49 protein-coding genes and 1 pseudogene are annotated in these 57,671 nt (G+C 43.7%); 26 read left to right on the forward strand and 24 right to left on the reverse strand.

Going from position 1 to position 57,671, the window contains the following annotated elements; genetic code table 11:
* A partial coding sequence (locus ACED25_RS03645; RefSeq protein WP_371694654.1) for a transposase occupies nt 1-375 on the reverse strand: 375 nt, incomplete at its 3' end.
* Nucleotides 376-510: 135 nt separating this feature from the next.
* On the opposite strand from ACED25_RS03645, the gene ACED25_RS03650 reads away from it, so the two are divergent.
* Nucleotides 511-948, forward strand: coding sequence for a GFA family protein (locus ACED25_RS03650; RefSeq protein WP_240798554.1), 438 nt, complete (start codon nt 511-513; stop codon nt 946-948).
* Nucleotides 949-1,086: 138 nt separating this feature from the next.
* Nucleotides 1,087-1,443, forward strand: coding sequence for a hypothetical protein (locus tag ACED25_RS03655; protein ID WP_012604261.1), 357 nt, complete (start codon nt 1,087-1,089; stop codon nt 1,441-1,443).
* 256 nt (nt 1,444-1,699) lie between these two features.
* Here ACED25_RS03655 and ACED25_RS03660 read toward each other — a convergent pair.
* The 3 genes and pseudogenes from ACED25_RS03660 to ACED25_RS03670 form a co-directional block, all read right to left on the reverse strand.
* Nucleotides 1,700-1,795 (reverse strand): annotated as a pseudogene (locus ACED25_RS03660) (integrase); the annotation flags it as partial.
* Between the two features lie 103 nt (nt 1,796-1,898).
* Complete coding sequence (locus ACED25_RS03665) at nt 1,899-2,189, reverse strand: type II toxin-antitoxin system RelE/ParE family toxin (RefSeq protein ID WP_009847097.1); 291 nt, start codon at nt 2,187-2,189, stop codon at nt 1,899-1,901.
* Entirely contained in the window at nt 2,182-2,403 is a 222-nt protein-coding gene (locus ACED25_RS03670; RefSeq protein ID WP_009847096.1) for a hypothetical protein, read from the reverse strand. The genes ACED25_RS03665 and ACED25_RS03670 overlap by 8 nt, the downstream gene beginning before the upstream one ends.
* Nucleotides 2,404-2,589: 186 nt before the next feature.
* On the opposite strand from ACED25_RS03670, the gene ACED25_RS03675 reads away from it, so the two are divergent.
* Nucleotides 2,590-2,910, forward strand: a complete 321-nt coding sequence (locus tag ACED25_RS03675; RefSeq protein WP_102249837.1) for a hypothetical protein — start codon at nt 2,590-2,592, stop codon at nt 2,908-2,910.
* Between the two features lie 280 nt (nt 2,911-3,190).
* Nucleotides 3,191-3,517 carry a hypothetical protein gene (locus tag ACED25_RS03680; protein ID WP_102249838.1) on the forward strand — a complete coding sequence of 109 codons (327 nt, stop codon included), beginning with the start codon at nt 3,191-3,193 and terminating at the stop codon, nt 3,515-3,517.
* Nucleotides 3,518-3,791: 274 nt separating this feature from the next.
* On the opposite strand, the gene rplY is transcribed toward ACED25_RS03680, so the two are convergent.
* On the reverse strand, nt 3,792-4,070 hold the full coding sequence (gene rplY, locus ACED25_RS03685) for a 50S ribosomal protein L25 (protein WP_009847093.1): 279 nt from the start codon (nt 4,068-4,070) through the stop codon (nt 3,792-3,794).
* 369 nt (nt 4,071-4,439) lie between these two features.
* Here rplY and ACED25_RS03690 point away from each other — a divergent pair, with 369 nt between their 5' ends.
* The 3 genes from ACED25_RS03690 to ACED25_RS03700 all read left to right on the forward strand — a co-directional run bounded on the left by ACED25_RS03690 (nt 4,440) and on the right by ACED25_RS03700 (nt 7,043).
* Nucleotides 4,440-5,168: a glycosyltransferase gene (locus ACED25_RS03690; RefSeq protein ID WP_102258618.1), complete on the forward strand. Its 729-nt coding sequence runs from the start codon at nt 4,440-4,442 to the stop codon at nt 5,166-5,168.
* Between the two features lie 14 nt (nt 5,169-5,182).
* Nucleotides 5,183-6,490 (forward strand): LssY C-terminal domain-containing protein, encoded by a 1,308-nt coding sequence (locus ACED25_RS03695; protein WP_371694655.1) that lies wholly within the window; start codon nt 5,183-5,185, stop codon nt 6,488-6,490.
* Between the two features lie 172 nt (nt 6,491-6,662).
* On the forward strand, nt 6,663-7,043 hold the full coding sequence (locus tag ACED25_RS03700; RefSeq protein ID WP_371694656.1) for a VOC family protein: 381 nt from the start codon (nt 6,663-6,665) through the stop codon (nt 7,041-7,043).
* A 106-nt stretch (nt 7,044-7,149) separates the two neighbouring features.
* Here ACED25_RS03700 and ACED25_RS03705 read toward each other — a convergent pair whose 3' ends face one another.
* From ACED25_RS03705 to ACED25_RS03715, 3 genes are all read right to left on the reverse strand, one after another.
* Nucleotides 7,150-8,496, reverse strand: coding sequence for an ATP-binding protein (locus ACED25_RS03705; RefSeq protein WP_371694657.1), 1,347 nt, complete (start codon nt 8,494-8,496; stop codon nt 7,150-7,152).
* 102 nt (nt 8,497-8,598) lie between these two features.
* Nucleotides 8,599-9,258, reverse strand: a complete 660-nt coding sequence (locus tag ACED25_RS03710) for a response regulator transcription factor (RefSeq protein ID WP_004734666.1) — start codon at nt 9,256-9,258, stop codon at nt 8,599-8,601.
* Nucleotides 9,259-9,283: 25 nt separating this feature from the next.
* Entirely contained in the window at nt 9,284-9,682 is a 399-nt protein-coding gene (locus tag ACED25_RS03715) for a PepSY domain-containing protein (RefSeq protein ID WP_371694658.1), read from the reverse strand.
* 288 nt (nt 9,683-9,970) lie between these two features.
* On the opposite strand from ACED25_RS03715, the gene ACED25_RS03720 reads away from it, so the two are divergent.
* Entirely contained in the window at nt 9,971-11,056 is a 1,086-nt protein-coding gene (locus ACED25_RS03720) for a hypothetical protein (RefSeq protein ID WP_371694659.1), read from the forward strand.
* Between the two features lie 22 nt (nt 11,057-11,078).
* Entirely contained in the window at nt 11,079-12,353 is a 1,275-nt protein-coding gene (locus ACED25_RS03725) for an EAL domain-containing protein (protein ID WP_371694660.1), read from the forward strand.
* Between the two features lie 76 nt (nt 12,354-12,429).
* Here ACED25_RS03725 and ACED25_RS03730 read toward each other — a convergent pair whose 3' ends face one another.
* On the reverse strand, nt 12,430-14,169 hold the full coding sequence (locus tag ACED25_RS03730) for a DEAD/DEAH box helicase (RefSeq protein WP_371694661.1): 1,740 nt from the start codon (nt 14,167-14,169) through the stop codon (nt 12,430-12,432).
* 97 nt (nt 14,170-14,266) lie between these two features.
* Here ACED25_RS03730 and rsuA point away from each other — a divergent pair, with 97 nt between their 5' ends.
* From rsuA to ACED25_RS03745, 3 genes are all read left to right on the forward strand, one after another.
* Complete coding sequence (rsuA, locus tag ACED25_RS03735) at nt 14,267-14,962, forward strand: 16S rRNA pseudouridine(516) synthase RsuA (RefSeq protein ID WP_009847085.1); 696 nt, start codon at nt 14,267-14,269, stop codon at nt 14,960-14,962.
* 211 nt (nt 14,963-15,173) lie between these two features.
* Entirely contained in the window at nt 15,174-16,391 is a 1,218-nt protein-coding gene (locus ACED25_RS03740) for a Bcr/CflA family multidrug efflux MFS transporter (protein WP_371694662.1), read from the forward strand.
* Nucleotides 16,391-17,050 (forward strand): DUF2913 family protein, encoded by a 660-nt coding sequence (locus tag ACED25_RS03745; RefSeq protein ID WP_371694663.1) that lies wholly within the window; start codon nt 16,391-16,393, stop codon nt 17,048-17,050. Before ACED25_RS03740 ends, ACED25_RS03745 begins: the two co-directional genes overlap by 1 nt.
* Nucleotides 17,051-17,246: 196 nt before the next feature.
* Here ACED25_RS03745 and ACED25_RS03750 read toward each other — a convergent pair whose 3' ends face one another.
* Nucleotides 17,247-18,707, reverse strand: coding sequence for a DUF2867 domain-containing protein (locus ACED25_RS03750; protein ID WP_371694664.1), 1,461 nt, complete (start codon nt 18,705-18,707; stop codon nt 17,247-17,249).
* Nucleotides 18,708-18,803: 96 nt separating this feature from the next.
* Here ACED25_RS03750 and ACED25_RS03755 point away from each other — a divergent pair, with 96 nt between their 5' ends.
* From ACED25_RS03755 to nhaA, 5 genes are all read left to right on the forward strand, one after another.
* Complete coding sequence (locus tag ACED25_RS03755; RefSeq protein ID WP_371694665.1) at nt 18,804-20,177, forward strand: MATE family efflux transporter; 1,374 nt, start codon at nt 18,804-18,806, stop codon at nt 20,175-20,177.
* Between the two features lie 122 nt (nt 20,178-20,299).
* Nucleotides 20,300-20,971, forward strand: coding sequence for an ABC transporter ATP-binding protein (locus ACED25_RS03760; RefSeq protein WP_009847080.1), 672 nt, complete (start codon nt 20,300-20,302; stop codon nt 20,969-20,971).
* A complete protein-coding gene (locus tag ACED25_RS03765) occupies nt 20,952-23,405 on the forward strand; it encodes an ABC transporter permease (RefSeq protein WP_009847079.1) in 2,454 nt (817 codons plus the stop codon). Before ACED25_RS03760 ends, ACED25_RS03765 begins: the two co-directional genes overlap by 20 nt.
* On the forward strand, nt 23,395-24,543 hold the full coding sequence (locus ACED25_RS03770; protein ID WP_371694666.1) for a lipocalin-like domain-containing protein: 1,149 nt from the start codon (nt 23,395-23,397) through the stop codon (nt 24,541-24,543). Before ACED25_RS03765 ends, ACED25_RS03770 begins: the two co-directional genes overlap by 11 nt.
* Nucleotides 24,544-24,818: 275 nt before the next feature.
* Nucleotides 24,819-25,982 carry a Na+/H+ antiporter NhaA gene (nhaA, locus tag ACED25_RS03775; protein WP_029222855.1) on the forward strand — a complete coding sequence of 388 codons (1,164 nt, stop codon included), beginning with the start codon at nt 24,819-24,821 and terminating at the stop codon, nt 25,980-25,982.
* A 237-nt stretch (nt 25,983-26,219) separates the two neighbouring features.
* Here the strand turns inward: nhaA and ACED25_RS03780 are convergent, their stop codons facing one another.
* Together ACED25_RS03780 and ACED25_RS03785 are read right to left on the reverse strand one after the other, a co-directional pair.
* Nucleotides 26,220-26,831, reverse strand: a complete 612-nt coding sequence (locus ACED25_RS03780; protein ID WP_032499588.1) for an OmpA family protein — start codon at nt 26,829-26,831, stop codon at nt 26,220-26,222.
* The gene (locus tag ACED25_RS03785) at nt 26,831-28,138 is read right to left on the reverse strand and encodes a TolC family outer membrane protein (protein WP_012604242.1); all 1,308 of its coding nucleotides are present in this window, start codon (nt 28,136-28,138) and stop codon (nt 26,831-26,833) included. The genes ACED25_RS03780 and ACED25_RS03785 overlap by 1 nt, the downstream gene beginning before the upstream one ends.
* Before the next feature lie 300 nt (nt 28,139-28,438).
* Between ACED25_RS03785 and ACED25_RS03790 the strand changes: the two genes are divergently transcribed.
* The 4 genes from ACED25_RS03790 (at nt 28,439) to fabV (ending at nt 37,073) form a co-directional block, all read left to right on the forward strand.
* Entirely contained in the window at nt 28,439-32,254 is a 3,816-nt protein-coding gene (locus ACED25_RS03790; protein ID WP_371694667.1) for a VCBS domain-containing protein, read from the forward strand.
* Between the two features lie 439 nt (nt 32,255-32,693).
* A complete protein-coding gene (locus tag ACED25_RS03795; RefSeq protein WP_009847073.1) occupies nt 32,694-33,323 on the forward strand; it encodes a TetR/AcrR family transcriptional regulator in 630 nt (209 codons plus the stop codon).
* Nucleotides 33,324-33,378: 55 nt separating this feature from the next.
* Nucleotides 33,379-35,661, forward strand: coding sequence for an acyl-CoA dehydrogenase (locus tag ACED25_RS03800; protein ID WP_371694668.1), 2,283 nt, complete (start codon nt 33,379-33,381; stop codon nt 35,659-35,661).
* A 209-nt stretch (nt 35,662-35,870) separates the two neighbouring features.
* Nucleotides 35,871-37,073 (forward strand): enoyl-ACP reductase FabV, encoded by a 1,203-nt coding sequence (fabV, locus tag ACED25_RS03805; protein WP_371694669.1) that lies wholly within the window; start codon nt 35,871-35,873, stop codon nt 37,071-37,073.
* Between the two features lie 185 nt (nt 37,074-37,258).
* Here fabV and ACED25_RS03810 read toward each other — a convergent pair whose 3' ends face one another.
* Both ACED25_RS03810 and ACED25_RS03815 read right to left on the reverse strand, forming a co-directional pair.
* On the reverse strand, nt 37,259-38,941 hold the full coding sequence (locus ACED25_RS03810) for an aspartate:alanine antiporter (protein ID WP_012604238.1): 1,683 nt from the start codon (nt 38,939-38,941) through the stop codon (nt 37,259-37,261).
* A 248-nt stretch (nt 38,942-39,189) separates the two neighbouring features.
* Nucleotides 39,190-39,453: a GrxA family glutaredoxin gene (locus tag ACED25_RS03815; protein ID WP_009847069.1), complete on the reverse strand. Its 264-nt coding sequence runs from the start codon at nt 39,451-39,453 to the stop codon at nt 39,190-39,192.
* A 518-nt stretch (nt 39,454-39,971) separates the two neighbouring features.
* On the opposite strand from ACED25_RS03815, the gene ACED25_RS03820 reads away from it, so the two are divergent.
* Entirely contained in the window at nt 39,972-41,273 is a 1,302-nt protein-coding gene (locus ACED25_RS03820) for an iron-containing alcohol dehydrogenase (RefSeq protein WP_371694670.1), read from the forward strand.
* Between the two features lie 119 nt (nt 41,274-41,392).
* Here the strand turns inward: ACED25_RS03820 and ACED25_RS03825 are convergent, their stop codons facing one another.
* The 5 genes from ACED25_RS03825 to ACED25_RS03845 all read right to left on the reverse strand — a co-directional run bounded on the left by ACED25_RS03825 (nt 41,393) and on the right by ACED25_RS03845 (nt 46,951).
* Nucleotides 41,393-42,247 (reverse strand): MurR/RpiR family transcriptional regulator, encoded by an 855-nt coding sequence (locus ACED25_RS03825; protein WP_004734686.1) that lies wholly within the window; start codon nt 42,245-42,247, stop codon nt 41,393-41,395.
* Between the two features lie 359 nt (nt 42,248-42,606).
* Nucleotides 42,607-44,250, reverse strand: a complete 1,644-nt coding sequence (panP, locus tag ACED25_RS03830) for a pyridoxal-dependent aspartate 1-decarboxylase PanP (RefSeq protein WP_371694671.1) — start codon at nt 44,248-44,250, stop codon at nt 42,607-42,609.
* Between the two features lie 118 nt (nt 44,251-44,368).
* Nucleotides 44,369-44,896: a hypothetical protein gene (locus ACED25_RS03835; protein ID WP_009847065.1), complete on the reverse strand. Its 528-nt coding sequence runs from the start codon at nt 44,894-44,896 to the stop codon at nt 44,369-44,371.
* Between the two features lie 174 nt (nt 44,897-45,070).
* On the reverse strand, nt 45,071-45,976 hold the full coding sequence (locus tag ACED25_RS03840; RefSeq protein WP_009847064.1) for a lysine exporter LysO family protein: 906 nt from the start codon (nt 45,974-45,976) through the stop codon (nt 45,071-45,073).
* Between the two features lie 54 nt (nt 45,977-46,030).
* Nucleotides 46,031-46,951 carry an HDOD domain-containing protein gene (locus ACED25_RS03845; RefSeq protein ID WP_017096721.1) on the reverse strand — a complete coding sequence of 307 codons (921 nt, stop codon included), beginning with the start codon at nt 46,949-46,951 and terminating at the stop codon, nt 46,031-46,033.
* A gap of 355 nt (nt 46,952-47,306) precedes the next feature.
* Between ACED25_RS03845 and ACED25_RS03850 the strand changes: the two genes are divergently transcribed.
* The gene (locus ACED25_RS03850) at nt 47,307-47,888 is read left to right on the forward strand and encodes a TfoX/Sxy family DNA transformation protein (protein WP_009847061.1); all 582 of its coding nucleotides are present in this window, start codon (nt 47,307-47,309) and stop codon (nt 47,886-47,888) included.
* A gap of 125 nt (nt 47,889-48,013) precedes the next feature.
* On the opposite strand, the gene ACED25_RS03855 is transcribed toward ACED25_RS03850, so the two are convergent.
* The 3 genes from ACED25_RS03855 to ACED25_RS03865 form a co-directional block, all read right to left on the reverse strand.
* Entirely contained in the window at nt 48,014-48,568 is a 555-nt protein-coding gene (locus ACED25_RS03855) for a hypothetical protein (protein ID WP_009847060.1), read from the reverse strand.
* Nucleotides 48,569-48,945: 377 nt separating this feature from the next.
* On the reverse strand, nt 48,946-49,443 hold the full coding sequence (locus ACED25_RS03860) for a response regulator (protein WP_135442714.1): 498 nt from the start codon (nt 49,441-49,443) through the stop codon (nt 48,946-48,948).
* Entirely contained in the window at nt 49,436-51,379 is a 1,944-nt protein-coding gene (locus tag ACED25_RS03865) for an ATP-binding protein (protein WP_135383048.1), read from the reverse strand. The genes ACED25_RS03860 and ACED25_RS03865 overlap by 8 nt, the downstream gene beginning before the upstream one ends.
* A gap of 183 nt (nt 51,380-51,562) precedes the next feature.
* Between ACED25_RS03865 and ACED25_RS03870 the strand changes: the two genes are divergently transcribed.
* From ACED25_RS03870 to ACED25_RS03880, 3 genes are all read left to right on the forward strand, one after another.
* Nucleotides 51,563-52,825 carry a DUF945 family protein gene (locus tag ACED25_RS03870; RefSeq protein ID WP_102249848.1) on the forward strand — a complete coding sequence of 421 codons (1,263 nt, stop codon included), beginning with the start codon at nt 51,563-51,565 and terminating at the stop codon, nt 52,823-52,825.
* Between the two features lie 163 nt (nt 52,826-52,988).
* On the forward strand, nt 52,989-54,083 hold the full coding sequence (gene serC, locus ACED25_RS03875; protein WP_371694672.1) for a 3-phosphoserine/phosphohydroxythreonine transaminase: 1,095 nt from the start codon (nt 52,989-52,991) through the stop codon (nt 54,081-54,083).
* 66 nt (nt 54,084-54,149) lie between these two features.
* On the forward strand, nt 54,150-54,842 hold the full coding sequence (locus ACED25_RS03880) for an MOSC domain-containing protein (protein WP_029222858.1): 693 nt from the start codon (nt 54,150-54,152) through the stop codon (nt 54,840-54,842).
* Between the two features lie 128 nt (nt 54,843-54,970).
* Here the strand turns inward: ACED25_RS03880 and ACED25_RS03885 are convergent, their stop codons facing one another.
* Nucleotides 54,971-55,687 carry a 3'-5' exonuclease gene (locus ACED25_RS03885; RefSeq protein WP_371694673.1) on the reverse strand — a complete coding sequence of 239 codons (717 nt, stop codon included), beginning with the start codon at nt 55,685-55,687 and terminating at the stop codon, nt 54,971-54,973.
* Nucleotides 55,688-55,692: 5 nt separating this feature from the next.
* The gene (locus ACED25_RS03890) at nt 55,693-57,582 is read right to left on the reverse strand and encodes a DUF294 nucleotidyltransferase-like domain-containing protein (RefSeq protein WP_009847053.1); all 1,890 of its coding nucleotides are present in this window, start codon (nt 57,580-57,582) and stop codon (nt 55,693-55,695) included.
* Between the last annotated feature and the right edge of the window lie 89 nt (nt 57,583-57,671).

The following is a 57,671-nucleotide window of genomic DNA, read 5'->3' on the forward strand; positions in this document are numbered from 1 at the left end:
CGGTACATAGATGGGTGTGAGCTCTTCGGCTTTTAACAGCTTGGCGAGCTTTGCAGCGTCTCGTTTGTCGGCTTTAACTCTATCGCCTGGCTTTTTAGGTATAAGTGATGGAGCGACGACATAGCAGCAGTGTCCAAGGCTCGTCATTAAGCGATAAGTCCAGTAACCACATGGTCCTGCTTCATAGACAAAGTGCAGAGTGGCTTTGGGATACTTGGATTGCAGCTGTTTGGCTAATTTAATCAACGCGGACTTATTCGATTTAATACGGCCAAGGTGTAGTGGATTTGCCCCACGATGTTCTTGTAATACAGTGACTTGAATAAATGACTTATGCGTATCTAAGCCAATAAAAATTATGCTATCTTTATTCATGCTAGCCTCCAAATTTAGTTGTTTGACGCACTAATTATGGCTCTGGCTTTAAGCTAACCCACGATATTGGAGGCTAGCACCTTTCGTGGGGGTCATTATGTCTAAGCGTACTTTTTTGATTAAGGGAGTTTGAGTTTGAAAGGTATTTGTTTGTGTGGCGAGGTGTCGTTTGAGCTATCTGGTGCCTTACCTCCGATTTATCAATGTCATTGTTCGCTTTGTCGCAAAGTATCTGGGTCGTCATCGAATTCAGCTTTAATTGTTAAAGCGGATAATTTCAAATGGCTTTCGAGTACAAATTCTATTGGTCGTTATGTTTCAAGTTCAGGCTTTAAATCGGAATTTTGTCAGTGTTGTGGAAGCCCTGTACCGAACCTTAGCTCAAGCAAAGATAAATATTGGGTGCCGGCAGGATTGATGTCCGAAGATTTAGAAACAACAATCAAGGCTCATGTCTATGTTAATTCGCGAGCAAACTGGGATGAGGCATTTATCTGCGATAACGTCGAAGAATTTGCCACAATGCCTTCAGAATCTGAATGGTTGAAACTATCGGATAAACCGTACGCATAACAAATGCATCAACACGATTTGCTACACTCGGCGTTGTCAGTTTGCCTTTAGTTTCAGTGATTAAGGCGTTAAAATTCAGCTAGGTCTGTATCGTAGCAAACGTGTTATGCAGGCGTTAGCTTAAAGGGACGTGAAGCTATGGATGTTATTTCAATAATCATTGTCGTTTTATGCGCAACATTTGTGTTTCCTGCCTTGTTTGGTTTGTTCGAATTGAAAACTTCAAAGCTCAAAGCAATCATCGAGGTTGAGGGTAATCAAATAACGATCCGCAAGCTGGCTGTGGAACGATTCCTTAGCTTAAAAGGCAGCACGATATGTACTACTAGCATTGTCCGTATTCAGTTTGTGAAAGACCCGATTGGAGGGACGTGCGTAACTCTGTTTAATGAATCCGATGGAGCTTTGGACTTTTGGGTTCCAGAGCACTTAATTAAAGGTGTTAAAAGTGAACTTGTGAGTGCTTGCCCGTATGCACAATTCGTTGAAATTTAAGCTAACTAATAAGGATTGAGGTGTTGCGTAGCCAACACTAAATCCCAAGTGTTGAATAAGCCCGAAGCCACTTTATTAAGTAAATTGCGTAATTTAGTTTGAAGGACACATCGCTTTGAGGTTTTTCTCAAGGCAAGCGAGGCCAAGATAAGGTTGCGATAGCAATCTTATTAACCAGTTAGCTATTTTTCGTTTCTTTCGTCGTTACACCTCCTCTATTTTGGTTGATGCCATTCTCCTTATTATCAAATGCCTTTCGACGAACCACACGAGAATAGGCATCAATAGTTGCAGGTGGTTTACCTTGCAGTTTAAGGTTAGTAAGGTGTTGTTCATAAGGAGAGTTATAGCGTTACAAGAGTATGGATGGTAGCTGTTTTACTCTGCCGCGTAGCGGCTTCGTTCAACAAACGAGTATGGCTCAGACGGGCAAGGATATTTTCGATCACATTGAATCAATATATTTTCTTCATATCTCGATAAAAATTTTCGTGCGAGCCGAGAGCTATTAGTTCGAGAGTTACAGTACCATCTTCATAGCTATAACCGAGCAATGTTAATTGCTTAACCATCTTAAATTTATGCACTCTCAAGAAAAACAGGTCACCTTTCTTCTGCTCACCAAGATGCGGATCTTCCATAAGGGCTCGAATAGCATTATCTAGATCCGTTTTTTGGTTCTTGTGTAATTTCTTGACCGCCTTCTTAAAAGTAGGTGTCTGAAGAATGTTGGTAATCTTAGTCAAAAGAGTAAGCCTCTAATTTACCTGCTTCCTTCTCAGCTTTTGCTATGACTGCTTGCTTTACGAACTCATAAGGTAGATCGGGGTTGTCTTCCATCATTTTCCCGATTTTAGCCCAGTGCTCAATTTGTTTTGGTGTAGTGCGGTTTAGTGCTTTAGCCATTATCGCAGCCTTATCAAAAAGATCTTGGTCAATACGTACACTTGCAGTAGCCATAATATGTCTCCTAATTTAGTTTGTATTTATATTGTAGTAAATCGCCACAGGTGTTGCAAATTGCGCCATGACAAGCATTTAAGCAGACTGTTACGCTTGTAATTTTCTACTTGGATTAGTTTCAGTGATTTCGATCGTAGGTTTGAGTGTTTAGGTAGTGTTGTCAGCGACTCAATTAGGCATTATGTGCTTCAGGCAAATTATCTTATGGAGGCAATAGTGAAAGATCCTGATATCGAGTTTTCAAAATGGAAGCTAGAGAGGAAAAAAGGAAGTCTCAGATTTACTGCTCGTACATCATTTCCAGCAATCTTAGGCGTGATGGTAGGTCGAAGTATTGAGCCGTTGTTTATGTCAGAAACAGCTTGGGGCTGGATACAAACTACCGATGTATTAATGAGTGGCTTCTGGAGCTCGATTGGAGCTATCCCCTTAAGTTATGCAATATGGTTTTGGCGTGAGAAGAAGTATAAGCATCATGTCGCTAATCTTCAGCAACGCAGATAACAAGCATTTAAGGCGGATTCTTATATGTACCTCTGGCCAAATTTTATGCCTGTATTTCTTAGCATCAAGCGAAATTGAAATTAGTGGAATTAATATCAAACTAGACTTTGGAAATATCCCTACAGGCGCTTAAAGCGGCCTATTGCTGGCTCCTCCTTTCAGCTCAAGATTGGATTTCGTGTTAACAGCGCTCTGGTTTACTATGGGGTAATCGTGTCGTTCACGTCTTTTAAACGCCGTAATGTTCTACCCTAAAAAGTAACACTTTGTGGAGGTCTGTATGAATATCAAAGAGTCTGATTGGAAAATCTTTTGTGAGATAAAGAGTGAAGCTGCGCAACTGTTTTGTACTCGTCAGCTAGATGAAGCCATCAAAGCGATTACTGATGAATCAGAATCTGTAGGGGAAAGGTTTCACTTTATGTGCGAGTACTCCAAAGAATCTCAAAAGCAAATGAAGCTTATTTTTGATGGCCATTCTCGAAGCCGAGCATTTATCCAACTCATGCAAATGTGCGAGGAAGGTTTGATTGTACCAAAACAATTCGAACGCCTTTCAGAGGAACTCAAAAAAGACATTACGAACGTTCTAGAAAGAAGAGCCTAGCGAAAAAGCGGTCTAGTCTTTGTGTTAGAAAAACTACTGTATAAGTCCACCCTTAATCCACCCAAGCAAGAACGGGATAAAGTGGGGGAGAAGAAAGTTGATTATTTTCAGTGTATTGCGCGAGATTTGAGGCGTTTTTGAGGGCTCAAAAACGGTGAAACCCCGATGTTGGTAGCATCGGGGTTTCGAATTTCTAGATTTCTCGACTGGTAAGATCGATTATCTTTTCTATGCAGAAGGCTGGATTAATCCAATCTTATTCCTTGGTAGGGAATTAGATACGGATGAAGTCCATGTGCTCAACTTTAGGCTTGAACGCGTGACGTTGAACGTCTTGCGGCTTAACCTTAACTTCTGCGCCGTCAATCACTAGAGTGATTGTTTCGTAGAATTCAGGCTTATCCATTTGGTTGATCACGTCAGCGTGAACAAGTTCGATAGCTACAGCTGCTGCTTCGCCACCGTAGATTACAGCTGGGAATTTACCAGCGTGACGTAGGCGGCGGCTCGCACCTTTACCTAGTTCAGTACGTACTACTGCTTCAAATTTCATAGTTTTACTCTCAAATTAGTAAAAATTAACTTCACACCTCAATGCGACCTTGAGTATGTGGTAAAGCTTAGGCATAAACGAGTTCATGCTTAAGCGAGCGCGGATACTAACATCACATTCAAATCTGAGCAAGTCAGAAGCTCATCTCAAAGTGAATTTCCTTCGATAAATGATTCGTTTGGAGATAAAACGTTCACTAACTCTTATTTACCCCATTTTATCGTCTTTTACATTGCCAATCTTATCTATTTATAGCGCTGCTAAATCATCAAGTTAATGAACGGAAAATGAATGTTTGCCTAAGACTTGGTTAAGGCTTGGTTGGTTAATCTTAGTGTTAATCAAACAGCAGAATGAATAGGTGAAAATATGGAACCGGTAAGCATTGTCGTAATTACGCTAAATGAAGAGAAACGCATTAGCCGCTTAATGGAAGAGTTGAGTGTGCAAACCCACCAAGAGTTTGAAGTGATTGTTGTCGACTCGAATAGTGAAGACAACACCAGAGAAGTGGCGCAAGCCTATGAAAACGCGTTGCCAAAATTAACGGTTCATCATATGGAAAGTCGTGGTGTGAGCCTTGGACGAAACACAGGTGCTTCATTGGCGCAATACAACAGAATCCTTTTCTTAGATGCTGACGTGAGCTTGCCCCGAAACTTTCTTGCGAAAGCGCTTTATGAACTAGAGGAGAAGAAGCTTGAAGTGGCGGGTGTGTACATGAGCTCGAAAGGTCTGCCGCTTGTACACAAGTTCGGTTACGGCTTATTTAACGCAGGCTTGTTCACTACCCAGTTCTTTTTCCCGACGGCGATTGGCGCATGTATTTTCTCGACTAAACGCGCGCATGATGAGATCGGCGGTTTCGATGAAGAGATCGTCCTGTGTGAAGACTGTGACTACGTAAAACGTGCGAGCAAAACATGGCGATTTAGATTCCTGAATATGACCTTTGGTTTTGACCCACGTCGTTTAGACCAAGATGGCGTTGTGAAGACAGGCTCAACTTATCTTAAAGCCAATGTAAGACGCTTCTTCAAAGGCGAAATGCGTAACAACGAGATGAACTACAAGTTTGGTCACTACAAAGAACAGTAAGTATTGAGGTTGTTATGTTTGATGGACTAGGGCTGTTTCTGGGGGCATTGGGTGATGCTCTCATTGGCCCAAACCTATTTGTACCGGGAGAGCCCTTCTTTATCGCAGCGGGCTTTCAACTGTATTCAGGTGCATGGATGGCGTTGGTTTTGGTGATGCTAGGTGGCTTGCTTGGTGACCAACTCAGTTATTTCATTGGTTATAAATACGGTGCTAAGGCGCAACGAAGGCTCATTAAGTTTCGCCCTCAAACCAAAAGATTAATTGCGCGCTGCCGCTATCTGGTTGCTCGCAAAGGCACATACATCATTCTTTTTGCTCGTTTATTAGGGCCTATTGCTTGGGTTGTGCCATTTATAGCTGGCTCGCATCGTGTACCGTGGCGTAATTTTAGTGTGTTGGCGTTTATCGGCTTGGCTCTTGGTGGTGGACAGTTCATTGCTTGGGGCATGTTACTGGCGCACGGTGTTGAAAACTTCCCGTGGCTTAATAGCCTCAAGATATTTATCTCTGAGCATAATAGCTTGATCGCCGGTGTGTTCACGGTATTGGTTTTCACCATTATTGGCTATCGGATGAAGTGGCGACGCTTGGTGCTTAAATCCAGTGCGCTGTTGTTGGCGTGGGTATTGTTTGCGAACTACGCTCACTTTTTCTGGAAAGCGGATGATTTTAAGAATCAACCAGAGACGGCTCAAATTGACAAAGTCGACTGGAATTCGGTTACCTATAAAGCGTTCCCAGGCAAATCTTCATTCTACTCGGCACAAGCGATCAACGTACTATATGTTGGAGCAACCCCAAGAGACTTAATGAAACAATTGGGCTGGATAGAGAATCAAACTTTTTCTCGAAATGAGATTGAATGGGCTGGCTATCTCGCATTGCTTAGAGACAAAACGCCCCCAGTGTCCGATTTATATTGGAGAGACAAGCCACAAGATATGGCGTTTCAATTGCCGGGTAACTTGATGAAGCGTAGCCATATTCGCTGGTGGCGTGCTGGTGTTGATGTTCAAACTAACCAGCCTCAGTGGTTAGGTGCAATCAGCTATGATGATGGCCTTAAAGTTACCCCTTACTCCGGCATTGTGACCATACTGCATAACATTGACCCTAATGTTGATGAAGAGCGAGATAGGCTTGCTAATCAGATACGAACGTCATTACCAGATATTGATCTAGACAAGTACCCATTGGCTACGGTGGAAGTAATGAATGAAGATCATGACTATTATACCGACGGTAAGATCTTGATGATCGGAGTAGCAACTCATAATGACAATTTGCAAACTTTAGATGTCGCTGTGAATGAGATATAGATCGACTGGCTTGTGCCTTGTTTGAACTCCCTTCAAACAAGGCTTTGTGATTTCTACTGGACTCTATCTAAAGAAACTTAACCTTCTCTCATGTAACTCCTCAACTATAAATTGTTCAACTTTGACTATGCTGATTAAGGGCGAACAAGCAGCGAAAACTGAGGATAACGTTATGCAAATGAATCCGATTGGTTGGTTTGAAATATATGTTGATGACATGTCGAGAGCAAAAATTTTTTATGAATCAGTATTTAAAGTGACGCTGGACAAGTTAGACAATGAAACCGAAATCGAAGTTGAGATGTGGGTATTTCCTTGCGATATGGGGAACTATGGAGCCACTGGAGCTATATGTAAGATGTCTGGTGTAAAAGCGGGAGGCAACAGCACCATGGTTTACTTCTCTTGTGAGGATTGTGCCACAGAAGCAAGTTTGGCAGCGGCCAACGGTGGCGCGCTACAAGTACCCAAAATGGACATTGGTGAGCATGGTTTTATCAGTGTAGTGAGTGACACGGAAGGCAATATGATTGGGCTTCACTCGATGAGCTAATCATATTGAAGCGAGAAAAGCTTTGTTAAGCCAGAATAAAGTTAAGCCCTAGCGTTGTGCTAGGGCTTATCGTGTTTACTTGGTTTACTTAGCGCGTTTAGCTTACTTAACCTTTGCTTAGTTTTAGTACCAGAGAGGCTTTCAATCCGCCCATAGAGCTCTTGCTGAGCGTTAGGCTACCTCGGTAGCTGTGTGCCATTTCATTCACGATGTTAAGCCCTAAACCTGTTCCCGGTGTGGTTTCATCAAGTCGAACACCACGTTTGGTCACTTGCTCAAGCTTCTCTTCAGGAATGCCTTGGCCATCATCTTCAATCACTAATTCAATGTTGCCATCATCGAGTTCATTCGAATGGACTCGGATAATGCTGCTCGCCCATTTGTAACTGTTCTCTAGTAGGTTGCCGACCATTTCATCAAGGTCGGTTTTTTCGACCGCCACTTCAATTTCAGAGTCTAGCTCATTAATCATGGTGACTTCGTTGGCGGCATAGACTTTATCAAATGCCATTGAGATAGCTTCAACACGTTCACAAGGTGAAGACTTCACTGAAAGAATGTTCATTGCACCGGCCATGCGTGCTCGGCCAAGGTGATAATCGATTTGGCTTTGAATCTGATTAATGGGTTGTTGCAGCAGTGCCTTGTCATCCTCTGGAAGTCGCTCTATCTCATTTTTCAGAACCGACAGCGGAGTTTTCAACGCATGAGATAAGTTACCCGCGTGGTTACGCGCTCGCTCCAATAACTCTTGATAGTGGAACAGTAGGGCATTGAGGTCAGAAACCAATGGAGAAACCTCTTTCGGGTAGTTGTCGCTTAATCCTTGTTGCTCGCCGTTTCTTAACATCACCAGTTCACGTTGCATCTTACTGAGTGGCAATAGTGACCAGCTGACTTGAATACCAATCAACATCAGCACGCCCACAAACAGCAACATCAGAATCAACCAGACTTGACCTGTAAGTTCGGTCAGTGTGGATTCTAATGGGTCTTCATCAATACCTATGGTGATCGTGACAGGATCGTTCAGTTCGGGCAGATAGATATCCTGCTCGATGTAAATCAGCTTTTCTTTCTCAGGCCCTTTGATTGAAGTATGAATCGGCGAACGCTTGATTGTGAGGTCTTTGTCCCATAGCGAGCGAGATCGAATAATCTGGTCTTGAGTAGCGGCTCGCCAATAAATACCACTGTAGGGTTGGTTAAACCTAGGGTCAGACAGACGCTCTGCCATGATGAGGTTACCACTGTCGTTGGTTTCTATGTTGGCGGTTAACTCGTCCATGGTTAGGCTGAGCTGTTGCTTGACGTCATCGACCAAGTAATCGTTAACCAACTTAGGTATTCCGACGCCTGCCGCTAATATCATCGCACCTAGCCAAAAAGCCGCGGCGAGGAGCAAGCGGCTTTTTAGACTGACGTTTTTAAGTGTTCGTTTTTTTAGATTCATACGTTACCAGCCTGTCTTTGCTCATCTTGCTATGAGAACAACAACGATCAGCACAGGCTGTCCACTAATTGGAGATTGCTCTTAGCTTAATTAAATACAGCGTTATTCAGCATTCAGTTGGTAGCCAAGGCCACGAACGGTTTTGATGATCTTTGGTGCGATTTTCTTACGAATACGACCGATGAACACTTCAACCGTGTTTGAGTCGCGGTCGAAGTCTTGCTTGTAGATGTGCTCAACCAACTCAGTGCGCGAGATAACTTTGTTTTGGTTATGCATGAAGTACGCGACAACTTTATATTCTAGCGCCGTGAGGCTAACCGCTTGACCTTGCCACAACACTTTAGAGCTGCGTGTGTCTAGGCTTAAATCACCAATTTGAAGTATAGGAGCAGCACTGCCTGACGCTCGGCGCAGTTGAGCACGAATGCGGGCTATCAGCTCGACCATTTCGAATGGCTTAGTTAGGTAGTCATCAGCGCCTGCATTCAAGCCTTCTACACGCTGAGTAAGCGTGTCACGCGCACTAAGGATAATCACTGGCGTGTTAATGTTTTCGTCTCGAATGCCTTTTAATACGGTTAGGCCGTCAAGCTTAGGTAGACCTAAATCGAGAACGATGGCATCCCACTCTTCCGATGTTGCACGGTAGAGTGCGTCGATACCGTCTTGAGAAAGCTCTGGAACCCAGTCGGCTCCCTCAAGGGTCTCTAGAATTTGTTGGCCCAAACGAGGTTCGTCTTCAACGACTAAAATTTTCATGTATCACTCTTTTTATTGTTATTTATTATTCGTGGGAGTTTTTGATCGCTTCTTTAAAGTTGCGACCTTTAATCATCAGCATTTCTAACGTTTCAGCGTTGTATTCCACTTTAATGATATTGTTTTGGTAATTTATTTTTAGCTCATACACCCAAATATCATCGTCTTCTTCTAGTTCTACTTTAATGATTCGGCCATGAAGGTCGTTTTCAACCGCAGCATACATTTCTGAGAAAGGGCGAATGTAGCCCTCTTGCACCGCTTCATAGACTTCGTCTTGATCTTCTTCAAATTCGATACGGGTTCCCGCTTTATGAACATCTTGTACAAGATCATGACCGTTATGGTGATCATCTTGTGCAAAGCTTGATGTCGAGCCTATAGCTACAGCGATACAGATGAGTATAGCGCTTGGTTTTTGCATGCAGTGGCCTTAGTAAAAGAAGCAAGTAACGACAGTTTAATACAATAAAAATGAATGGAGTATGAATGTGAATACGAGAGACGCTTTATCATTTTAGCAATGTAAAGTGTTGTATCAACGTGCAATTAACCAACCTGATATTCATGTTGATTCATTTGCTCGATAGTAATGCGTTGACGTTATTACATTCCCTTACAAATTACAAATAATTAACATGGTAAACTCGCAAGTATATGGACTTATGGGGCTCTTTTGCCGCGCGATATTTGATTTAATAAGGATTTTAGAGTGCCATTTACAGTGCTAGTTATGTTGTTTTTTTCAGTGCTGATAACGTTCACTAGCCATGCTAATGAGTTAGATTTCAAGCAAATCAGTGATTTCGAATATGGCATGGTAGTGAGTGATTCTTCGGTTGATGCCATCCTATCTAAGGAAGAAGGCTGGAGCTCAATTGTTACTTGTATTCCTGAACCTAATCAGTCGTGTTGGCTTAAGCTTGCACTACCTTCAGACAACCAATCATATGAACATCTAGTTTGGAAATCTCTTTCATCCCGGACCGGCGAGCTGTTTTTTGTTGATCAAGACGGCAAAGTTGTTGGCAATTTTTTGTTTGAGTATTATCGCTCGCTACGCCTGAACAAAAATTTTGAATACAGTCATGTTTTAGTGAAATTTCCTAGAGGTAAGACTGTAAATGCCAGTGCGTTATTTTCGAAAGAGCATCAATTAAAGCAATCACTTGTCATGAAATATGGCGTGATTCTCTCGCTATTTATATTGGCGAGCGCAATATCGTTAGTTTATGTTTATTATGTTTGGCCGATAAAACGAGCTAAAACACTATTTATAACTTGTTATATAGTGCTGTTCTCTATGTTTTATATTTACAAGTTTGGGTTTTTGTGGGATGGGTATGATGATAAAGGAACCTACGTTATAAATTTTTTTAGAAGCGATTACTGGTTCGTTTCTTATTCTTTCTCTTTAGTTTGTGTGTATTTAATGCTTGTTTTTTCAAGTTGCGATAGAATAAATACTAAGCACTTACTGATTTGTTCTTCATTTGTGTTTCTACAGTTCCTTTCAGTTTATATAAACTTTGACGTTATTGTTGGGTTTTTAATTAGTACTATCCTAGCAGCCGTTGTTATAGCATTTTGTTTGATATCAAAAGAAGTTAATAATAAAGTTCAAATAATAATTAGCTATCTTTCCTGTTTTATTATGTCTGTGGTGGTTCTTGAATCATCAATGACTATTTCATTCATGCCTGAGTATTACTATTTAATACAGGCGTTATTCTACTTATCTCACGCTTCTTTTGTATTAGCGTGTGTTTATGATCTTGGGGAATTAAGAGATTATTAATCTGGGCGATTATAAGAAATTGTTGTCTAACTCTGATAAAGATTTCATGACAGGGTTGTATAATCGAAAATCCATAGAATATAAAAAGGTCATTGAGAGTTCTCGTTGCTATTATTACATTGATGCAAATCAATTGAAGTTTCTTAATGATAGTCAAGGTCACCATGTAGGTGATCGAATGATAATAAATTTAGCTATGCGCTTCAAAAAAATAGCCGCACAAGGCGTAGGGATGGCGTATAGAGTCGGTGGCGATGAATTTGTATTAATTTGCCAAACGTCGGTTTCCAACGAGTTGCTAGAATATTTGTTGGAACAGAACCTCACCCAAGAAACAGAAAACGCTTTAAGCTTTAGTTTTGGCCGTTATCGCAGTGGTCCTAATGAATCTGTCGAAGACTGTATCTACAAAGCTGAATACTGTTGCCGTAAAGCAAAGTCCAACAATGAATCTTACCAAGATTGGCAGCAACAAGACGGGGTCATGCTCTATAGCTTACCGAATCTTAGAGTAGAAGCAGTTGAATTACTTAACTCGGATAGGTTGCTTTGCTTTGCTCAAAACATTCATTCTTTAAAGGGTGTTGCTTCGAGCTATGAGCTACTGTGTCGTTTAAAAATGGAAGACGAAGAGGGGCGTGAAAAAATCGTTTCTGCTGGTGAATTGCTCGATGTTGTAGCCTCTCATGGGCTTGAGAAGGAGCTCGATTCTCGTATGCTTACTTACGCAATTGGCTTACTTGAGCATTATTCAACTATTCAATTGTCATTAAACTTCTCAGTTAAAACCATTTTCGATATGAGTGTTATCGATCGTTTATGTCATCTACCCCCTTATATCCGTTCCCGTTTATGTGTTGAAGTGACTGAGCTTGTTTTTTATCGTGCAGATGAGAAGTTTCGAAAAATAGTAGAGCGACTACAACACCACCAGATAGTAGTTGCCTTAGATGATTTTGGTTCAGGTTATTCATCGTATTCAATTTTATCTGAAGGCTGTTTTGATACGATCAAGCTTGATGGTTCGCTTGTTGAAAATATTAACAGTTCTGATTTTAAGAAAAAAATGGTGCACTCATTAGTTGAGTTGGCAGAAATGAGCCAAACTAAAGTGGTTGCAGAACGTGTTGAAACAATTGAAGAGTTAAGAACTTTAGAAACGCTAGGTATTGACTTTATTCAAGGCTTTTATATTCATAAGCCAACTTTAGCCATTGAGATTTTTGATAATATGGCTAAAGAGGCGCGGGAATCAGAAAAAGCTGAGCGCAATCTAATTTGTGGTTTAACAAGTTAACTCATGTATGGTCATTAGAATGTGAATAAAAGGAGTATAAATACTCTTTTTATTAATTCTGTTGATTATTGGGAGCCTATTGCTTGAGTTCATCTTCGAATATCTTGTCTCTCATTTTCCAAAAGCGCCCGACTTTACGTGCAATGACGAATTGAGGTGGGCGGAATCGATGTTGGTGAGCGACCACTTTCGTTGGTGAAGATTCCTCGAAGGGGCGGTGCCTGTCTGCAAGGTGAGGGCGAACAAACTGATCCTTAAAGTTCTGTTTCTGTTTCTTGGTGGTTAATGACCAAAACTCATGCACTTGTGCTTGGTTTTCTCCACGGTAAGTGACCTTAAGCTGCGACTTGCCTTTTTCGTCCTTGAGAACGTTAAGGTCCATTTCTAAACACTCAAACACCAACGCATCTTTGAGGTTTAACGCTTCCTTAAGCTTTTTATCTGGGTCGACCAAGGTGGCATCACACTCATGACAAATGCGCGCGGCAATGTCGTTGTCAGCGCCGCATTCACCACAATACTTAGCACGAAAACGATAGTTACAGTGTTCGCGTTCTCCCGTGTCTTCATCGGTAAAGTAGCCTTGGCATTTACGGCCAAAGTGCTCGAGCAAGAAGCCATTGCTGTCTAGCTTGCCCCAGAAGTTATTGTTGAAGCCGCATGCAGGGCAGGGGATGGTGATGATTTCACTGTCTGAGTCGGGTTTTGGGTCGCCCACTTCAGGTTGATAAAGGTCGTAACTGTTGCCCGCATAGTCGAGCACTAAACACTCTTTTTTACCTGGAGACAAACGCAGGCCTCGACCAACAATTTGTTGGTACAAACTGATGGACTCTGTTGGGCGCAAAATCGCGATTAAATCCACATGGGGCGCATCAAAACCTGTGGTTAATACCGATACGTTAACCAAGAACTTGATTTTACGTTCCTTGAAATCACTGATGATTTGGTCACGTTCGAGTGTCGGTGTGTCGCCGATTACAATTGAAGCTTCTCCTTCGGGCAGTAAACCAAGGATCTCTTGTGCGTGTCTAACGGTCGCAGCAAATACCATGATGCCAAGCTTGTCTTTGGCCAGTTCAATGATTTGATCGACAATTTGCGGGGTAGCGCGTTTAGACTGCTCGATCACCATATCGAGTTCTGATTCTTTATAGCGCCCCGTACTTGCCGGCCTTAGTTGCGAAAAGTCATAGCTCAAAACGGGCGCATCAATCATGCGTGCTGGTGTTAGAAAACCTTCGTCCAACAAGTAACGAATCGGCAGTTCGAAAATACAGTCTCTGAAAAATCTCGGCTCTTCAGAACGCACTTGGCCACGTGTGTGATATTGGTAAAGCCACCCCATACCAAGACGATAAGGCGTCGCGGTCAATCCAAGCACTTTTATACCCGCATTATTTTCACGTAAGTGAGTGATCACTTTTTGATAGCTGCTGGTCTTTTCATCTGGTACGCGGTGGCATTCGTCGATAACCAATAATGAGAACTGATTGGAGAATGAGTCAAGGTTTCGAACTACGGATTGAACTGAAGCAAACACCACTTGTTGGTCTGTCTCTTTACGCCCTAAACCGGCAGAGAAAATTGAGCCTTTTAGCCCATAACCTTCATACTTTTCATGGTTTTGCTCAACGAGCTCTTTTACGTGCGCAAGCACTAGAACACGACCTTTAGCGAGCCTTGCTAACACTGCAATCACAAGGCTTTTTCCTGCGCCTGTAGGCAATACAAGAACAGCCGGTGTTTGGTGTTTTCTGAAGTAATGAATCACTGATTTTACTGAGTCAGCTTGGTACGGGCGGAGTGTATACATATCGTGTCTTGTAAAATGAAAAACAAATAGTGTGAAATAGCTCAACTAATTGAGCAAAGGTGACTATAATACCCGACTTAGATTAGTTGAGGTATTCATGCGTTTAGATAAATTTCTGTGCGATGCGTTAGGCGTCACTCGAAGAGAAGCAACACACTTATTAAAATCAAAAGCAGTGACAGTAAATGATGTCATTCAAAAAAGCGGCTCACTTAAGGTAACTGAAGAGTGCGTTGTGGAATGGCAAGGCAATGAGCTGAATGTTCACGGCCCGCGTTACATCATGCTTTACAAGCCAGAAGGTTTTGTTTGTTCGCATGAAGATGGTTCAAATCGCACTGCGTTTGAATTACTCGATGAAATCAAAATGGACAAGCTGCACTTTGCAGGTCGTTTAGATGTTGATACAACGGGTCTTGTCTTAATGACAGACGACGGTAAGTGGTCTCACCGTATCACATCGCCAAAGCACAAGTGCGAGAAGATGTACCGAGTGTGGTTGGTTGAACCTGTTGAAGACGATTACGTTGAAAAGTTCAAAGAGGGCATCCAGCTTAAGAGCGAAGACGGCCTAACACTTCCAGCACACCTTGAAGTACGTGCAGAGCGTGAAGTGTTGCTAACGATTCACGAAGGCAAATACCACCAAGTAAAACGCATGTTTGCAGCACTTGGTAACAAGGTAGAAGCACTGCACCGTGAACGTATTGGTGAAATCGAGATGGACGAGTCTTTAGAGTTGGGTGAATACCGTTACCTAACACAAGAAGAAGTAGACTCTATCTGGAAGTAATCTTTTCTACCGTAGATGTGGCCGACCAAGGATAGCGTCGGCTGATTATTTTGACTGGTACTAGGACAGTTTCAGCCATTATTACTATATGTTCATGTATGTGTGCGCATATTCGTGTATCACTGTGCGTATTCGTGTATTGCTATGTGTGTATTCGTTTGCTGCGTGCATGCTCGTGTTCAAATAGAACTTAGTACTTAGTCGGAGAGTTATGCAAACGTCTACCTCACAGACCCCAAGCTCACAATCACAAACGCCTCAGTTAGGTTGGATGCTATTTTTGGTTCTGGGCGCTATTGGTGCTTTAACACCACTCGCCATCGATATGTACCTACCTGCAATGCCAACGATCGCCAAAGATCTCGGCGTTACAGCGGGTGAAGTACAAATCACACTCACAGCGTATACCGCAGGTTTTGCATTAGGTCAGTTGTTACATGGTCCGTTAGCCGACAGTTATGGTCGCAAGCCTGTTCTACTGATTGGTGTATTCTTTTTTGCGGTCGCGTCTGTTGTGAGTGCGACGACTCATGGCATTGAAGCGCTAACGTTAGTTCGTACCGCTCAAGGTTTTGCGGGTGCGGCGGCGGCGGTAATAATCCAAGCCGTTGTGCGTGATATGTTCGACCGTGAAGATTTCGCGAGAACCATGTCGTTCGTTACCTTGGTGATGACGGTTGCACCACTTATCGCGCCGATGATTGGTGGTTACTTAGCATTGTGGTTCGGTTGGCGTTCAATCTTTTGGGTGTTAGCTATTTTTGCAGTGATTGTGATTCTCGCGGTGATAATCAAAATTCCTGAGACTCTGCCTGTTGAAAATCGTCAACCATTGCGCTTTAAAACCACGATTCGTAATTACGCTCGTTTATGTAAAAACTCGACCGCTATGGGCCTAATTTTTTCGGGTGCGTTTTCGTTCTCTGGGATGTTTGCATTCTTAACCGCAGGCTCTTTTGTCTACATTGATGTCTATGGCGTACGTCCTGACCTGTTTGGTTACCTATTTGGTCTGAACATTGTTGCGATGATTCTGATGACGACAATCAATGGTCGAATTGTTAAGAAGGTTGGCTCTCATACCATGCTGAGAGCCGCGCTGGTCATTCAATTATTGGCTGGCGTCGGTTTACTGGTTGGTTGGTTATTGGATCTCGGGCTTTGGGGTATTGTGCCGTTTGTGATGCTATTTATTGGCACCATTTCTACTATCGGCAGTAACTCTATGGGTCTATTGCTCAGTGGTTATCCAAACATGGCCGGTACGGCTTCATCGCTTGCGGGAACATTAAGATTTGGTACTGGTTCTGTCGTTGGAGCTATCGTTGCGATGCTGCCAAGTGACAGTGCTGGGTCTATGGCTATGGTAATGGCTGCGTGTGCAGTAATGTCAGCATTACTATATTGGACATTAGGAAAGAAGGCATAATGTCAAAATACTATATTGAAATTCAGAAGTTAGTGAATGATGCGCTAGGCGAGCTATATGCTCTGCACAAAGCAGGCAAAGCGATTGATGCGCCTATTGCGAACAACCTTTATCTAGTTCGTTGGGTAACGAAGGCGATTAAATCCCAAGCTTATGATCGCGTGATTGTGCCTGATTTGGTGCGTTGGCAGAAGCAGGGCCGTTCAAAGGGCAATAACTCTGATTTAACTTTTACCTTCAAACGTATTTCTGCGTTTTACGGACGTTTTTTCCCTGAAGGCCAAGAGCCTAAAGCGCTAAAAGACAGTGATGTTGAAGCGTTCATGGACAAAATGTACGAGATGGGTTGGAGTGTATCAAGTGAAGACGAGCTAACGACTGGCGGCAAGATTCAATTCTTCACCGATGGTGAGCACTCTTTTGCTTTGTGTGGCAAACAGTGTGACGACTCTTTCGACGGTGAGCTGATGGTTAAGCCAATGAACTGGTTTGTTCGTGGTAACCACGCAGAGTTCATTCAAGCAGCGATGGAAGCGGGCTTTATGCTTCACAAAGTGACGGACTATAAGTCTGCGGTGAAGTATCACGGTGAATACATCGTGTATCCAGCTAACCAAGGCAACCAACTTGCAGAGATCCCAATTAGCGTTATTGGCTAGTAGCGGATTCGGGATGCGAGATGAGAGATACGAAGAGCGGAACTATCCGCTCTTTTTTTGCCTCTCATAGCGCGTGTCGCAAATTTGCTGTTAAGTCTTTTCGCATCTCGACAGACGAATCTGCTTTTAATCTCTTCGCATCCCGTATCCGCTTTTAATCGTTTCGCATCTCGTTACTCGAATCCCGGATCCGCTTTTAATCTTTTCTCATCTCGACACTCGAATCTCGCATCTGCTCTTTAGCCTGCTTCTCAATCGCCTTCACCATGCCTTTAAAGATAAACAGGTGAGCTGGCATCATCGCGAACCAATACAGTAAGCCTAAAAAGCCTTTTGGATGCCACCAAGCTGAAATGTTCAGTTCACGAGAATCACCGTGGTCAGATACGGTAATTTCGAGTCTCCCCAAACCGGGGCCTTTCATACCGAAAAGCAGAGATAGAAACTGATTCTCTTCACAGCGAATAACCTTCCAAGAATCAATTTTGTCACCGACTTTTAGGTTAGGGCCTTCTGGCATTTGTCGAACAGGTACACCACCGCCAAAGATAAGATCTAACCATTCGCGTGTGCGCCATAAAGCGTTAGCGAAGAAGTAACCCTGTTTTGGGCTTCCTATCTGCTGTGCAACATGCCAGAGGGAATCTAAGGATGCGCTTGAGGTGATACTTGCCCCTGTTTTCTTCGGGTAATAGCCATACCCAGCTTGCCAGCGTTTGAAGGCGGTCTTATCAAAGCCCCAAACATTACTTTTCACGAAGTTTCCTTCAGCGTGAATCGCTTGCTCAACCATATTTTCGAACGAGATAAGCTTCTGAGGGTACTTTTCTCTAATGATGGTCGAACTGGCAATAAAGTCATGCTTTAAGCCCGCGAGAAGCGCTCTGCCTATGTTAGACGGAACAGAAGTCACAACACCTAGCCAATATGACGCAATTGAGGGCGTGAGGAGTGACGTCGCCCAAAGCCTGAGTGGGCGATCGGCAGTTTTTGCAATATGAGCAAATTGATTTCGATAAGAGACAATGTCTGGCCCGCCAACTTCGAAGGTTTGGCTTTCGCTAGGCGTGTCCTGTGCGAGTTTTAGCAGATAGTAGTTCAGGTTCTGCAAGGCAATAGGGTTGGCTTTAGAGTCGACCCATTTGGGCGCAATCATGATAGGTAAGTTGTACACGAAGTCTCGCATGATCTCGAACGCCGCAGAGCCAGGGCCAATGATGACGCCTGCTTGAAGTTCGGTCACCGGTACTGGTCCTTTACGAAGCAGTTGTCCGGTTTGTTTTCTCGCTTGAAGATGCTCTGAATCACCCGTTTGGGGCTGAAGCGAACTGAGGTAGATGACGTGTTGGTTTTTTGGCCCAAGAGCCGAAACAAAGTTACGAGCCAAGTTGAGTTCGTAATCAATGAAATCATGGCCTTCAGCCATTCCATGTACAAGAAAGAAAATAAGGTCAAAGTCAGGGACGAGCGCTTGTGTCGCAGCTTGATCTGCGAGATCAAGGTATTCAAGTGACAAGTTGTCGTGAGGCTCGGTTCGTGCTTTTAAATAGTCGATATGCCTTGCTGCTGCTGTGACTTGATAGCCTTGCTCAAGCAAGAGAGGGAGGAGCTGCGAACCAACATATCCAGAAGCGCCTAAAACCAGTACTTTCTTCATTGTTACTCCATTTATATCTGTGGTTAAAAACCGAACATTGATATAATAGCGCGATATTTATCTTTATTCATCAATACGTTCCGTTTAGGTATCTCTATGTTGCTCTCTTCAATTATTCATCACACTCGAGGTGATTTTGTTCGTAGGCTTATTGCGATTGCTTTGCCTATTGCTTTGCAGAGCATTATGTTTTCAAGCCGAGGCTTAGTCGATGTGTTGATGTTAGGTCAGCTTGGGGAAGCAGACATTGCGGCAGTGGGGGTTGCGAGCCGTGCAATGTTTGTGACGACCATTATGCTGGTGGGTGTCACTACGGGTGGTGCACTTCTTACTGCTCAATATTGGGGCGCAGGTAACAAACAAGGTGTGCGAGAAAGTACCGCACTTACATGGTTGGTTTCGACACTATTTGCGTTACTAACCATTGTTTTCTTCGTTTCATTTCCCGCACAAATCATGGGCGTGACGACTGACTCCCAAGAAGTGATCAACCTTGGTGTTGAATACATTGTTATCACCTCGTTTAGCATGCTAGCTGTATCGTGCGTTAGCAGTATGGCTGTAGGTTTGAGAGCGATGCACAAACCCGGGCTAAGCACCTTCTTCAGCGGTATCGGTATCCTGTCTAACGTGTTCTTAAACTGGGTGCTGATCTTCGGTAACTTAGGCTTACCTGCGCTTGGAATCAAAGGTGCGGCGATTGCGACGGTATTGAGCGGTGCCATTGAAGTGGCGACCTTATATGGTTATCTTTATTGTTCAAAGCATCTCTTGGCTTTCAAGTTATGCGATATAAAAGCAGCAGCTTCGATTGAAAAAGTGGTTCGCTTCTTAAAGTTATCGCTGCCGACGACGTTTAACTTTTTGGCGTGGGCGGGTGGCTTATTTGCTTACCACGCGATCATGGGGCAATCGGGCGTTCAAGGACTGGCAGCACTGTCAGTGATGACGCCGGTTGAATCTATCTCATTGAGTTTACTGATTGGCCTTTCGAATGCGGCAGCGGTTCTGGTGGGTAATCAACTTGGCGCAAAGAATAATGAAGCGGTTTATTACCAAGCGTTAGGCTTAACGATTTTGTGTTTCTTGACCAGTATCGTGGTCGCGATTTTTCTTTACTTCGTACAAACGCCAATACTGAATGCTTTTAGTGCACTGACGGAAGAAACCAGAGCCCTCTCAGAAAAGTTCATTCTAATTTTAAGCGTGGGTATTGTTATCCGATCGGTACCGCTGACTGTCATTGTTGGTGTGTTGAGAGCGGGCGGTGATGTGAAGTTCTGCCTTTATCAAGACCTGATTGCCCAATGGGTGATCGGTATTCCGCTCGCCGCGATTGCTGCTATCTATCTGAAGTTTCCACCTGAGTGGATATATCTACTTTTCCTCACTGAAGAAGTACTTAAGTGGGGTGGGTCGCTCTACCGCATGAAAACAAGAAAATGGATTAAAAACTTGATAGGAAATTGAAGTAGAGCGCATCAACCCCATCACTTTATCGTTGGTGTGTGATCTATCTTTCAAAATACTTCCTCCTAACAGGGAATTAGTGTAGATTCTCATTCCAAATTCTAACTAATGTGAGCTGTTTAATGTTAAAGCTGTCAGACCTGTGTAAAGGCTATGTCGATGGGGGGGAGTTTCACCCTGTTTTGCAAGGTGCTGAATTAACATTAAACCAAGGTGATCAGCTGGCATTAATGGGAGAAAGTGGCTCTGGTAAGAGTACTTTGCTGAATCTTATCGCGGGTTTAGACCTCGCCGATTCAGGTGAAATCGCTTTCCCTCACTTCGATATGCACGACTCGACCGAGCGTGACCGCACCGCTTATCGTAGAAACAACATCGGTCATATCTTCCAGCAATTCAACTTGCTACCAACGCTTAACATTGCCGACAACATCCGTTTTTGCCGCCAGTTAAAAGGTTTACCTGAAGATAAGGGGCTCTGGAGACAGATTCTTTCTGCTTTAGACCTGATGCCTTTGCTTGGTCGTTACCCTGAAGAAGCGTCTGGTGGTCAACAACAACGCGCAGCGATTGCTCGTGCTCTGTACATGGAACCTAAAATTCTGTTAGCCGATGAACCGACGGGAAGTTTAGATGAGCGTAATGCAGAAGCGGTAATGCGTTTGCTGACCTCTTTGGCCCGTCAATTAGAATGTACCTTATTGCTGGTGACACACAGTGAGAAAGTTGCATTGCATATGGATGGCAGAATTCGCCTACAAGGAGGGCAACTGCATGTTATGGCCCGTAGTTAAAGCGCTACTTGGTCACTATCGACGTTACCCACTTCAGATTATCTTGGTATGGCTTGGTTTAACCCTAGGCGTATCACTTTTGGTAGGTGTTACCGCTATCAACCAACACGCCAAGCAAAGTTATACGCATGGCGAAAAACTCTTTTCGAATCCTCTTCCTTACCGTATTCGACCAAAACATAACGCGAATAAAATCCCGCAAGGTTTTTACATTCAGCTTCGTCGTGAAGGCTTTCAGCAGTGTTCTCCTTTTGACCACCATAGTATCACTGATGAAAATGGTGCAAACTTTATGCTTATTGGCATAGACCCTGTTTCTATGCTTCAGCTTCAGCCTGGTGCTGCCCTAAAAGAACTCACCACGTTAGATCTCATGAAACCACCATATCCGATCCTAGTGAGTGATGATCTTGCTGAACATATGGAATGGAAGGATGGGGACTACATTCCACTGATGGATGGTTCAGAGCTAGGTCCAGTGGTTGTGGACCAAAATAACCTGATTAATGGTACAAGGTTGATTGCGGATATATCTTTGCTCCGAATGCTTAAACGCAGTGCAGGGCTTTCCGTGATTGCGTGCTCAGACATGTCTCCTGAGAAGTTTGAACGTCTTAAAAACATGTTGCCCAATGGTTTGACAATCTCTCGCAGCTCTAAAGCTGAGCTTGAGTCATTGACTAGCGCTTTCCACTTAAATCTAAAAGCGATGGGCATGCTGTCGTTTGTCGTTGGCTTGTTTATTTTCTATCAAGCGATGTCGCTGTCTTTCATTCAGCGCCAACCACTCGTCGGAATCTTGAGACAAACAGGTGTGTCTGGTTGGCAACTGACTAAAGCGCTTTGCTTAGAGTTATTGTTATTGGTTCTACTGAGCTGGATCTGCGGTAATGTATTCGGTGTTATGTTGGCAAACCAACTGTTACCTGCCGTTTCTTCGAGTTTAGGTGATCTTTACGATGCGAATGTGGGCTTAACCCTTAGCTGGAGTTGGCGTTGGAGTGGTTATAGCTTATTAATGGCGTTGCTTGGTGCATTCCTAGCGTGTGCATGGCCATTGGTTCGTTTGCTGAGGTCGCAACCGATTCGTTTGTCATCTCGTTTATCTTTGATGCGCTTTGCTGGCACTGAGTTTACTTGGCAAGCATTGATTGGTTGTGGTTTCTTGGTTGCAGCTGTCGCTGTGTATCAAGCCCCACAAACGCAAGAATCTGGTTTTGCGATTATTGCCCTGATGCTCGTCAGTGTGGCTTTGTTTACGCCTTTCTTGATGTGGAAGCTGTTCAACAGTTTGTCTTATTCACTGCGTTGGGTTCGTGCTCGCTGGTTCTTTGCGGATGCCGCTTCAAGCATGAGTTATCGTGGTGTGGCGACAATGGCGTTCATGCTAGCGTTAACAGCGAATATTGGTGTAGAAACCATGGTGGGTAGCTTTAGGGATACCACCGATAAATGGCTAACACAGCGCTTGGCTGCAGACCTTTACATCTACCCAACCAACAACGCCGCTGCACGTATGAGTAATTGGCTGTCAGAACAGCCTGAAGTCGATTCAGTTTGGTGGCGTTGGGAGAAAGATGTCGCTTCCCCTGTCGGAAGTACCCAGGTGGTCAGTACTGGTCCTTCTGAAGGAGAATTAGAAGCGCTGACGATCAAGTTAGGTATTCCGAATTACTGGTACCACCTGCATCATTCGAAAGGTGTGTTGATCAGTGAATCGATGTCTCTCAAGTTAGGGATTCGCCCAGGCGACTATATAGACCTTTATGACAGTCTTGGCTCTGGTTGGCAGGTTGTCGGTGTTTATTACGATTATGGCAACCCTTACCATCAAGTCATGATGTCACATCGAAACTGGCTATCTGGGTTTGCTGGACGCGGAAATGTCGGTCTAGGCGTCATACTCAAAGATGATGTCAATTCCGTAGGACTTCGAAGTCGATTGGAAAGCGTATTCAGGCTTGGATCTGAGCGTATTTTTGATAATAACAATATTCACAGTCAGGCGATGAGAGTGTTTGATAGAACATTCGCGATAGCTGATACATTGGGTAACATCACTTTGGTCATCGCGGTCTTCGGCATCTTTTTCGCGACGGTTGCGGGTGAAGTGTCTCGACAAAGGCATATTTCATTGCAACGTTGCTTAGGGGTCTCGGCAAAAGAGCTGATTTTTACAGGCAGCTTGCAGTTGTTTGTGTTCGGACTTATTTCTTCCTTGATTGCTATCCCGCTCGGATTGGCGTTAGCCAGCTTGATCGTCGATATTGTCATTAAGCAGTCTTTTGGGTGGTCACTCGAATTACAAGTGATTCCTTGGGACTATTTGCAGACATTTGCGTGGGCCATGGCAGCATTAATGTTAGCTGGTGCATTGCCAGTGATGAGAATGATTCGGAACACACCGATGAAATCACTGAGGGATGCGCTTTAATATGCTTCAACGAAATGGCTCAAAAAAACTCAGACACCGATTTGTTTCTGCTCTATTACTGATTGGTTTCTTTGGCACTATTTTAGGTGTCTGGGCTTACTATTCCTATTTTGTCGATGTTGGCGATAAGGGCGAGAATGAGGTTAATTCAGTACTTGTAAGTGAGCACTTCAATGTGTTTGAACCTGTATTGCCAGACCGAGGCGTTTCGTTGCCTCGTGATTTCCAGTTCCACCCAGAATTCCAGCATGAGTGGTGGCATTATTTTGCGTCTCTAAAAGGGGATGATGGGAAAAAGTACTCGGTACAGTGGAGCTTCTTTCGTATAGCAACTGACGAGAGAGAAACTCGGGGGTGGCAAAGCCCACAGGCTTATATTTCAAATGTTGTGATTTCATCTGAATCTAAGATTTGGAAAGAGCAGCGTTTGGCGCGTGGCGGCATTGGACAGGCGGGTATGACCAGTCATCCATTTAGAATTTGGATTGATAACTGGAACTGGCGTGCTCTGGGTAACACACCGTTTCCAGGTCGCCTTCAAGTACAAACCGATACGTTTGGCCTTGAACTCGACACTATTGCGAAAGGGCCATACGTGCTCAACGGCGATAACGGCTATCAGAAAAAGCACGACTTATTGCCTGTCGCGTCTTATAACTTCAGCGCTCCGTTTTTATCTTTGAGTGGGGTTTTGAATCTCGACGGTGTAACGAAAGAAGTCGAAGGTACTGCGTGGGTGCATAAAGAGTGGGGCAGTGGCTTACTCGGAGTCGGTCAGCAAGGCTGGGATTGGTTCGTGTTTAATCTCGATGACGGTACTGCACTGAGCATTAACCGATATCGCCATAATCAACAATTGCCTTATGTTTTTGGAACATTGGCAACTCGTTCTGGCAAAGTGTATCAGCTAACGGACTCCGACATTTCTATCAAGCCATTACAGAATACGACGCTAATGAATGGTAGAAGAATGCCGCTCCAATGGATTATTAACGTGCCACAACACGATATCAATCTCACTACGCGTATCAAACGTAGGGATATGTGGCTGCCTTTTGTCATACCCTATTGGGAAGGGCCAATTATGGCGAGCGGAAGCCATGAAGCAACAGGCTTTATGCAGTTAACTGGCTACTAAAAAACACCTAAGGCTATCATTTGATAGCCTTTTTTTATGTTTGATATTCCGACAACCCTCGAATTATTTGTGCATACAGCCTTGGTGAACTCATCTATACTTAATTCATGGTGCATAACAACATTATGGAATATACGACGTATTGTTTAGTATTTGTAGGAAAAACCGAAGTTAAACATCCGAAGAAGTGATTATCTATCGATAGAGCTTGGATATAAACTCGTGGTTATTCTTTGTTATTCGTTTATTTAAATAATAAATATAAGGGCGAAATCATGACCGACGTCATCCGTGACTTCTTTAAATTGGAATCTGCTGGCGGCATCATACTAGTCATCGCTGCGGCGATCGCAATGTTTGTAGCAAACTCACCATTGAACGAAATGTACCAAGGGGTACTGCACAGCTATGTTCTTGGTATGTCTGTATCACACTGGATTAACGATGGCTTAATGGCTGTCTTCTTCCTTCTAATTGGCTTAGAAGTTAAGCGCGAACTGTTAGAAGGCGCATTAAAGTCTAAAGAGACAGCAATCTTCCCAGCTATCGCAGCGGTGGGTGGTATGCTAGCTCCTGCACTTATTTACGTGCTATTCAATTCAAGTAACCCTGAAGCGCTTCAAGGTTGGGCTATCCCAGCGGCAACTGATATCGCTTTCGCATTGGGCATCATGGCTCTTCTTGGTAACCGTGTACCGGTAAGCTTGAAGGTATTCCTACTAGCGTTGGCAATTATCGATGATCTAGGGGTTGTTGTTATCATTGCACTGTTCTACTCAGGTGATCTATCGACGCTTGCACTAACGGTTGGCTTCATTGCAACTGGTGTGCTGTTCATGCTAAACAACAAGCATGTAACTAAGCTGAGTGTTTACCTTATTGTTGGTGCAATTCTGTGGTTCGCAGTGTTGAAGTCAGGTGTTCACGCAACATTGGCTGGTGTAGTCATTGGTTTTGCTATCCCACTGAAAGGCAATAAAGGAGAGCGTTCTCCGCTGAAACATCTAGAACATGCTCTGCACCCATACGTCGCTTTTGCAATTTTGCCAATCTTCGCATTTGCAAATGCAGGTATCTCACTAGAAGGCATCTCAATTTCAAACCTTACAGGCATGCTACCTCTTGGTATTGCTATGGGTCTATTGGTTGGTAAGCCTCTGGGTATCTTCCTATTCAGCTGGGGTGCTGTGAAAACGGGCATCGCTAAGCTTCCTGAAGGTGTGAACTTCATGAACATCTTCGCGGTATCTGTGTTGTGTGGTATTGGCTTTACGATGTCTATCTTTATTTCATCGCTGGCATTTGGTCCAACGAACGCAGATTTTGATACGCTTGCTCGATTAGGTATCCTGATGGGCTCAACGACCGCAGCTATCTTAGGTTACTTCCTGCTAAGTATTTCTCTACCGAAAACTAAGCATCAAGAAGTAAAGCTATAATTGGTAGGTAAAAGCATAATCGGTAGTAGGTTCGCTTAAGAGGGAGCCTACTCACTGAGTAACAAGTCAATTTCTGAGTAGCAAGAAGAGTCACAGAATCACCTTTACGATTCATGTGACGACAAAGAACAAAAAGCCGTGATGGGTAACCCTATCACGGCTTTATTGATCTTGAAGCTAAGCTGTATTTGTAAGCGAATTTACCTTACATCTTGCGCTTTCAGTGATGATGTCACGTTACTTTTCTAGTGTGGTAAAAATGGTCCACTCTTCAACGATCTGCTCACTTAACCCAACTACGGTCGCGGTTACCTTACGATTCAGTGCGTGTGAAGTAGGATCGTCACCATCGTTTTCTAAGCGTTCTTCACCATAGCCAACAATTCTCACGCGCTCTGGTTCTATACCATTCGAAAGTAACTCATCTTGTACATTGTTTGCTCGTTTCTTTGACAAGTCTAAGTTGTATTCGTTGGAGCCCACTTTACTGGCGTAACCTTGGATTTCAATTGAAGCGCTTTTGTAGTTTTCAAGAAACTCTGCCATGGTGCTAATTTGGCTAGAAAATATTGGGTTTACTTCAAATGAGTCATGAGCAAAGAGTATTTTCAGCTGTCGTACTTCTTCTGCTCGAATTGTTTCACCACAGCCATCATTGTCGACTTGTGATGTTTCTGGTGTACCAGGGCAGGTATCTCGCGCGTTTACTACACCATCTTTATCATCGTCTTGTAGATCGGCAATTTGTTCAGCTTCGGGCGTCTCGATGTAGGCTTCTCGCTGCTGATTGGAGCAGGCAAATAAAGTCATCGTTAATACGGGAAGTAATAAGTAAGTTATTTTCATCATTAATACTCCACGGCCGTTGTCCACTCTTCTGGTATGTCGACCAGTAGAGCGTTCAATAAAGAACCTGTAGCGTTCATCACTCGGTATTTAGCGTACTGCTCCGAATAATGGGCATCCAGATAATCTTTGCGTGCTTCAAACAGTTCGTTCTCAGTATTGAGCAGGTCAAGCAGAGTACGTTTACCTATTCGGTATTGTTTTTCATAGGCGATAACGGTTTCTGAAGCTGAATCAACATGGTCGGACAAAAAGTTTTTCTGTTGCAGTGTGAGATCTAAGGCGCTCCATGAGAGGCGAAGTCCTTCTTCGACTTGGCGATAAGCACGATCTCTAAGATCTTTCGCCTTATTGAGTTGGTAAGCAGAAGCTTCTGAATTGGCGCTGTCTGCACCACCGTTATATAAGTTATACCGCATTCTCAACATTGCGAGCGTCTCTTGACTTGAACCTTCATCGCCTCCTGCATCATCACGCCATGACTGAGACGCTTCGATAGAGAATGTAGGATAGTTTACGCCTTTGGACTGTTTATATTGAAAATGTGCTGCGTCGACATCTGCCGCCGCTATTTTAATTACAGGGTGTTTATCTAAAGCGTCAACTAGGGCATCTGACAATGACAGTGGAATCCAAGATATGTCGGCCCTTGGGTAAATCAGACCTAGCGGTTCTTGTCCTACAACTCTTCTAAATTGGGTATGTGTGTCGATCAAATTATTCTGGGCGGCTAATAAGTTACCATGAGCTTTTGCAATCCTAGCTTCTACTTGCGAAACGTCTGCGGTAGAACCTATGCCTGAACTCGCTCGTTTTTTTATGTCTTTATAGATTTTCTTGTGTATCGCAAGGTTACTTTCTGACAGCGCCAGTACCTCAGTCGCTTTTACTGCGTCGAGATATATTTGTGTTACCTCCAGTGCTTTGTCTTCGGCATCGGCTATCAATTGCAAACGAACTGATTCAGCTTCTGCAGCGGTACGGTCAATATCGTTCAGAGTCGAAGAACCATCCCACAGCAATTGAGTGAGGGAAATCGTTGCTTCCTTTCTTGTTAGATCCGTGTCTGGACCGTTATTTGGTGCAGGGTTTATACCTTCATAACCAATACCGGCATCAAGGTCGATACTCGGCCTGTATGCCCCACCAGAGGCGTCATTACGCTTTTTCACGCTCACATATTCGTTAAAGATGCTTTTTATCTCTGGATTCGTTGCCAGGGTAATAGCCACAGACTGTTCCAGAGTTTGAGCGGCGAGTGGTGCTGCAGCAACTAAGCAACACATTATGGATAATTTAAACAATTTCAAAGTAGCTCTCCTTCTACTTTCAATGCCTCATCCGTTTCCCAACCTACGTTTACCGTTGAATTGAGTGAATGGTATTAAACGAAGCTTAGGACATTTGCAAAAAAATGCGAAGTTTGTTGGTTTTTTTTGAATGTAAGTCGCTATTGCCATTGACTAATTTAAAAAGCATCGCATTTCCACGCATTTAGTGAGTTGATTATCAATAATGCCACTACTAAATTTATTGTAGGAAATAGCCACAGCGTAGAGCGGGATTGGATCCGCGTTTGGTGTGTTCTGGGCAGAAGTGGGAATATGGATATGGGAAATATCAACCTAAGTATACTAGGTCTTGCGAACGGCGTTATAGTGCTCGACGCTCAAGGCCAAGTTAGACGTTTGCCTCCGGGCGAGCAACCAGCTGCTAGCGACGTCATTGTCACTGTCGAAACAACTGAAGAGAGCGTGCCAAACGTTTCTGCACGGTTTGTCGATGACCAAGGTCAGCAAAACGTGATAGACACTGATGATGCGATCGCTCAAGTTCAACGTGCTATTGAAGAAGGGTTTGATCCAACAGAATTGGGTGAAGAGTTTGATGCCGCCGCGGGTGAGCAAGGCTCAAGTCTAACCAACAGCGGTAGGATTGAACGTACAGGGGCTGAAACTCTTGCTTCAACAAACTTTGAAACTGACGGACTTGAATCTCAAGGGTTGTCCGAAACGCAAAGTATTGCTCTTTTCGATATCATTGCTCTTGCGCTTGTTTCAGGTGAAACCAACGTTATTGAGTTTGAACAGGATGAGCCTATTGAAACCGGGGGCGCTTTAACCATTGACGATCCGGACGTTACCTTTATCGCCAAAGATGCGGAAGGCGAAAATGGGTTCGGGTCTTTTGTCGTTAATGAGGATGGCTCGTGGACATTCGTGGCCAACAGTCCATTTGATGAACTTGCTGATGGCGAGCAAATTCAAGATACGACGACAGTGCAAACCTCCGACGGTGGCGAACAAGTCATCACCGTCACCATCATTGGTACTGATGATGCGGCAGTCGCCACTGATGATTCAGGCAGTGTGACCGAGGACATTGATGTCGATGACATCACCAACCAATTAGTGACGTCTGGTCAGATCGTGATTACAGACGTAGATAGCGACACTCCTACCTTTTCAGCTGATGGTGAGTTTAACCTCGTAGGTTCAACAAACGACTCACAACTTGGCGTATTGAGCATCGAACCTGATGGCGCTTGGACTTACGTAGTCAATAACGATGACGTGCAGTACCTAGACGACGATGAATTCGTAACTGAGGTTTATACCGTTACAGCCAGTGACGGTACCACGAGCGAAGTAACTATCACCATCAACGGTGCCGATGATCCATCTGATATAACCGTTGGCGAAGGTGATTCAGACACAGGTGAAGTGACTGAGGATGTGGATGTTGACCAAGATAGCAACAACTTAACAACCTCCGGAACGCTAACCATCACCGATGTCGACGATAACGACGTCGCTGCTTTCGAACCAAACGGTGTGTTTAACCCAGAAGGTTCGACCAATGATACCGCTCTGGGTTTTTTGACCATTACCGATGGTGGTGAATGGACTTACGTCGTCAACAACGATGATGTGCAATACCTTGACGACGATGAGTTTGTCACCGAGGTTTACACGGTTACTGCAATAGACGGAACCACGAGCGAAGTGACCATTACTATTAACGGTGCCGATGATCCGTCCGAGATTACCGTAGGAGAAGGTGACTCAGACATGGGTGAGGTGACGGAAGATGTCGATGTCGATGTTGACCCGGAGAGTAACGACTTGATGGCGACGGGAACACTGACGATTACCGATGTTGATGCTAATGATGTGGCGGCTTTTCAACCTAACGGAACGTTTAATCCTGAAGGTTCGACCAATGATACTGCGTTGGGTATGTTGACCATTACCGACGATGGCGAATGGACTTACGTCGTAGACAACGACGATGTGCAATATCTCGATGACGATGAATTTGTCACCGAGGTTTACACGGTGACTGCGATTGACGGAACCACAAGTGAAGTAACTATCACCATCAATGGTGCTGATGATCCATCCGAAATTACTGTCGGAGAAGGTGACTCAGACATGGGTGAGGTGACGGAAGATGTCGATGTTGACCCGGAGAGTAACGACTTGATGGCGACGGGAACACTGACGATTACCGATGTTGATGCTAACGATGTCGCGGCTTTTCAACCTAACGGAACGTTTAATCCTGAAGGTTCGACCAATGATATTGCGTTGGGTATGTTGACCATTACCGACGATGGTGAATGGACTTACGTCGTCGACAACGATGATGTGCAATATCTCGATGACGATGAATTTATCACCGAGGTTTACACGGTTACTGCGATTGACGGAACCACAAGTGAAGTGACCATCACCATCAACGGTGCCGATGACCCATCTGAGATTACGGTTGGGGAAGGTGACTCTGACGTGGGAGAAGTGACAGAGGACGTCGATGTCAATGAAGATACCAACGAACTCTCGGTGTCTGGTACTTTAACGATTACTGACGTCGACACCAGTGACATGCCTGCATTTAAACCTAATGGCGTGTTTACCCCTGTTGGATCTACTTATGCACTTGCACTAGGTATGTTAACGATTACACCTGAAGGGGCATGGAGTTATGTCGTTGATAACGATGCGGTTCAATACTTGAACGATGACGACACGGTTATTGAGCGATATGTCGTCACCGCCATCGATGGTGTAGAGCATGTTATCGAGATAACAATCAATGGTGTCAATGACGCACCTGAAGCGACCAGCTTTACGGTCGTTAATGATGAGGACGCGATTATACCTATCCTCTTCGATTCTGAAGATGGCGGCATGCCAGATTACATCTCAGATATAGAAGATGATCATGACGACATTCCACTTAATATTCGGATAGAAAGTTTGCCAACCAACGGCAGCCTTTTGTATACCGATGAAAATGGCGTCACGAGAGAAATTGTGCAGTCTGACGTCGACAACGGTGTGTTGTTTGTCCCAAATAATATCAGCTTCGTTGCCGGGCCAGGAGAAATGTTTGAAATGGGCTTCAGTGGTGACCCTGACGATATGCCAGAGCTCGTTGATGGTTTCTATAATTGGGGCGTCGCGGTGTCACCAACCGAGAGACTTATTACCCTAGATAACGGCAATACGATTACGGTTACGATTGAAGACAACAATAATAAGCCTTTGAAACAGTATCAAGGTGAACAGTCTCATGTCGGTTTTGGTATTGGGGATACCGATGGTAGAGGTATGAACAAACAGGAGACCTTAGTCCTCGATTTTACGAATAATCCATTAGGGGTCGTTGATTTTGGTCTAGATGGTTTGGGTGGTTCATTTAACACTAATAGTAATGTTTATGTTGAAGTACTTTATACTTTCGCTGACGGTTCTACTCACACAGATCAGTATCAAAAAGATCCAGGTGATACTGGTAATAGCCAACTCCTTTATGAATTTAGTTATTCCTCACCAAATAAACCAATAGTTGGAATGGAGCTTTCATCAACGGGAGGAAGCTGGGAGTTACGTTATGTCCAAGGCAACGAGGCGGTAACCGATGATCCTCAATTTGACTATGTCGCAGTAGATTCAAATGGCGCTGAAAGTACAGTCGAAACGGTGACGGTTGATATTGAAGAACCACAACAATATAACGTGATCAGTGCTGCGAGTAACGAGCCTTTATTTGCGGGCTCTGGGAATGATGTGCTTATTGGTGATAGCGATGACAACATTTTCACCTGGTTAGACTCTGCACTCGATAATGGTACAGACATCATTAAAGACTTTGAGCTTTATACCAATGGCTCTGGTGATTTGATCGACCTCAATGATCTAATTGAAGACCCACAAGATGAAACTCAAATGGCCGAGCTGCTTGGCATGATTGAAGTGTCTGTTGATGGAGACGATATCGCACTATCGATTCCAATCAATGGCGGCAGTGATACTCAAACCATAGTGGTTGAAGGTATTGCAACGGAAATGGGAGCTTCGGTTGATCTCGGCAATGATCTTTCGGTGCTAGCCGAGTTAATCAAAAATGATGCTGCCTAGTCGGAGCGTGAAATGCTTTGAACTTTAATGTAATGAAAGCCTTCGGTTTCGAGGGCTTTTTTGTGTCTACTATTAACCTAAAAAAACACCGTGATCTTAGACAAAAAAAAGCCCAAACCAACACGGTTTGGGCGGATACAAGTATAGGAGTTAATAAGGAAAATGCAGTAATTAAGAAAACAGTGAGAAACAAGTTTGACGGCCTGTTAAACATCTAAATACTCTGTTTTCTACTTAATTTATGACCCTCGATTATCATTTCAGTTCCCCAAAAAATTCATTAATTTTCTCTTTTTAATTAAACGCGTCTCTATTCAATCGCTTAGAACGTAATGCTTATAACTGGTACGACCAATTTGTGAAAATGTGATGTTGCTTGCTTGTTAAATAAATGTTCTAAGCGTATATTTCAAACAGTTGTTTAATACGAGTGATTGAAATGGCACCAAGAAGTACAACCAAAGACAAAATCTTAGATGTGGCTGAAGGCTTATTTGCTGAGCACGGTTTTAATGACACCTCTTTACGCACGATTACGAGTAAAGCCAATGTCAATCTTGCTTCAGTGAACTACCACTTTGGCGATAAGAAGACTCTGGTTCGTGCGGTACTCAATCGTTACTTAGAAGCATTTATGCCAGCATTGCAAGATGCACTAGTGAACTTAAATTTGAACGAAACGTATTCTATGAGTGACGTGTTTGAGTCTTTAAGACAGCCACTAAGGGCACTCAATGATGTAAGGCCAAATGGTACGAGCCGATTTATGTTGCTTATCGGCAGAGGTTACACGGATGTGCAAGGTCACTTGCGTTGGTTCATTACAACTCGCTACAGCGAAGTACTGACTCTGTTTACCAACTCAGTAATGAAAGCCAACCCAAACCTCACTCAAGAACAGTTATTTTGGCGATTGCACTTCACCCTAGGGACTTGTGTATTCACCATGGCATCTAGCCAAGCTCTAATAGAAATTGCAGAGAATGACTATGACAGAAAGATAGATGCTAAGGCAGTGGTCGATATTCTTATTCCATATTTGGCCGCTGGCATGTCAGCAAAAGAATAAAACAATAAAAAGCAAAATATTCACAAACAATATAGTGAACAAAAGGATCTGAACTATGAGCTCTCTAAGACAAAAATGGGTAAGTGACCCAGCTTTTAAACTCTTTAAAAAAGTACTACCACCCCTATCTAGCACCGAGAAAGAAGCGATGGAAGCGGGTAGCGTGTGGTGGGACGGAGAGCTGTTTTCTGGTAAACCAGATTTCACTAAGCTTCACCAGTACCCAAAACCTCAGCTGACAGCAGAAGAGCAATCGTTCATGGACAATGAACTTGAAACTTTGCTCGCTATGCTCGATGACCACAAAATTGTGAAAGAAGACCGAGACCTTCCTGAGGAAGTATGGAACTTTTTACGCAAAGAGCGTTTCTTCTCGCTAATTATCGCGAAAGGGTACGGCGGCCGTGAATTTTCGGCGCACGCCAACTCTACAATTGTAACTAAGATTGCAACGCGTAGTATCAGTACCGCGGTTTCGGTAATGGTTCCAAACTCTCTTGGCCCTGGTGAGCTACTGTCTCACTACGGAACTCAAGATCAAAAAGACTACTGGCTTCCACGTCTAGCTGACGGTACAGATATCCCTTGTTTCGCACTAACAGGCCCTGAAGCAGGTTCTGATGCGGGTGGTATCCCTGATGTCGGCACTGTGTGTATGGGCATGCACGAAGGTAAAGAGACACTAGGCATCAAGCTTAACTGGAACAAGCGTTACATTACGCTAGCACCAGTGGCAACGGTACTTGGTTTGGCTTTCAAACTGCACGATCCAGAAAAGCTACTGGGTGACAAAGAAGACATTGGTATCACTTGTGCGCTTATCCCGGCAAACCACGAAGGTGTTGTGATTGGTGAGCGTCATGATCCACTTGGTCTTGCGTTTATGAATGGTCCAACACGCGGTCACGATGTATTTATTCCTATGGAATGGCTAATCGGTGGCGCAGATTACGCAGGTAAAGGCTGGCGTATGCTGGTGGAATGTCTATCTGCAGGTCGTGGTATCTCATTACCCGCACTGGGCACGGCGATGGGCCACCTAACAGCGAAAACGACCGGCGCATACGCTTATGTTCGTAAGCAGTTCGGTATGTCGATTGGTAAATTTGAAGGTGTTGCAGAGAGCTTAGGCCGTATTGGTGGTTTAACGTATCTATTAGAAGCGACTCGTACACTGACAACCACTTCACTTGATATGAAAGAGAAGCCGGGTATCGTAACGGCTATCGCGAAGTATCACATGACAGAGATGGCTCGTACTATTCTGAATGACTCAATGGATATCCATTCAGGTCGTGCAATTCAAGATGGCCCAATGAACTACTTGGCTGCGCCTTACCTAGGTATTCCAGTTGCTATCACAGTAGAAGGTGCGAACATTCTAACTCGTAACCTGATGATCTTCGGTCAAGGTGCGACACGTTGTCACCCATACGTATTGAGCGAAATGGAAGCGGCAGCGAACCCAGATGAGAAGCAAGGTGCAAAAGACTTTGATAGCTTGTTGTTCAAGCACATCTCACACGCAACTAAAAACACGTTTGGCGCTTTTGGTGCAGCACTGACTGGCTCTAAGTTCATTAAAGCCGACATGAGTGGTCCAACAAAGCCTTACTACCAAGATTTGACTCGCTTGAGCCGCGCACTTGCAGTGAGTGCGGATTTCGCAATGCTGACGCTAGGTGGCGAACTGAAACGTAAAGAGCTTATCTCTGCACGTTTGGGTGATGGTCTAAGTTACCTATACATGGCGTCTGCTGCACTTAAGAAGTATGAAGATGAAGGTCGCCAACAAGCTGACCTAGACTACGTACACTACGCGGTTCAACACTGTTTCCACAATGCGGCTAAGTCGTTACAAGAAGCGTACCGTAACTTCCCGAACAAGATGGTTGGTAAAGTACTTAAAGGTCTAGTTTTCCCTGTAGGTAACCACTTCGAAAAACCAAGTGATAACCTAACAGTTCAACTAGCAGAAAGCTTGATGACTCCGGGAGCACACCGTGAACGTCTGACTCACCTTTGCTACATCGGCAAGGAAGAGGATGATAGTGTTGGCCTTATGGAGAACGCGTTCAATGCGATGTACAGCATCAAGCCTCTGGAGCGTAAGATCTTTAAAGCAGTGAAAGAGGGCAAAGTGGCTCGTAAAGGCTTGTTGGCAGACAAACTGGCTCAAGCACTTGCTGCTGACGTTCTGACACAAGTAGAAGTCGACCAAATTGTTGCTGCTGATAAACTGCGTTACACAGCGATTCAAGTTGATCACTTCAGTCATGACTTTAGTGAAACTTTGACGCGAAAAGAGTTAAAACCTAAGCTAAATAGCGTTGCTTAGATAACGAAATGATAAAAGGCACCTAATAAGGTGCCTTTTTTGTTTTTGTCGTAGAAGTCGCAATAGAAGCGTTAACAAATGGTGACTTAGTCGGCAAATATCAGTTGAGTGCTCCAACCACTTGCATTTTCACCACATTTTTACAGAAATTAGATGCCATTTGCGCACGAAACTCTTATCCTTAACCTGATTTTTTAAGGAAGTTGAATATGATCATCAAACCTCGAATTCGCGGATTCATCTGTACTACAACACATCCAGTCGGTTGTGAAGCTAATGTAAAAGAACAAATTGCTTACACAAAAGCTCAAGGCCCAATCGCAAATGCACCTAAACGTGTACTCGTTGTTGGCTCTTCAAGTGGCTACGGCTTGTCTTCACGTATTGCGGCTGCATTTGGTGGCGGCGCTTCAACTATCGGTGTTTTCTTCGAGAAAGCCGGTACTGAGAAAAAGCCGGGCACAGCTGGTTTTTACAACTCAGCAGCGTTCGATAAGCTAGCTAAAGAAGAAGGCCTGTATTCAAAAAGCCTTAACGGCGATGCTTTCTCTAACGAAGCTAAACAGAAAACAATTGACCTGATCAAAGAAGATCTAGGTCAAATCGATATGGTTGTGTACTCACTGGCATCTCCAGTGCGTAAAATGCCAGAGACTGGCGAAGTGATTCGTTCATCTCTTAAACCTATCGGTGAGACTTACACATCTACAGCGGTAGATACAAACAAAGATGCGATCATTGAAGCAAGCGTTGAGCCTGCTACTGAAGAAGAGATCAAAGACACTGTTACTGTAATGGGCGGTGAAGATTGGGAACTTTGGATCAACGCACTTTCTGAAGCGGGTGTTCTAGCTGACGGTTGTAAGACTGTTGCTTACAGCTACATCGGTACTGAGCTAACGTGGCCAATCTACTGGGATGGCGCGCTAGGTAAAGCTAAGATGGATCTAGATCGTGCAGCATCAGCGCTTAACGAGAAACTAGGCCAAACTGGTGGTACTGCGAACGTTGCTGTTCTTAAGTCAGTTGTGACTCAAGCAAGCTCTGCTATTCCTGTTATGCCTCTTTACATCGCTATGGTGTTCAAGAAGATGCGTGAAGAAGGCATTCACGAAGGTTGTATGGAACAGATCTTCCGTATGTTCAGCCAACGTTTATACAAAGCAGATGGCGGTGCAGCAGAAGTTGATGAAGTGAACCGTCTACGTCTAGACGACCTAGAACTTCGTGATGACATTCAAGAGCATTGTCGTAACCTATGGCCTCAAATCACAACTGAAAACTTAAAAGAACTGACTGACTACGTAGAGTACAAAGAAGAGTTCTTGAAGTTGTTCGGTTTCGGTGTTGATGGTGTTGATTACGAAGCTGACGTTGAGACAGCTGTTGAATTTGATGTAGCTGACATCTAATTCAAACAATCGAATCAGAACGAAATAGGCGCTCATTGAGCGCCTATTTTTTTGTCTGTAGTATGAGGAAAGTAGTATAGAGATGTGGGATGAGAAAAGAGATTAAGTAATAAAAAATGCACTAACTCAAAGATGAATTAGTGCATTTAAAATATCTAATCTAAAGTGTTATAACGCTGAATAAACTAGCTAATGATAATGATAAAGGTACCCGCTAAGGTCATCAATATATTGGCTATCGCGTACGTACCCGCGTACCCCAGAGCTGGGATAGTTGAACGAGCGTGGTCATTCACTATGTCCATCGCCGGAGCACAGGTTCGTGCGCCAATGATGGCTCCAAACAACAAAGCTCGGTTCATCTTCAGTGCGTAAGCGCCGACTAGGTAAGCGAAGAATACCGGTAGTACACTCACGATAAGTGCTATCCCGATAACTTGCGGACCCACTTGGGTCAAATGCTCAAATATCTTACCACCGGCGCTCAAGCCGATACCGACCATAAAGAACATCAAACCGAGATCTTTGACCATATTCAACGCCCCTTGAGGAACGTAACCGAAGGTCGGGTGGTTCGCTCGTAAGAAGCCAAGCATGATGCCCGATAGAAGAAGACCAACCGCATTACCTAAACCAAATGAGACTTGTCCGAATGTCATGGTGATCAAACCAAACAAAATACCCAGAATGAAGAAGCTACAGAAAGCCGTCAAATCGGCCATTTGGCTGTGAATCGAGATGAAACCAATTTTTTCTGCAAGGCCGTGAACACGGCTCTTTTCACCACTGACTTGTAGTACATCACCTTTAGAAAGTACGATGTTTAAGTCCATCGGCATTTCAATTTGAGCTCTTACTACGCGGTTAAGGAAACAGCCGTATTCGGATAAGTTTAAGTCAGATAAACGCTTACCCGCGATGTTGTCACTTTTAACGACGATCTCTTCTTCAACGATTCGTAGATCGAGAAGGTTACGGTCAAAAACTTCTTTGCCGTTTCGGAAACTTGGATCAAGACGAGCGTGGCTGTCAGGGAAGCCAACTAATGCGATTTCATCACCTTCTTGCAGAATGGCATCGCCATCAGGGTGGGCAAGAATACCATTACGTCGGATCCGCTCGATGTAGCAACCAGTTTGGCGATAGATGCCAAGCTCACGAAGGTTCTTGCCATCAGTCCAGGTAATTAGTTCTGGTCCCACACGATAAGCTCGGATAATGGGTAAGTAAACCTTACGCTGGCCAGAGGTGCCTAGGCCACGCTCTTGAGCTATTTGTTCTGCAGAGTCGTGTAGGTTTACTTTCTGAAGCTTTGGAATAAGGCGGGCAAACATAATCATACTGATTAAGCCGACTAAATAAGCCATCGCGTAACCTACAGAGAGGTTTTCTATGACCAGACCCAGGTCCATGTTTCTTGGCACTTCAGCTAAACCTGAATTGAGTGCATCTTGCGCACCAACTAATATTGGTGTTGCAGTTAGTGCTCCCGCCATCATGCCGGCGGAAAGTCCGAAACCAAGACCTAAATATTCGCTGCAAAAATAAGTAAGGGCAATAGCCGTAGAAAGTACAACGAGGCTAAGAATGAGGTAATGCTTACCATCTCTGAAGAATATACCGAAGAAGTTGGGCCCAGCTTCAATACCTACACAGTAAATGAAGAGCATGAAGCCAATCGTGAGAGCGTCGGCGTTAAAGGAAAAGCCAAGATGTCCCATGATAAGAGAAGTAATCAGAACACCGATTGAATTTCCTAGTTGGAGACTACCGAAACGAATTTTACCAATGGCGAGGCCAATAGATAACACAACAAAAATGAGAAGGATGGGGTTTTGTTTTAACAGCAAGACAACGTCGATATTCACAGTGATTGCTCAATAATTAGCGTGAAACACAGGATCAGTTTGAGGAATGAATTGTATCTAAATATAAATAAATTATAAGTGCTATTTTCAATTTTATTCGATATTGACCTTAATCTTACTCCGGTTGAAAAGTTGTCATAAAAAAGCCCGCTGCAATGAGCGGGCTTTATATCAATCATACAGTCTAACTATCTTATTTATTAGCTGTTTAAGGCGTTAGCCTCGATTTTCGTTTGAGAAATCCCAGCTTAGTCGAAAAGACCTAGGTTTTCTTTTGCGTATGCTTCAAATTCTGTGCAGCCGCCAATGTGATCTTGGTCGATGAAGATTTGTGGCACTGTGTCTACAGGTTTACCAACAGTCTTCTCTAGGTCAGCTTTGCTGATGCCTTCAGCGTGGATGTCAACGTAACGGTAGTTGAAGTCATCGCGTTTAGCTTTAAGAGTTTCAGCATGCTCTTTTGCGCGAACACAGAATGGACAAGCAGGGCGACCAAAAATAACTACAAACATTTAATTTCTCCTAAATACGGGATGAGGCTCGTTAACTCATTTATGTTAACTATTCTTTTATGAATGCCACTCAAAATTTCTTAAAACCAACTATGCCTCAATGGCATGGGGAAATAAAGATGGAATTGCCTCTTAATACGATAGGTTTTGCCTATCAGCGCAAATATTAATCATAAAAGGCTAGAGTCTTGTTTATTGGCCACTGTCATCGTGAATTCTCCTCAGTATTAGTATGTGAATTACCCCTAAGATTGCAACTTTAGTCGATATTTAGTGCGACAAGTTGCACCTTGTCAAAAAAATCAAACGCAGAACGAGGCATCCTTTATCTAGGTATGGAACCATATTCTGTAAGCAGTCTGAAGTAATGATGTTTTAGTGCATTCGTATTTGGGGTGCCGGGATTGTGTTGTAAATACGAAAATCAAATTTCAAATTTCAAATGTGAAATCCAAGAGACCAATTTCCTAAAAACCAAGAGTTCGCAGTTTTGTTCGGTCATAGGCGCAGGAGGCACCATGTTTCAATTTATGACATCTACAAAGATCATCTTTGGTGATGGAGCACTCTCCGCTTCATTGTCTCTCTTTAATCAATACGGTTACAGCGTGCTATTGGTGACTGGCAATACATTAGAGCGCACTTCAATAGTCACTGACTATCTCGATGCACAGAGTATGCGCTATCAACACATTGCCGTATCCGGTGAACCTAATATCAAAATGGTTGAGGAGGCTGCTATTTCTGCACGTCGATTTAAGCCAGATATGGTTGTCGCTATGGGGGGCGGTAGCGCCATCGATATGGGTAAAGCGTTAGCCGCGGTTTTACCTAACCAAGGTAGTTTGTATGACTATGTTGAAGTCGTTGGGCGTAATGTCCCTCTTAAAACCAAACCGCCTCCGTTCATTGCGATTCCAACCACAGCGAGTACCGGCGCTGAGGTTACTAAAAATGCGGTGCTGAAATCAGGGCAAGACCAAGTGAAAATCAGCCTTAGAAACCCAGACATGCTGGCTGACGTTGCGATTGTTGACCCAACCCTAACTCATGGTACGAATCTGTATTTATCGGGGCGAGGTGCTATGGACGCATTTACCCATCTAATGGAAGCCTATGTGTGCGGTGAACCGAACCCACTGACTGATATGATCTGTGAAGAAGGCTTACGTAAGCTGAGTGGTTCTGTCATTCAGGCGTGTATCTACGATGAACCTCAAGCGCGTTCTGATCTCGCGTTTTCCTCTATGTTAGGGGGAATAGCGATAACTAACGCCAAACTTGGCGCTGCGCATGGTTTGGCTTCTGCGCTAGGTGGCAAGATATCTGCACCACACAGTGTTATAACAGCGCGCTTAGCGCCATTTGTGATGATGGAGAACATCGCTGTTGCGAAAGAACAGCACAGGAGTGACATCCTAGCGCGTTATCAGCGAATTTCTCAGATAGTGACAGGTAACGTAGAAGCAACAGAGGAAGAGGCAATTTCTTGGTTGTCTGAAGTGTTGGATACGCTCAAGCTTCCAAGTTTACTGGAATTTGGTGTCTGTGAAGCCCAGTTTGATGAGGTGTCTGCCGACGCGCTCAAGTCGGTGGCGATTAAAGGGAACCCTTTACCGCTGAACCAAGAACGACTCGTACATATTCTTCAGCAGGTTTGTGAGAAGTGTGACTGTGGAGGTGAATACCATGAGACAGCCTCGATGAATCAAGGTGCTCAACGTGCCCCAGAACAGGTTACGGAGTCGAGTTTTACCATTATCAACTCTTATGCGTCTGAAAATAATGTAGTAGAGAAAGGTAATAGCTGGACGATCTAATAGCAGAAAGTAGAAAGCACACATAACGAGAAAGCTAAGCTAACGCGGGACAAATAAAAACGGAGCTCTAGGCTCCGTTTTTCAATTGAATTTAATTCTTAAGCTTACATCTTAACAGATTAGAACTGAGAGTACTTTTCGTAACGTGAATCACGAAGTGACTCTTTTACTCGTTTCAGGTTCTCTCGGAAGCCAGAACCACGACGAAGCGTAAAGCCTGTTGCTAACACATCGATAACCGTCATCTGAACAACACGACTTGCCATTGGCATGTAAACGTCAGTGTCTTCCGGTACATCCAATGAGATAGACAGAGAACTCGCTTTATCTAGCGGAGAGTCTTTTGCTGTGATAGCGATAACTGTCGCGCCGTTTTCACGAGCTAAGTTCGCAATCTCTACTTGGCTTTTAGTGCGGCCAGTGTGAGAGATCAGAACAATAACATCGTTATCACTGCAGTTAATGCAGCTCATGCGTTGCATCACGATGTCTTCGAAACAAGTGATTGGGATATTGAAACGAATGAATTTGTTTTGCGCATCTTTGGCTACAGCAGAAGAGGCACCCAGTCCGAAGAACGAAATGCGTTTTGCTTGAGTCAGTAAGTCAACCGCTCGGTTTACTTGCATCGCGTCTAAACTGTTTTTAGCAACATCTAGACAAGCCATAGTTGATTCAAAAATCTTATGCGTGTAAGCATCTGGGCCGTCATCTTCTTCAACATTACGGTTCACGTAAGGTGTACCGTTCGCCAAGCTTTGAGCTAGGTGAAGTTTAAAGTCAGGGAAGCCCTTTGTGTCTAAACGACGACAGAAGCGGTTAACTGTAGGCTCACTCACGTCAGCCATTTTAGCTAAGGTAGCAATGCTAGAATGAATTGCAGTTTGAGGGGAAGCCATGATGACTTCGGCTACCTTACGCTCAGACTTGCTGAAATTTTCCAGGTTTTTTTGTATTTTTTCTAATGTATTCATAGTGTTCACAAGGGTATAGAGAACAACTTGCTAGTTAATATCTTTTACCAGGGGGTATGGCTGAAACAAATATAAGAAAATACAAAACCAAACTTATATTCGGTATTGTAAATTCTACTGCATCAAATAGATATCAAGCTAACTAGCACCATAGAGTCAGTATAAACCCAAGATACTATTCACTAATACAAAAACACGGCATCAATGCTTAAGAATATGACAAACCTCAACAAAATTTTAGAAAACTACAGAATTGGAAGAGGATTAGAGCAAAAAGAATGCAAATTGAGTATGAACTGACAGCTAAGTTACATCAAAAAGAAAGAAATTTTCAATTTAATGCAACTAAAATTGAATGGCTAGGCGTTGATTAGCTTAACCAATTTGGTGATTTTACTCATCAAATTGGGTGCTAGTTTAGAGATTTCACGCTGTTCTTCAAGCACTGAAGAGAGAATATCGTTGCCCGTCAGTGGATTTGCTAATACTACACGGAAAACGATGATTGGCTGATGCGCCCATATTTCGGGGTTTAAGCGCGTTCGCGATACGAAAGACTTGCCCGTTTCACGTTGCTTCTTCTGAATAAACTTGGTCAGTTCATTCAGTAGCTCATTCAGTTCAACACGCTCTGGTGCTTTAGCCTTGAGTAGTGCTGCTTTGACTGATTCAGGCACATAGCGATAGGTCAGTAGGCAAAGCTCAGGCTCTGAAACCAGTTCGAAGTCGTTTTGATCTTTAATCAGGTCAGCAAAGTAGCGCGCTTTATTGATGCTCTGGTCGATTAGCAGTTCATACCCAGGGCGACTGATGATGTGCATTGAGGCGTAGACTAACATTGCCATACCTGAACGAGAGCCTTCTAACGTATGGCTACCTAAGTCTTTTGAGCCTTTGCGAAGGATGTATTGAGCATGATGTTCGATTGCGGTCATCGCATCTGGCTTCTTAAACAAAACCATGCCAGCACCCATAGGGATATAAAGCTGTTTATGTGCATCAATCGTAACTGAATCAGCCAATTCAATACCATCAAGTAGGTGACGATGGTTGTTCGACATTAGAGTCGCACCGCCCCAAGCGGCATCAACATGGAAATGACAATCGGATTCAGCACACACTTCTGCAATGTCTCTTAGAGGGTCGATATTACCGGTTTCGGTTGTACCAGCCACACCAATGACAGCGAAAGGCTTTATCTTATTCTGCTTGAGCTGTTCAATCTTGAGTCTTAGATCGTCAGTACAAATGCGGTTGTCGTTATCCGTTTTAACAGACACTAGACCTTCTTGACCAATACCAAGGACATCCGCTGCTTTTTTCAGAGAGTAGTGACCACGTTCAGAAACCAAGATAGCAAGGCCTTCGTAGCCGTAGTGCTTCATGGCTTTAAACAAGCCTTCTTTTTCCACACCTTTGAACGAACCTTGTGCTTTTAGCGCGTTGTTACGTGCAACCCAAAGCGCTGTTATGTTCGCGATGGTACCGCCAGAACAAAACGCTCCTAAAGAGTGGTTGGCACTGTGCATCCAGCGAGAATAAAATTGGTCGCTATCCTGATATATCAGGCGATGTAACATACCCAGAACTTGACGTTCTAAGGGAGTGAAAGCTTTTGAGGTCTCGATTTTTACTAGATTCTGATTTAGCGCAATCATGATTTTAGACAGCGGCATCAGGAAATAGGGTAGCGCAGACGTCATGTGACCAATAAAACTTGGCGACGACGTATGTACAGAATGAGATACAAGAGAATCGAGGAGATGCTCGGTATGTTCTGAAACAAACTCAGGCAGCTCTGGGATATGAGCATTCGAAAAATCTTTCTCAATCTCACGTAATGGCTTTTCTTCAGCCACAATGTGTTCACGTAAGAATTGATTCAGGTTTCGTGAAAGTTTGTCTTCGATTTGAGTGAGTGTTGAGTCTGGGCCTTCTGGTACTGTAAAGATACGTAGAAGACTGTCAAAGCTAACATCTGCTGTTTTTTGTTCCGTAACCATAGCAAGCGAGTTATTTTTCTTATATTGACGCGAGCGGGATAATCTAAACGAAAACGGGAACAATGTCCCGTCTTAATTATGAAATCCAACTTCCCATAAAAGCATAGTAAATTAAGGGTTATTTACACTTAATCGCTTCTAGTTTGGCGATCGACTGGTTGTAACGCTGCAGTGCTGTATCGATTTGCTTAGGGTGACTAAGCAGCTCAGCAAAGGCGGAACGTAGCTCGTAGTTTTGAGCGTGAGGTGTTGATTGGCGGTCGTCGAACGTTGTTTTCGCAATTCTACCAAGTTCATCATCACGTGTTGATAACGTCTTAATGTCGTGTTGTTCCAGTTGCAGCCAGCCTTCTACCGGTTGCTCTGTTGCCACTTTGCTTGAATCGTTCACAAGGTAGTAGTTTACCGCAGCGCGATTAAGCTCGAAGTGGTGCTTACGACCTTCTAGGAACCACTCGCTTACTTCTGTCAATTCTGGGTATTGCTCAGAAGTTAATGTAGCGAGGTCAGCATACCAACCTAAAGAGGCGTCGATGTACGCATCATATTTTTTTGCTTGGCACTGATTTGTCTCAGACATTGAATCTGCTGCAAAAGAGAAAGTCGAAGTTGAAGCTAGCAGTAATGCGACGCAAAGGCGTTTCATAGCGGTTCCTTTTGTAAGTTTATTCTTTTTATAACGTTGTCGTTACAGATTACCGTGATCATTATTTGTTGAGCAATGACACTTAGTGTCTTTTTATTTCGGTAACTGTATCGGTGTCTTGGGCATCGGTATTCGAGTTGCATTCTAATCTAAAACAAACGCTATTCCTGCGATCTAGTTAGCAAGAGATACAAAGAACAACATCAAAATCGGGACAAGCAAGCTGAGGATAAAGCCACTGACTATGGCGACTGGCACGCACCGAACGCCACCTGTGGTTTGAATGACAGGTAATGTGAAATCCATCGCTGTTGCGCCTGCATAACCAATCGATGTGCATGGGTAGCTCCGGATCAGCACAGGAATAAGTACCAAAGCAACTAACTCTCTTAACAGCTCAAGCATGAAAGAAGCGCCGCCATAAACAGGACCAAAGGCGTCGCCCATCAAGATACCAGCTAAAGAATACCAACCAAACCCTGAAGACATTGCCAAGGCTTTGAACAGAGGGATATCAAGGATATAAGCCGCAATAATACCACCAAGCATTGAGGTGGCGATGATTGCGATTGCGATTACCATACCGTGCTTGTTGAGTAAGATTTGACGAAGTGTTAGTCCGCTATTGCGTAACTGAATGCCAATAAAGAACAGTAGAACAAACAGAATCCATTCACTCGCGGTATCAACCCAATCAAGTCCAATAGGCAGAACTAAACCCGCAATAAGGCCGGAACCGACCACTAAGATGAGTTTGGCAGACTCCATCGCCATAGAAGACAGGGGGAGTTTCTTATTACAGCTGTCTGTCTGGAGTGGCAGTAACTTATCAATAGCAGGTAGCGCCATTAGATTACAAACGCTTAAGCAGACGAAGAAAGTGGCCGTGTATAGAAGAATTGTCTGCAGGTTACTGCCTAGGTTATCGAGTGCGGCTAAGCTAAGTCCCATTAACGCGAGAATCACGTAGATCAACCGCGAAGTAGAGCGGTTGATAAATTCTAGCGTCTGAGCGTTCGAAATTGAAAAAAGATACCCCACGACGAGTGGCGCAAATATAAAGATCATCCCTGTAAACATGCTTTCCCCATTGCATTGACTTCATATTGCATTTACTAGCAATTTAACAGTAACTTAGAAGCCGCTAGTATTGATCACGTCACTTAGCTTTGCATTAAAATCCTGTTTGCTCAAGTTGCTTAATTTATAAAGTACTTCCGCTCCTGTCACGTTTAGTTCTACTTCGTGCTCATCAATGTTCTCATCCTTGTTTCTAAACATCAGTAGGTGGTTAGCTATCCGCGCAATATCAAGGTAAGACACCTCGCGCTCTTCGTGATTATTAATGGTGTTGCTGCACACATCGATAAAGTCGCTGTCGAAACCCCAGCGTCTAAGGACCAACTTACTGGTTGCTGAACATTGGCCTTGGAATATTTGCAGTGCGATGTCGTGATCTAAATAGTTCCCGTTGTCTAGGTAGAGGTGATATTCACTAACCAAACAGAACAAGCCAATGTCTGCAAGTAACCCAACAAGTAGTGACTTTTCATGCTCTAGATAACGGTATTCGGTAGGGGATAGTTCTTTAAATAGGTTAGTGACTAACACCATAGTTGCGGCGAGTTCTTTTGATACAGAAGCGCTCTGAACCAATAGCTCGTTGCACTCTTTACTCAAATTGACGGAATGTTTAAGTTGTTCAATAGCCTGAGCCGTGACAATGTCACGTACTCTCAATATACCAAGACGCGATACGGCCGTCATAACATCGACACAAGTAATATTGCGTCTGTTGAAGACAACTGAGTTAGCAACTCTGATCACGATTGCTGTCAGCCCTGGGTCTTCAAGTAAGCACTCGGCAACTTCGGCGACGCCTGTTGGTTCAAGAGTACATAGCTTTTGAATTTTAAGTACAACCTCAGGAATCGGAGGAAGAGTTATTTTTCCCGCTGAGATGGAATGTCCAACAAGTTGGGCAAACTCGGATTCTAGGCCCTTAAGGAGAAGAGCTTTATTTTGTGGTAGCCAGAAAAATGATAAATGATTCATATTAAGAGTAAGAACATGTATGTCGTACCATTTTACAAGCCGCGATGCTGCGAGGCAATACTCATCGAACCACATAAGCTTTGATAACTTGAACGGGGGTATCACTAAGAATTAAATTCTTGGCGTGATTTGATAGTTTAATGTGATGTAAATCATTAAAAGCAAGGATATTCAACTGATTGATGTGAGCTGCGCCCTGACTTATTTTTCTTTTCGAAGTATCATTTATTTCAAAGGTGACAAACGAAACCATAATATTCACCTAAACATTAAATAGATTTAAAATTTTTCGCATAAAAAGCTGCTTGTCTGGCGATCAACCTAATCGGGGTAATTTGATTAAGGATCAACGGATATGACCGAGACAGCATTTATTAATTACGTGAATCAATTTGGTGAACATCAAAAGCGCTCTATGTTTGGAGGTATTGGCCTCTTTCAAAATGACGCTATGTTCGCTTTGTTGAGTGAAGATTGTGTATTCATTCGAGGTGGGAAGTTATTAGATAAAAAGCTGACGGGGCTAGATTGTGAAAAGTATCGTCACGTAAAAAAGCAGACGACAGCAACCGTGAATTACTACGACATCACGGATCTCTTTACGTCTGAGCATCCTGAATTGGATAGTATTATTCGTACTTCAATCGATAATTCAATTCAGCAGCGTAGCTTCAAAAAATCATCTGCTAGCCGTAGATTAAGGGATTTGCCTAACATGCAACTGACGTTAGAACGCATGGTTAAAAAGGCTGGAGTGGATGATGTTTCAATGTTTATGCAGTTGGGTGCATCTGAAGTGTTTAATAAGGTTCGCGAAGCGTACGGAAACGATGTTGACCTAAAATTACTTTGGAAGTTTGCGGGTGCAATTGATGGTATTCACTGGAAACTATTACAAGAGCCACGCAAGCAGCAATTATTAAAGAGCTGCCACTAAAGATATCGCCTGTATATGCATAAGATTACTGTTTATATATAAAAACCGAGGGATTTCCTCGGTTTTTTGTTTCTATCTAGCCCGTTTTAAAGGCTAAGCCCATATGAAGAGCTTTCTCGTTTTACTTAAAGCTTGAAACGAGTCGTGAACATTAACTGATCACCGTAGAAATCATTGATACGAACTTCTGCACCTAGAGAGAATAGTTCTGTAGAGTGGAAACGCACGTAAGCAGAACCGATCCAATCATCTTTATCATCGATAGAAACGTAACCGCCTTTGCCGCCAACTTCTAGTTGTGGGCCAAGCCATTGACGAACACCAACGTTGAATTCCATACCAACATCAGGAGAGCTTTTCGCTGCTGGTTGAACTATACGAGCTAGCATTTCACCCGTTAGATCTGCCCAGTTGTTAATTGGAGCGTGGAAACCAAGACCTACAGCAGAGTCGTAATCGCCTTCAAATTCTGAATCGATACGCGCTACTGCGTGAGCATTCGGGTGGATTGACTTACTGAACGCACCACCAAATGTAATTGGGCTCGCACCGATACGAGCGTCAAAGTAATCGTAGCTAAAGTTGCTCATTACTTGTGCTTGTTCATTTGGTTGTCCATCGACAGCTAGTGCTTGGCTAGAAGCCAATAGCATAGCGGTAGTAAGTAGAATTTTGCGCATAACGACCGTAAACCTTTATTAGTGTTGATCCCTTTGGTTTGATAAAAAATAGCCAAACCATAAACATTGAGACAGTTTAATCTAACTCGCGGAAAAGTAACCCATAAAAATGCTATTCATTTGTCATTTAGCTAAAAAACAAGCAAGTAAAGTACTGCTCTGTTACAGAGATCTCATGTTTTAGGGTTATTTAACAAAATCTAGTATCCATTCACTTGTTATCGATAACTATTAGATACACTTAATTTACTCGCTGTTATACAAAATACACTTAGTGTCAAAGATGCATCGCGACTAACTAATCGCTATTCATCATCTAATCGCTATTCATCATCTAATCACTATTCAGCAAACAACCTCTATTTACCAACCTATCGCTATTCACCGAAACTAGTTCGCTTGTCTGACATTGATGTCAGTATGCGCTCAGTATCTAAAATGGAAGTCCAGTTTAACAACTGCTTGTCGTTTGCAATGACATAGTCTGTCAGTTGTTGAGTAATCGTGTCTCTAAGTTGATCGCCTTGCCAAGGTTTTGAAATATAAAAATCAAGCGCCGCGTTGTTAATTGCTGTGACGGTATCTTCTAGCCCGGCTTGCCCGGTGAGCAGCAGCTTGCGTGTTGGCTTTGTAGAATCGTGCTGGTTAAGTTCGATAAGAAAATCGATACCCGTTTTGTCCGGCATGATGTGGTCACACAAGATTAAGGCGAGTTTAATACCTTCCTGACCCATTTCTTTAATTACTTGCTTAGCTTCATCGACCGATTCGGCTCCTTCAACAATAAAATTGTCTTCAAATGGTGCTAAATCTTGAAGGACACTGTTGAGAACCTCTGGCTCATCATCGACACATAAAATTAGGTACTTATTCATGAGGTGCTCCTTCTTGTTTGAATGGAAGCCACACTTGCATGTGTGTATGGCTGCCTACCTCAGACTCCACCAAAATAAAACCTTGATGAGCCGAAACGATTTGTTGAGAAATGGATAACCCAATCCCTAAACCGAAGTTGCCTTCTTTTTTGGTCGTGAAGTTTGGGTTGAAAATAGTGTTGATGTCTTCTTTGGCGATACCGTGTCCAGTGTCCGATATTTGCACTACAAGAAACGTGTCGTCACCTTTAGTTTCTTGAGACGTGGTGATAGAGACTTTGCCTCGCTCTGAAAGAGCATCAAGTGCATTAGAGAGAAGGTTGGTCCACACTTGTTGCAGCGAGAGCGACTGGCACAATAGAAGCGGCAAGTCGGTGTCGTAGTGTTTTTCAAGTTGGTGATGTTTGAGCCTGTTTTCAAAGATCACTAACGTATCTTCAAGCCCTTCGTGGATATCTGTGTAGTGGCGGACCTCTTCATCTTCTCGGGCATAGCTTTTTAGGCTTTTGACCATATCGGCAATACGTTTGCTGCAAACTTGAATTGAGCGGATAGAGTTTCCAACATAGTGATAATGCTCTAAGTCATTGAGCAGCTCTTTGCCTGCGACAGGGGAGTCTTTTAAGGTATCTAAAACCGCAGAGTCTTGGCTCAGGTTCAGTCTTACGGCTTTTTTGGCTAGCGCACGATCATCGATAGTAGAGGTGAGGTGCTTTACGAGTTGTCTTTCTTGAGCCGTTGATAGTGGCTTCGCCATTTTTGAATGTGCTAATACATCCGTCCCTTTATTTGATTCTGGGAGTGCCGAGTTCTCGAGTATTTGATCGAGATGTTCAGACAAGGTTTCAATACTTCTCAGTATGGCTGCAATCGGGTTATTTAACTCATGTGCGACACCTGCCACGAGTTGGCCGAGCATCGCCATCTTCTCTTTCTCGATCAATTGTTGATGTGCAGATTCCAACGATTCTAGCGTTTGCTGAAGCTGGATCTTATTGTTGATGCTTCTTTGTAAGCGTCGGTTAAAGTGACGGAGCAGTAGATTGGTAAATAGCGGTAGCAGAGTGTTGTTTGAATGCATCACCTGAGCAAAGCTATCTTTATCCAGTTTGATGACTTGGGTCTGAGTCAGAGTAATCGCAGTAGAAAACGAAGGCTCACCCGTCACGAATGACATCCCTCCGACAATATTGCCCTTAGAGTGACGCACAACTTCGCGTTGCTGCCCCAGTTCATCTTTTTTATAGAGCGCCGCTTCACCTTCAATAATTAACCAAAGAAAGCGATTATCTTCGCCCTCAACCGTCAGCAGATGCTCTGGTGAATAATCACGAATGGCCTTGGTTTTATCATCTTTTGAAAAGACATCCTGCAGAGCACTGACGACACGCTCAGCAAGGGCATTGTCAGAAAGCTGGTGGTAATCGTGAATGAAACCCGATTGGAAAGAGTGAATCTTTTGTTCAATGTGCGCTCTGAGTAAGCGCTGTTGATCCAATGCATCGCTGTAAGAGAGCAGGTTTTCTGAGTCGTATTGGATGACAAAAGACGTTAGCTCTTTTTGCGCTGATTTGAATAGAACCTGATCTTGAACTGGCTTGGTTAGACAGTGGTTGAGCCTGCCTTCATTTACAGCGGTTAGAATGGATTGAATGTCTGACGAAGCGCTGACTAATATCGTTCTTGCGGTATTACTATGGGGCAGCTGTTCGAGTTCAATCAGAAATTGCACGCCATTAAATTCAGAATGATGATGAGTGATCACCAAGGCTACGGTTTGGTTGTGATCATGAATATCTTCTAATGCGTGATGCGCGTCTTCTATGTTCTCGGCAGTATAAATATCGAATACAGAAGCCAACGGAGCCAACTCCGAACGTATTCTTTCAATGCTAACCGGATTATTGTCCAAACAGATAACAGCGTATTGATTCACAGCTCAACCTTAATAGTAGCGACGTCTCTAGCCTAGCAAGAACCGCCTAATAAGGATGAGAGCTAGCCGTTAATTTATTGAGGCAATCGAAGTATCGAGCAATAGACTGATTTAACTCAATGTTTCTTGTTTGCTACTGATGGGTTAGACTAAAAAAAACAGACACGTGTAGAAAGAGAACTCATGGAACAGTTAAGAAAAATTGGTGCAATTGGCGGCGCAATCTCATTGGCACTTTGTTGGCCACTAGCGGTTGGCCAAATTGGACAAAATGCTATTACCGATGGCGTTGCAAAGCTTAACAATTCAAGCATTCAAGCTGAGATCGTGGAATACGATAGAGGTTACTTGTCTTCCAACGTAACCACTCGTTTAACTGTGACGGATGAAAACCTGAAAGAGCAACTTGCGATTGATGGGCTGCCGAGTGAGTTTGTCATCAATAGTGCGGTTAGCCACGGTTTGGTGAGCCTGAATGCACTGTCGACGTTTGATAATACTGATATTCTGCCTCTAACTCTGACAACTAGCACTGAGCTAAACGGCAACACGGACTTTAACTTCGAGTTAAGCCAGTTCAATCATCAAGGTTCTGATGAGAATGGTACGTCGGTATCGATCACGAAATCGAATCTGTCTGGCCATGCGACTGTTTTAGGGCAAGTTGATTACGAGCTTTCAATCCCTTCAGTTCAAATTGATTTTGAAACCGGTGAAGAGGTAACACTGTCAAACCTAAAAGGTGTAGGTTCAGGCCAACAAGCGAAAGGCTACTGGTTAGGTTCTCAGAATTTTACTATCGATAGCTTCTTGGTTACAGACTCTGCAATGCAGCCTTTCATGACCATTGAAAACTCTAAGTACGATTTTGAATCACATCTAGATGAAGCGACTAAGCGTCTGCGCAGCAACCTTAAGCTGGATATCGCAAACATCGAGACCAGTGAAGGCCAGTTGAACAACCTAAACGTCGATTTCGAAATGTCGAAATTGGATAGCGAATCGTTTGAGAAAATCTTTGAGATTTACCAATCTAATCCAGTAATGACGCAAGAAGACGTTGCCGAGATCATTCCATTTATCGATATCCTGTTTGCTAAAGGCTTCGACCTTTCAATGAACAATATGTCGTTAGATCTAGGTAAGGGTCAATTCGAATCTAAGTGGTTAGTGAGCGTACCGGAAGGAACCGAAAACATCAGCAGTAATCCTTCGATGATTGTACCTGCATTAAAGGGTAACGTTCACTCTAGCTTCTCAAATGAGCTTGTTGAAGAGTACCCATTCATCCGTGAAGGTATTGATGAATTGCTTGTGATGGAAATGATCAAGGAAACAGAAAGTGGTTATGAAATCAGCGCTGACTTAGAAAATGGAAACCTAGTGTTCGAAAATGGACAAGAAATTCCATTAATCGCTCTACTTATGCCGGTTTTTGTTCAATAAACAGAACAGGCTTGAATACTGATAGGGTGATTTAGCAGGTTCAGCTTAAACATTTTATACGGTACAAAACAAAAGAGGTCTTAAGACCTCTTTTGTTGTTTTTATGTTGGGTAAAACATGGTATTACTTGCATAGTTATTATTTAGCAGGAGCAATCATCCCCATGGAACTTACATTAGATAACGTATTCAACTTCAGTGCTGGCCCAGCTGCACTGCCTAAACCGGTAATGAAACAAGCGCAGGCGGACTTTATTGATTGGAATGGTTTAGGGACTTCCGTGATGGAAATCAGCCATCGCAGCAAGGAATTTATTCAAGTTGCTGACGAGTCCGAACAGGACCTACGTGATCTTCTGAACATCCCAGACAACTACAAAGTTCTTTTCTGTCAGGGGGGCGCTCGTGCTCAATTCGCTGCTGTTCCTCTAAACCTTTTAGGTGACGCGACGAAAGCGACTTACATTGATGCGGGTTACTGGGCAGAAAGTGCAGTGACTGAAGCGAGCAAATATTGCGAAATCGATGTATTCAACGCCAAGACGTCAATTGATGGCAAAGCAGCGGTTGTTCCAGCTAAAGATTGGAAAATCGACCCGGAAGCGGCGTATGTACATTTCTGTCCAAATGAGACCATCGATGGTATTGAAATCAGTGAGCTTCCTCAAACGGATAAGCCAGTCGTAGCGGATATGTCATCTAACATTCTGTCTCGTAAGATCGATGTGTCTCAGTACGGTGTTATCTACGCTGGCGCTCAAAAGAATATAGGCCCTGCTGGTATTTGCATTGCTATCGTGCGTGATGATCTGCTAGAGCTAGCAAACGACGTATTGCCGAGCATTCTTAACTACAAAGTACTTGCTGAAAAAGACTCAATGTTCAACACACCGCCAACGTATGCTTGGTACCTATCAGGCCTCGTATTCAAGTGGTTGAAAGCTCAAGGTGGTGTTGAAGCGATGGAATTAGTGAACAAAGAGAAAGCTGCGCTGCTTTATAATGCGATTGATAGCTCAGCTTTCTACAGAAACGATGTTCATACAGTAAACCGTTCAAGAATGAACGTGCCATTCCAATTAGCGAAACCAGAGCTAGATGCTAAGTTTTTAGAGTTGGCTGATGCTGCTGGTCTGAAATCACTAAAAGGCCACAGAGCGGTAGGTGGGATGCGAGCATCACTTTACAACGCGATGTCTCTGGAAGGCGTGCAAGTATTAGTCAGCTTCATGAAAGACTTTGAAGAGAAATACGCTTAATTAAGGCGTATTTCACAATAAGAGGAGCGAAAGCTCCTCTTTTTTTACTTGCTGAAAAGGAAGGGTATGAAGAAGTTAGGTACAGTAAACAGTGTTTTGGGCGGTAAGGTTGTTGCTTTTGCTCACGGTACACAGAGTGCTATCAATAAGCAGGTTTTATCTGAGCGCCAATACACCACTGAGCTTGGATTTATTAACGATGAGCAAGGCGACCCTCGCTTTCATGGTGGTATTCAGAAAGCCCTTCATATCTACCCAAGCGAGCACTACTTAATTTGGCAGGAGGAGTTGGGCGACAAAGCAATCTTCCAATCTGAAGGTGCATTTGGTGAGAACATAAGTTCAAGTGGGGTGACTGAAGCTTCCATTTGTTTAAAAGATAAGATTCGAATTGGTTCAACCTTGCTGGAAGTTTCACAAGGTCGTATGCCTTGTTGGAAGCTCAATGTACGATTCGATCAAAATGATATGGCGAAAAGGCTACAAGACACCCTTCGAACTGGCTGGTACTTCCGTGTTTTGGAAGAGGGTGATATCGGCTCCGGCGACGAGATTATCCTGTGTGAAAGACCTTACCCAGAATGGCCGTTAAGCCGGGTTATGGGTGCGGTGTTCACGGGTTGTTTGGATAAACAAGAGCTTAGAGAATTGGCGGAGCTGCCTCTAGTGGAATCTTGGGGCACGCTCGTAGAACGTCGACTTCAAACTGGCGAAGTTGAAGATTGGGAAATGAGATTGGTTGGCCCGACAGCCGAGTAGACTTTCTATTCATGCTTAAAAGACAATCATGCGCAAAACAAAACGCTCACTATCTAGAAGATGTTAGCGTTTTTAGTTCTGAGGTGAGCACTTATTAGTCAGTAACTAACAGCGACTAGTTTATCTAGCTATAACCAGAAATCTTTAACAGGCATATCAGGGCTAAAATGGTGCGCAATCTGTGCTTGTAGAAGCTCCGCTGTCGCAATCGCATCAGTTAACGCATGATGCGGAGTATAGTCAGGCAAGTGGTATCTACGACGGCTCTGACCAAGCCTTACTGACGCAGGCTTCTTACCTTTTAGCTTATTCCATAGGCCGCCGGCCAGTTTGTTTTGGATTTGAGATTCAATCTCGAGCGTGTCGAGGACTGGAAACTCAATTCCTTCACCTAATCTGACCTTCAACGCGTTATCCAAGAAATCACGCTCGATGCGGCGATAATGAACGACTGGGATATGGCCGCCCATTGATTCTAAGATCTCATCTAATACTTCACTTAAGTCTGGCGCATCAATGATGTCGTTGTGAGTGATGCCATGGATAACAACCGAGTCTTCTTCCAATTTCTGCTTTGGTCTCAGGGTCCAGTGCTTGGCTTGTCTTAGGTAGATTCGATTTAGCGTAAACGGAACTAGACCAATGGTAATGATGCCATCTTTGTTTGGGTTTAAACCCGTTGTCTCAAAGTCGACAGCTAAGAAAGTCACTTCTGATAATGGCGTATCAGGTGCAGGAAGAGCCTGGCTATAAAATTGCTTCAAGCGTTCATCTCTCGCTCGTTCGAGCTTCTGAGCAAACTTAAATGGCCAATCAACCGCTGGGGATCTGAATAGTTTGTTCATAGCGCCTACTTAAACTTATTGCTGGCTTGATAACGGAACTTAAGAAAGTTCTGTGCATTGCTTAATATTTGGAATGCATCCTTTAGATTACGTCGCTCGAAGTCAGAAAGGTTCTCTGGCTCAATGTTGTTATCAGGCTCAATGTTGTTGTCGACATCGTGTGCTTGGTGGCGAATACGAACTAAGGAGATAAATTCCATCGCATCTTTCAAGTCTTGAGCTCGACCTTTTGGCAAAATACCTGCGTCGATAATGTCATCTAAACGTTCGAATGAGTTCTTAGAGCGAGATGCGACTGCTAAAGAGTGAACACGGATTAGATCGGCAAGTGGTGCGGTACCACGACGTTTAAGATTGATCGAGTTGTTATGACGACCATCTTTCTCCATTACGAAATCTTTAAAGAAACCCAGAGGCGGTGTTCGGTTGAGTGCGTTACGAGCAAGACACGCCAAGAAACGGTTGTTCTTACGCGCACGTCTTACAATAAAACTATTTAACTGTTCTGCCCATTTTAAGCGGCCATAAACACCATCTAAATCAAAGAAGATAGAGGCGTTCAGTAGTGCTTTCGGGTTTGGATCATCAATCCAATCAGCGAAGCATTCTTCCCATTGTCGACGTGTCATACGCCAAGTTGGGTTAGTGGCCATGATGTCACCGGTACAGTACACATAGCCACATTGGTCTAAGCCATCACAAATGAAGGTCGACAGCTCTTCAAAGTACTTACCGTGCTTTTTCTCATCGTAGGTATCATCAAGAATAATGGCGTTATCTTGGTCAGTAACGAGCAGCTGCTCATCACGCCCCATCGAGCCGAGCGCGAGGAAACAATAAGGGATCGGCGCTTTACCGAGTTTATCTTCGGCTAGTTCAATAATTCGTTGTTTAAAGCTACGGCCAATTACCGACATTGCGGTACCCACCATGTGGGCGTTGGCGTCTTCGTTAACCAAGCGCACAAAGCTGTCTTTTACTTGCTCAGAAAGGACTTTAAGATCTTCGATGCTTTGCTGTTGGAAGATGCTGCTTACCAATAACAGCGAGTTTTGAGATTCGTAACGTACAATATCGGTCGCTTCAATAATACCAATAGGCTTCTTGTCTTTTAGTACTGGTAGGTGATGCACGTTGTAGCGAAGCATGGTCATCATAGCTTCGTAGACATAGGCATTATGATCGAGCGAGATAACCTCTGCTGTCATTACACTTGATACTTCATCCGATGGATCGAGTCCTTCTGCTAAAACTCGGGTACACAGATCACGGTCGGTAATGATGCCAATAACGGGCGTCGAATCGTCTTCATCATCTTCAACAATATCCGGGTCGATGATCAGCAAAGATGAAACATTATCTTGTGCCATCATGGTAGCAGCTTGTTGGATGGTTCGTGTTTTTTCGATCATTGGCGCTTCGCTAGTCAGCAGCGTCTTTACCTTTGACGTGGTTAGATCGTTAGCGTCGTTGCTGTCTGAGTTAGCCTGACGCAGTCGCGCATTATCTTCTACTTCGACAAAGTCAGCGAATGAATCATAGTTGTCGTAGAGTTCTTGGAAAATAGGTTCAGGGATACAGTAGAGTAGGGTGTCTTCTGTTGCTTTTACCGGGAAGCGAACTTTATTGTTGGTGAGTAGCCCCATTTGGCCAAATAAGTGTCCCTCATCCAGCCGGTTATAGAGCTCACCTTTACGACGATAGACTTCTACTTCGCCGCTTCGAACAATGTAAAGGTCGTTAATCTGATCACCAAAGTGAATGATAGGGGTATCTTGGCGGTAATAAGAAATTTCGACGCTACTGGTCACTTTCGCCAACATCTCCTCTGGGAGTTCTGTGAAAGGGGGGTATTGTGCCAGAAAGTTTTGAATCTCTAATAACTCAGCATCCATAATGATCATCCATTGGTTTGTATGATTTCATGGTACAACATTTGATAATATTTTGCCGTCACAAATCAATCTGTGAGCTAAAACCTTTT

Source organism: Vibrio sp. 1F263 (assembly GCF_041439035.1).
GTDB classification, from domain to species: domain Bacteria; phylum Pseudomonadota; class Gammaproteobacteria; order Enterobacterales; family Vibrionaceae; genus Vibrio; species Vibrio tasmaniensis_A.

What these genes read in the sequence shown, in the direction of transcription:
- ACED25_RS03705 (WP_371694657.1), bottom strand. Translation starts at nt 8,496, where the DNA reads ATGAATCTAAAAAAACGAACACTTAAAAACGTCAGTCTAAAAAGCCGC.
- ACED25_RS03880 (WP_029222858.1), top strand. Translation starts at nt 54,150, where the DNA reads ATGAAGAAGTTAGGTACAGTAAACAGTGTTTTGGGCGGTAAGGTTGTT.
- ACED25_RS03740 (WP_371694662.1), top strand. Translation starts at nt 15,174, where the DNA reads ATGCAAACGTCTACCTCACAGACCCCAAGCTCACAATCACAAACGCCT.
- ACED25_RS03790 (WP_371694667.1), top strand. Translation starts at nt 28,439, where the DNA reads ATGGGAAATATCAACCTAAGTATACTAGGTCTTGCGAACGGCGTTATA.
- ACED25_RS03870 (WP_102249848.1), top strand. Translation starts at nt 51,563, where the DNA reads ATGGAACAGTTAAGAAAAATTGGTGCAATTGGCGGCGCAATCTCATTG.
- ACED25_RS03820 (WP_371694670.1), top strand. Translation starts at nt 39,972, where the DNA reads ATGTTTCAATTTATGACATCTACAAAGATCATCTTTGGTGATGGAGCA.
- ACED25_RS03680 (WP_102249838.1), top strand. Translation starts at nt 3,191, where the DNA reads ATGAATATCAAAGAGTCTGATTGGAAAATCTTTTGTGAGATAAAGAGT.
- ACED25_RS03670 (WP_009847096.1), bottom strand. Translation starts at nt 2,403, where the DNA reads ATGGCTACTGCAAGTGTACGTATTGACCAAGATCTTTTTGATAAGGCT.
- ACED25_RS03825 (WP_004734686.1), bottom strand. Translation starts at nt 42,247, where the DNA reads ATGAATACATTAGAAAAAATACAAAAAAACCTGGAAAATTTCAGCAAG.
- ACED25_RS03730 (WP_371694661.1), bottom strand. Translation starts at nt 14,169, where the DNA reads ATGTATACACTCCGCCCGTACCAAGCTGACTCAGTAAAATCAGTGATT.
- ACED25_RS03850 (WP_009847061.1), top strand. Translation starts at nt 47,307, where the DNA reads ATGACCGAGACAGCATTTATTAATTACGTGAATCAATTTGGTGAACAT.
- ACED25_RS03690 (WP_102258618.1), top strand. Translation starts at nt 4,440, where the DNA reads ATGGAACCGGTAAGCATTGTCGTAATTACGCTAAATGAAGAGAAACGC.
- ACED25_RS03755 (WP_371694665.1), top strand. Translation starts at nt 18,804, where the DNA reads ATGTTGCTCTCTTCAATTATTCATCACACTCGAGGTGATTTTGTTCGT.
- ACED25_RS03700 (WP_371694656.1), top strand. Translation starts at nt 6,663, where the DNA reads ATGCAAATGAATCCGATTGGTTGGTTTGAAATATATGTTGATGACATG.
- ACED25_RS03750 (WP_371694664.1), bottom strand. Translation starts at nt 18,707, where the DNA reads ATGAAGAAAGTACTGGTTTTAGGCGCTTCTGGATATGTTGGTTCGCAG.
- ACED25_RS03765 (WP_009847079.1), top strand. Translation starts at nt 20,952, where the DNA reads ATGTTATGGCCCGTAGTTAAAGCGCTACTTGGTCACTATCGACGTTAC.
- ACED25_RS03800 (WP_371694668.1), top strand. Translation starts at nt 33,379, where the DNA reads ATGAGCTCTCTAAGACAAAAATGGGTAAGTGACCCAGCTTTTAAACTC.
- ACED25_RS03815 (WP_009847069.1), bottom strand. Translation starts at nt 39,453, where the DNA reads ATGTTTGTAGTTATTTTTGGTCGCCCTGCTTGTCCATTCTGTGTTCGC.
- nhaA (WP_029222855.1), top strand. Translation starts at nt 24,819, where the DNA reads ATGACCGACGTCATCCGTGACTTCTTTAAATTGGAATCTGCTGGCGGC.
- ACED25_RS03885 (WP_371694673.1), bottom strand. Translation starts at nt 55,687, where the DNA reads ATGAACAAACTATTCAGATCCCCAGCGGTTGATTGGCCATTTAAGTTT.
- ACED25_RS03715 (WP_371694658.1), bottom strand. Translation starts at nt 9,682, where the DNA reads ATGCAAAAACCAAGCGCTATACTCATCTGTATCGCTGTAGCTATAGGC.
- ACED25_RS03655 (WP_012604261.1), top strand. Translation starts at nt 1,087, where the DNA reads ATGGATGTTATTTCAATAATCATTGTCGTTTTATGCGCAACATTTGTG.
- ACED25_RS03860 (WP_135442714.1), bottom strand. Translation starts at nt 49,443, where the DNA reads ATGAATAAGTACCTAATTTTATGTGTCGATGATGAGCCAGAGGTTCTC.
- fabV (WP_371694669.1), top strand. Translation starts at nt 35,871, where the DNA reads ATGATCATCAAACCTCGAATTCGCGGATTCATCTGTACTACAACACAT.
- ACED25_RS03855 (WP_009847060.1), bottom strand. Translation starts at nt 48,568, where the DNA reads ATGCGCAAAATTCTACTTACTACCGCTATGCTATTGGCTTCTAGCCAA.
- ACED25_RS03745 (WP_371694663.1), top strand. Translation starts at nt 16,391, where the DNA reads ATGTCAAAATACTATATTGAAATTCAGAAGTTAGTGAATGATGCGCTA.
- ACED25_RS03835 (WP_009847065.1), bottom strand. Translation starts at nt 44,896, where the DNA reads ATGAAACGCCTTTGCGTCGCATTACTGCTAGCTTCAACTTCGACTTTC.
- panP (WP_371694671.1), bottom strand. Translation starts at nt 44,250, where the DNA reads ATGGTTACGGAACAAAAAACAGCAGATGTTAGCTTTGACAGTCTTCTA.
- rsuA (WP_009847085.1), top strand. Translation starts at nt 14,267, where the DNA reads ATGCGTTTAGATAAATTTCTGTGCGATGCGTTAGGCGTCACTCGAAGA.
- ACED25_RS03840 (WP_009847064.1), bottom strand. Translation starts at nt 45,976, where the DNA reads ATGTTTACAGGGATGATCTTTATATTTGCGCCACTCGTCGTGGGGTAT.
- ACED25_RS03710 (WP_004734666.1), bottom strand. Translation starts at nt 9,258, where the DNA reads ATGAAAATTTTAGTCGTTGAAGACGAACCTCGTTTGGGCCAACAAATT.
- rplY (WP_009847093.1), bottom strand. Translation starts at nt 4,070, where the DNA reads ATGAAATTTGAAGCAGTAGTACGTACTGAACTAGGTAAAGGTGCGAGC.
- ACED25_RS03695 (WP_371694655.1), top strand. Translation starts at nt 5,183, where the DNA reads ATGTTTGATGGACTAGGGCTGTTTCTGGGGGCATTGGGTGATGCTCTC.
- ACED25_RS03795 (WP_009847073.1), top strand. Translation starts at nt 32,694, where the DNA reads ATGGCACCAAGAAGTACAACCAAAGACAAAATCTTAGATGTGGCTGAA.
- serC (WP_371694672.1), top strand. Translation starts at nt 52,989, where the DNA reads ATGGAACTTACATTAGATAACGTATTCAACTTCAGTGCTGGCCCAGCT.
- ACED25_RS03760 (WP_009847080.1), top strand. Translation starts at nt 20,300, where the DNA reads ATGTTAAAGCTGTCAGACCTGTGTAAAGGCTATGTCGATGGGGGGGAG.
- ACED25_RS03770 (WP_371694666.1), top strand. Translation starts at nt 23,395, where the DNA reads ATGCGCTTTAATATGCTTCAACGAAATGGCTCAAAAAAACTCAGACAC.
- ACED25_RS03845 (WP_017096721.1), bottom strand. Translation starts at nt 46,951, where the DNA reads ATGAATCATTTATCATTTTTCTGGCTACCACAAAATAAAGCTCTTCTC.
- ACED25_RS03890 (WP_009847053.1), bottom strand. Translation starts at nt 57,582, where the DNA reads ATGGATGCTGAGTTATTAGAGATTCAAAACTTTCTGGCACAATACCCC.
- ACED25_RS03780 (WP_032499588.1), bottom strand. Translation starts at nt 26,831, where the DNA reads ATGATGAAAATAACTTACTTATTACTTCCCGTATTAACGATGACTTTA.